Annotated in this window: 43 protein-coding genes; 9 read left to right on the top strand and 34 right to left on the bottom strand. The window is 63.4% G+C overall.

From position 1 onward, the window contains the following. Positions 1 to 356: 356 nt before the first annotated feature. From QWY74_RS00215 to QWY74_RS00190, 6 genes are all read right to left on the bottom strand, one after another. Positions 357 to 806, bottom strand: coding sequence for a hypothetical protein (locus QWY74_RS00215; protein ID WP_290313534.1), 450 nt, complete (start codon positions 804 to 806; stop codon positions 357 to 359). Next, a complete protein-coding gene (locus QWY74_RS00210; protein ID WP_290313533.1) occupies positions 803 to 1,207 on the bottom strand; it encodes a hypothetical protein in 405 nt (134 codons plus the stop codon). Before QWY74_RS00210 ends, QWY74_RS00215 begins: the two co-directional genes overlap by 4 nt. A 104-nt stretch (positions 1,208 to 1,311) precedes the next feature. Then, the gene (locus tag QWY74_RS00205) at positions 1,312 to 2,562 is read right to left on the bottom strand and encodes a hypothetical protein (protein WP_290313532.1); all 1,251 of its coding nucleotides are present in this window, start codon (positions 2,560 to 2,562) and stop codon (positions 1,312 to 1,314) included. A 91-nt stretch (positions 2,563 to 2,653) separates the two neighbouring features. Beyond that, a complete protein-coding gene (locus tag QWY74_RS00200; protein WP_095617284.1) occupies positions 2,654 to 2,872 on the bottom strand; it encodes a hypothetical protein in 219 nt (72 codons plus the stop codon). A gap of 2 nt (positions 2,873 to 2,874) precedes the next feature. Beyond that, positions 2,875 to 3,195, bottom strand: a complete 321-nt coding sequence (locus tag QWY74_RS00195; protein ID WP_290313530.1) for a DUF4258 domain-containing protein — start codon at positions 3,193 to 3,195, stop codon at positions 2,875 to 2,877. A 109-nt stretch (positions 3,196 to 3,304) separates the two neighbouring features. Beyond that, on the bottom strand, positions 3,305 to 4,198 hold the full coding sequence (locus QWY74_RS00190; protein WP_290313529.1) for a DUF2971 domain-containing protein: 894 nt from the start codon (positions 4,196 to 4,198) through the stop codon (positions 3,305 to 3,307). A gap of 213 nt (positions 4,199 to 4,411) precedes the next feature. Between QWY74_RS00190 and QWY74_RS00185 the strand changes: the two genes are divergently transcribed. Beyond that, positions 4,412 to 5,371, top strand: a complete 960-nt coding sequence (locus QWY74_RS00185; RefSeq protein ID WP_290313528.1) for an integron integrase — start codon at positions 4,412 to 4,414, stop codon at positions 5,369 to 5,371. Between the two features lie 233 nt (positions 5,372 to 5,604). Here the strand turns inward: QWY74_RS00185 and QWY74_RS00180 are convergent, their stop codons facing one another. Together QWY74_RS00180 and rfaH are read right to left on the bottom strand one after the other, a co-directional pair. Then, positions 5,605 to 6,111 carry an FKBP-type peptidyl-prolyl cis-trans isomerase gene (locus tag QWY74_RS00180; RefSeq protein ID WP_290313527.1) on the bottom strand — a complete coding sequence of 169 codons (507 nt, stop codon included), beginning with the start codon at positions 6,109 to 6,111 and terminating at the stop codon, positions 5,605 to 5,607. Positions 6,112 to 6,145: 34 nt separating this feature from the next. After that, positions 6,146 to 6,688: a transcription/translation regulatory transformer protein RfaH gene (gene rfaH, locus QWY74_RS00175; RefSeq protein ID WP_264826769.1), complete on the bottom strand. Its 543-nt coding sequence runs from the start codon at positions 6,686 to 6,688 to the stop codon at positions 6,146 to 6,148. A 160-nt stretch (positions 6,689 to 6,848) separates the two neighbouring features. On the opposite strand from rfaH, the gene QWY74_RS00170 reads away from it, so the two are divergent. Further along, positions 6,849 to 8,207 carry an AmpG family muropeptide MFS transporter gene (locus QWY74_RS00170; RefSeq protein WP_290313526.1) on the top strand — a complete coding sequence of 453 codons (1,359 nt, stop codon included), beginning with the start codon at positions 6,849 to 6,851 and terminating at the stop codon, positions 8,205 to 8,207. A gap of 54 nt (positions 8,208 to 8,261) precedes the next feature. Here QWY74_RS00170 and QWY74_RS00165 read toward each other — a convergent pair whose 3' ends face one another. Together QWY74_RS00165 and QWY74_RS00160 are read right to left on the bottom strand one after the other, a co-directional pair. Beyond that, positions 8,262 to 10,088 (bottom strand): SEC-C domain-containing protein, encoded by a 1,827-nt coding sequence (locus tag QWY74_RS00165; RefSeq protein WP_290313525.1) that lies wholly within the window; start codon positions 10,086 to 10,088, stop codon positions 8,262 to 8,264. A 64-nt stretch (positions 10,089 to 10,152) separates the two neighbouring features. Continuing rightward, positions 10,153 to 11,397, bottom strand: coding sequence for an ABC1 kinase family protein (locus tag QWY74_RS00160; protein WP_290313524.1), 1,245 nt, complete (start codon positions 11,395 to 11,397; stop codon positions 10,153 to 10,155). 118 nt (positions 11,398 to 11,515) lie between these two features. Between QWY74_RS00160 and QWY74_RS00155 the strand changes: the two genes are divergently transcribed. The 3 genes from QWY74_RS00155 to QWY74_RS00145 all read left to right on the top strand — a co-directional run bounded on the left by QWY74_RS00155 (position 11,516) and on the right by QWY74_RS00145 (position 15,095). Then, a complete protein-coding gene (locus QWY74_RS00155) occupies positions 11,516 to 13,540 on the top strand; it encodes a DNA topoisomerase III (protein WP_290313523.1) in 2,025 nt (674 codons plus the stop codon). Continuing rightward, positions 13,537 to 14,439 carry a ketopantoate reductase family protein gene (locus tag QWY74_RS00150; RefSeq protein ID WP_264826763.1) on the top strand — a complete coding sequence of 301 codons (903 nt, stop codon included), beginning with the start codon at positions 13,537 to 13,539 and terminating at the stop codon, positions 14,437 to 14,439. Before QWY74_RS00155 ends, QWY74_RS00150 begins: the two co-directional genes overlap by 4 nt. 86 nt (positions 14,440 to 14,525) lie before the next feature. Continuing rightward, a complete protein-coding gene (locus QWY74_RS00145; RefSeq protein WP_264826762.1) occupies positions 14,526 to 15,095 on the top strand; it encodes a hypothetical protein in 570 nt (189 codons plus the stop codon). 377 nt (positions 15,096 to 15,472) lie between these two features. Here the strand turns inward: QWY74_RS00145 and ppc are convergent, their stop codons facing one another. From ppc to cysM, 5 genes are read right to left on the bottom strand one after another with little or no spacing between them, the layout of a single operon-like run. Beyond that, positions 15,473 to 18,121, bottom strand: a complete 2,649-nt coding sequence (ppc, locus tag QWY74_RS00140; protein ID WP_290313522.1) for a phosphoenolpyruvate carboxylase — start codon at positions 18,119 to 18,121, stop codon at positions 15,473 to 15,475. Then, the gene (gene mazG, locus QWY74_RS00135) at positions 18,118 to 18,978 is read right to left on the bottom strand and encodes a nucleoside triphosphate pyrophosphohydrolase (protein ID WP_264826760.1); all 861 of its coding nucleotides are present in this window, start codon (positions 18,976 to 18,978) and stop codon (positions 18,118 to 18,120) included. The genes ppc and mazG overlap by 4 nt, the downstream gene beginning before the upstream one ends. Continuing rightward, positions 18,978 to 21,350 (bottom strand): GTP diphosphokinase, encoded by a 2,373-nt coding sequence (gene relA, locus QWY74_RS00130; protein WP_290313521.1) that lies wholly within the window; start codon positions 21,348 to 21,350, stop codon positions 18,978 to 18,980. The genes mazG and relA overlap by 1 nt, the downstream gene beginning before the upstream one ends. After that, positions 21,343 to 22,782, bottom strand: a complete 1,440-nt coding sequence (locus QWY74_RS00125; RefSeq protein ID WP_264826758.1) for an RsmD family RNA methyltransferase — start codon at positions 22,780 to 22,782, stop codon at positions 21,343 to 21,345. Before QWY74_RS00125 ends, relA begins: the two co-directional genes overlap by 8 nt. Before the next feature lies 1 nt (position 22,783). Then, positions 22,784 to 23,680 carry a cysteine synthase CysM gene (cysM, locus tag QWY74_RS00120; protein WP_264826757.1) on the bottom strand — a complete coding sequence of 299 codons (897 nt, stop codon included), beginning with the start codon at positions 23,678 to 23,680 and terminating at the stop codon, positions 22,784 to 22,786. 117 nt (positions 23,681 to 23,797) lie between these two features. Here cysM and QWY74_RS00115 point away from each other — a divergent pair, with 117 nt between their 5' ends. After that, positions 23,798 to 26,536 (top strand): ATP-binding protein, encoded by a 2,739-nt coding sequence (locus QWY74_RS00115; protein WP_290313520.1) that lies wholly within the window; start codon positions 23,798 to 23,800, stop codon positions 26,534 to 26,536. Here QWY74_RS00115 and QWY74_RS00110 read toward each other — a convergent pair. The 11 genes from QWY74_RS00110 to rpoE form a co-directional block, all read right to left on the bottom strand. Then, a complete protein-coding gene (locus tag QWY74_RS00110) occupies positions 26,476 to 26,853 on the bottom strand; it encodes a holo-ACP synthase (protein WP_264826755.1) in 378 nt (125 codons plus the stop codon). The two genes, QWY74_RS00115 and QWY74_RS00110, sit on opposite strands and share 61 nt — an antisense overlap. Beyond that, positions 26,850 to 27,659, bottom strand: coding sequence for a pyridoxine 5'-phosphate synthase (gene pdxJ, locus QWY74_RS00105; RefSeq protein ID WP_264826865.1), 810 nt, complete (start codon positions 27,657 to 27,659; stop codon positions 26,850 to 26,852). Before pdxJ ends, QWY74_RS00110 begins: the two co-directional genes overlap by 4 nt. Positions 27,660 to 27,830: 171 nt before the next feature. Then, complete coding sequence (recO, locus tag QWY74_RS00100) at positions 27,831 to 28,526, bottom strand: DNA repair protein RecO (RefSeq protein WP_290313519.1); 696 nt, start codon at positions 28,524 to 28,526, stop codon at positions 27,831 to 27,833. 244 nt (positions 28,527 to 28,770) lie between these two features. Then, a complete protein-coding gene (gene era, locus QWY74_RS00095) occupies positions 28,771 to 29,670 on the bottom strand; it encodes a GTPase Era (RefSeq protein WP_264826753.1) in 900 nt (299 codons plus the stop codon). A 2-nt stretch (positions 29,671 to 29,672) separates the two neighbouring features. Next, positions 29,673 to 30,356 carry a ribonuclease III gene (rnc, locus tag QWY74_RS00090; protein WP_264826751.1) on the bottom strand — a complete coding sequence of 228 codons (684 nt, stop codon included), beginning with the start codon at positions 30,354 to 30,356 and terminating at the stop codon, positions 29,673 to 29,675. 42 nt (positions 30,357 to 30,398) lie between these two features. Continuing rightward, on the bottom strand, positions 30,399 to 31,205 hold the full coding sequence (lepB, locus tag QWY74_RS00085; RefSeq protein ID WP_264826750.1) for a signal peptidase I: 807 nt from the start codon (positions 31,203 to 31,205) through the stop codon (positions 30,399 to 30,401). Positions 31,206 to 31,220: 15 nt separating this feature from the next. Further along, entirely contained in the window at positions 31,221 to 33,038 is a 1,818-nt protein-coding gene (gene lepA, locus QWY74_RS00080; protein WP_264826749.1) for a translation elongation factor 4, read from the bottom strand. Positions 33,039 to 33,277: 239 nt separating this feature from the next. Next, positions 33,278 to 34,705: a DegQ family serine endoprotease gene (locus tag QWY74_RS00075; protein WP_264826748.1), complete on the bottom strand. Its 1,428-nt coding sequence runs from the start codon at positions 34,703 to 34,705 to the stop codon at positions 33,278 to 33,280. Between the two features lie 194 nt (positions 34,706 to 34,899). Continuing rightward, positions 34,900 to 35,892: a MucB/RseB C-terminal domain-containing protein gene (locus QWY74_RS00070; protein WP_264826747.1), complete on the bottom strand. Its 993-nt coding sequence runs from the start codon at positions 35,890 to 35,892 to the stop codon at positions 34,900 to 34,902. Continuing rightward, a complete protein-coding gene (locus QWY74_RS00065) occupies positions 35,892 to 36,704 on the bottom strand; it encodes a sigma-E factor negative regulatory protein (protein ID WP_264826746.1) in 813 nt (270 codons plus the stop codon). The genes QWY74_RS00070 and QWY74_RS00065 overlap by 1 nt, the downstream gene beginning before the upstream one ends. A gap of 190 nt (positions 36,705 to 36,894) precedes the next feature. Continuing rightward, a complete protein-coding gene (gene rpoE / locus QWY74_RS00060) occupies positions 36,895 to 37,503 on the bottom strand; it encodes an RNA polymerase sigma factor RpoE (protein WP_290313517.1) in 609 nt (202 codons plus the stop codon). Positions 37,504 to 37,890: 387 nt separating this feature from the next. Between rpoE and QWY74_RS00055 the strand changes: the two genes are divergently transcribed. Then, positions 37,891 to 38,970, top strand: a complete 1,080-nt coding sequence (locus tag QWY74_RS00055) for a 3-deoxy-7-phosphoheptulonate synthase (RefSeq protein WP_264826744.1) — start codon at positions 37,891 to 37,893, stop codon at positions 38,968 to 38,970. A gap of 90 nt (positions 38,971 to 39,060) precedes the next feature. On the opposite strand, the gene dinG is transcribed toward QWY74_RS00055, so the two are convergent. Next, positions 39,061 to 41,205, bottom strand: coding sequence for an ATP-dependent DNA helicase DinG (gene dinG / locus QWY74_RS00050; RefSeq protein WP_264826743.1), 2,145 nt, complete (start codon positions 41,203 to 41,205; stop codon positions 39,061 to 39,063). 217 nt (positions 41,206 to 41,422) lie between these two features. Beyond that, the gene (gene rhlB / locus QWY74_RS00045) at positions 41,423 to 42,697 is read right to left on the bottom strand and encodes an ATP-dependent RNA helicase RhlB (RefSeq protein ID WP_264826742.1); all 1,275 of its coding nucleotides are present in this window, start codon (positions 42,695 to 42,697) and stop codon (positions 41,423 to 41,425) included. 148 nt (positions 42,698 to 42,845) lie between these two features. On the opposite strand from rhlB, the gene QWY74_RS00040 reads away from it, so the two are divergent. Together QWY74_RS00040 and xthA are read left to right on the top strand one after the other, a co-directional pair. Beyond that, positions 42,846 to 43,094 (top strand): hypothetical protein, encoded by a 249-nt coding sequence (locus QWY74_RS00040; RefSeq protein ID WP_264826741.1) that lies wholly within the window; start codon positions 42,846 to 42,848, stop codon positions 43,092 to 43,094. 2 nt (positions 43,095 to 43,096) lie between these two features. Further along, complete coding sequence (xthA, locus tag QWY74_RS00035) at positions 43,097 to 43,930, top strand: exodeoxyribonuclease III (RefSeq protein WP_264826740.1); 834 nt, start codon at positions 43,097 to 43,099, stop codon at positions 43,928 to 43,930. Between the two features lie 5 nt (positions 43,931 to 43,935). Here xthA and QWY74_RS00030 read toward each other — a convergent pair whose 3' ends face one another. The 6 genes from QWY74_RS00030 to QWY74_RS00005 are packed head-to-tail and all read right to left on the bottom strand — an operon-like array spanning position 43,936 to position 48,964. Then, positions 43,936 to 45,072, bottom strand: a complete 1,137-nt coding sequence (locus QWY74_RS00030; protein WP_290313516.1) for a tetratricopeptide repeat protein — start codon at positions 45,070 to 45,072, stop codon at positions 43,936 to 43,938. A 4-nt stretch (positions 45,073 to 45,076) separates the two neighbouring features. Further along, the gene (locus tag QWY74_RS00025; RefSeq protein ID WP_290313515.1) at positions 45,077 to 45,889 is read right to left on the bottom strand and encodes an energy transducer TonB; all 813 of its coding nucleotides are present in this window, start codon (positions 45,887 to 45,889) and stop codon (positions 45,077 to 45,079) included. Then, positions 45,889 to 46,293: an ExbD/TolR family protein gene (locus QWY74_RS00020; RefSeq protein WP_264826737.1), complete on the bottom strand. Its 405-nt coding sequence runs from the start codon at positions 46,291 to 46,293 to the stop codon at positions 45,889 to 45,891. The genes QWY74_RS00025 and QWY74_RS00020 overlap by 1 nt, the downstream gene beginning before the upstream one ends. After that, positions 46,286 to 46,822, bottom strand: a complete 537-nt coding sequence (locus QWY74_RS00015) for a MotA/TolQ/ExbB proton channel family protein (RefSeq protein WP_290313514.1) — start codon at positions 46,820 to 46,822, stop codon at positions 46,286 to 46,288. Before QWY74_RS00015 ends, QWY74_RS00020 begins: the two co-directional genes overlap by 8 nt. Continuing rightward, on the bottom strand, positions 46,803 to 48,200 hold the full coding sequence (locus tag QWY74_RS00010) for a MotA/TolQ/ExbB proton channel family protein (protein ID WP_264826735.1): 1,398 nt from the start codon (positions 48,198 to 48,200) through the stop codon (positions 46,803 to 46,805). The genes QWY74_RS00015 and QWY74_RS00010 overlap by 20 nt, the downstream gene beginning before the upstream one ends. After that, on the bottom strand, positions 48,197 to 48,964 hold the full coding sequence (locus tag QWY74_RS00005; protein WP_320109334.1) for a DUF3450 domain-containing protein: 768 nt from the start codon (positions 48,962 to 48,964) through the stop codon (positions 48,197 to 48,199). The genes QWY74_RS00010 and QWY74_RS00005 overlap by 4 nt, the downstream gene beginning before the upstream one ends. Positions 48,965 to 49,230 lie beyond the last annotated feature (266 nt).

Genomic DNA, 49,230 nt, shown 5'->3' with positions numbered 1-49,230 from the left:
CGAAGTACCATGAGGCTCCATCATCGACACATTGACGGTGTTGCACTCAGAACCTGCATCCGCCCCTTCTTGTGGTGCGACGGTCCTTCAGAGTTATTCCACCACGGCAGCTTGGGTCCACCTCGACCAAAAACAATGTAAATAAAGACAATGAGAAAAATGATCATTATGAGCGGCATGACTACGGGGAACACCCACCAACCGCCCCAGCCAAAATGTTCGGGACTCATAATTTTTCTCCTTCTTCGGCGATGCTCGGCCTATAACGCCGCCAACACGCGCGGCTTTGTAGTGGAGGCGCAGCCGCAACGAAAAAGCCGTCGCCGTGCTTGGCCTTGTTAGAGCAGGCCCTGGAATCAACCTCCGAGACCAATAAAAGCGCCTCCGCCGTGCATTGCATTACCTGAGAACACGCTCCCCCCCACAGAGAGGCCAGAACTATCGCCCTGCATATTGAGTCCGATCGGTCGGAAATCGAGTTGGTCGATAATTGCCTGTTCGGAATCAGAGCTTTTCACGGACAAGATCAGGTCACCTGAAACTAAAATTTTAAGATGATCTTCGTCTTCGTACACTTTCACTCTTGCATGCTGAGAGACTGACGCTTCAACGATTGTTATAAAACGCTTTTCCTTCGCATCTTCAACCGCCTGCAACCAAATTTTGGGCTTATCGCCTTTGCCGACAAGCAATGGCAGAATTTCTCCAGCAGCCACAACGTGGCCACCACCAGAAATGGTATTACTGCAGACCACAAGAGAGGGATAAGGGGTAAATCCTTCTGGGAGGTTATTCTTGGTGATCATTCACTCTCTCCTTTAAATACTTGTCGTTTGGTTGGAGCCTGTTCAAAGTGGTCTCTAATATTCTTGATCACCTCTTTCCTTCGATCGGGTAAGGCCAAGCCAATAAGATATAGAATGGCAGCTATGCCAAAACCGGCAGCGAGCGCAACCCACTCACCTGAACTAACGCGAGAAATGTCTGAGTAACCTTTAGCTCCAATATTAAGGCAAAAACCAAAAGTGGCCAGAGCGATGCTATTCGCCCAATTGTAGGTGACAGGTTTTCCATGCATCAGCCGCTCAAACTCAACTTCCCGGAGAAGGTATTCCGCCTGCCAAGTTCCGATGTCAGTTCCAGTGAGAAGATCTGGCACCAGCTGCGTGTCAGAGAGCTCTCGGTCTCGTACGATTTTGTCAGTCATATGAACTCAACTAGAAAGCCTCTAACGCCCGGCTCACGCGCCGGTTTGGAGCCGCAGCGCGGCGGAAAAGCGGTCGCTGTGCAGCCGATTGTTGGGCATAGGCCTCACTGCTCGATTCGCTGGAAAACGAATTGCTCAAGATCTTTCCTCAACCGCACTCCAACGTCGGCTCCTATCATCCACCGGTCCGAGAGCATGAAGTTTGCCGATTTATCACCGAAGGGTTGAATCGTACATCCAAAGCGACACGCCACCGTTTGTGCAGCGAATATTCCGTGAAGACGCCCTGGCATTAGTGTCTTTGAGCCATTCTTTGAAACTATTGGCAGGTGATCTTCCGTCGATACTGTAGAATAATATGTAAGTCGTTTGGCATCGTTACCCTCGACCAAATCTACAAACGCTGCTTGGTTTTCTCTTGCCTCCAACTCCATTGGGATGAGAGCGTATGGCTCTTCTTCATCCTCAGCGATCGGAGCGGCTAAAGAGGCGTATTGGTGGACTATCAGGTTTCGGGCACCATCGTTCGAAATGAGAACTTCGACCCGCAAATACTCTCGGCTTTCCCCTCGTAGCGTCTGTTCGACGTCTGTAATCAAGCTTGAAGCAGCTTCGTCAAGACCTTGCGCCAATTTTATTACTTTACCAAAAAGCCAGCGAACGTGTTCCTCTTCGAGGTGAATCCATAGTCGCCGCATTATATTCATTGCCTCGAGGTGACCCCTCAATCCCTCAGGCGATTGATCCTCTTTGCTTTGCTTCAACCTACGCTCAGTCTCAGCCTCAACATCAATCTCTGCGAGGTTGTACGCTTGATTTTCTGTAAGATTTACACGGGCTCTTTTTACATCCTGCCAAGCATCCGGATGGGGTTGCTTCAAGATGGCAGGAACCTCTGACTCGAAGTGCTTGATTGCGGCATGGCCGAGGGCTTCGATTTCCGCTCCGAAAGCTTGCCATTCCCGCAGCAGCGACTTTCTCTGCTGATCTTTGGACTCACTCGCCTCCAAGATATGAGGTTTCGCCAAGAGATCTTCAATGTGAGCAAGGATCGAGCGATGGGCCGTCAGGGCTGTGTTTGATTTAGAGATGAATTCTTGGAGATCCTTTACACTCATTTGTTGTTTCAAAGCTGGCAGGATCGGGGAAGCCCGCTCACGTTGAATCAACGAGAAATCGATATCGACCAACTCTTGCTCGGTCGGCATTTTAGGCCCGAGATTAATTGAAAGAATCTGGACTGCAGGCCGTGCACGCCGCCACCGGCGAGTTACAACTGCTGTGATGATCGCGGACACGACCACGCCAGCGAGGAAGATAATCCCGTTCCACATACCAATACTTAAATCCTCCATCTATCGTCTCCTAATGTTTGTATTTACCGCCCAACGCTGAGCTGAGGCGCGCGAGCTTTGCGAGCGTCGCTTCGAGCGCCAGGTTATGCAGTTACTGGGAGGCTACTGGCCGCATCTCATAAATTCGCCCATATCGCGCCGCTGCATCGAGATCGCCTTCGCGAAGGGCATCACGTACATCATCCAGCTTGTATGCATCGTCGACGCTGAGGTAAGGAGACCACTGGGTATTGTCCTCAATCAGCGCTACTTCTACCTCAGCAACATACTTGCCCTCGTGCACATACTTTGTCTTAACCCGCTGTGCCATGGCTACTTCCTCCTCATGAAATCTTCATCCCACCGAGCCGGATCCGGCCTATAGGCGGTAACCAAAACGGCAGGTTTGTCATATCCTTTGGGGATTCCCCATACGACATGTATCGGAGCACCGCCTCTATCCTTCTGTAACAGTAGCACGCTTGGCCCCTTCGGATAGTTCAGATAATCCTCTACTACTATTGCCTCGAATACCCCGGTGACCGCTTCACGAGCCGTGATCCCATCATCTACCAGCTCATCGTATCCGTGCTCGGATACCCGAACCTCATCCCCCTCAACCAGTTCCTGCAACCGCACCAGCAAATCACTCACTCTGAATTGTCCGAACCACTCTCAGTTTCATTTCCGCATAACGCTCGCATTTGCGGCTGGTTTGGAGCGCAGCGGAAAACCAGTCCGACAACATGCGCTTGTTAACACTTTACAGCGTGTGGTTGGCAACACCGCTCAACTTATGCTCTTTTATCATCCAGCGAGCCATTTCGCCAAACTCATTTTCGAGATCAGAAAATATATGAGCTGTTCTTGGGCTAATCAAAGGTCTCATTTCAGAAGCAGGAAGATCATATTTAATTGACTCTTTTCTAAACTCGTATCCCCAGTTTGCGATAGCAGCGAGATTCAATGCGATTTTTGTATTCTTGACCTTATGCCAGATATCTCTTTGATTCTCTACAGGCATTCTTTCGCCAAGAGTAATAGACTTTATCGTTTCTAAGGGAATATCCATTACATAAACCGGAAAGCCGTTATGTTCGCTAACCTTTGTGCAATCAGAGAGATTTCTAACGATTCTATGTTCTTTTTCGTATTCCCAGTCCTTCGGCTTTACGCAAAGCTCCGCTATAGGAATTGGAGATTCACCATTTAAATAGGAGCTGATATCCTTTTTAGGTCTATTCTCTCGATACTCTATATCAAATAGGCCCGCGAAAAATTCATGCTCTTCATCAAACTCAATAACAGCTCCTGAATACTCCTCAGCATAATGTGACCACATTAGTAGAGATGACTCGTTTTTAGACAAGCACAGAATACCAATGGACTGATTGAGCGAGCTTAGAATCCTTCTAGAGTTGAAGTCATTACAATAGTCAGACTCAAAGTCAATTGCTAACTCCCCAACACTCGGTTGCCTTCTGGGTGCAAGAACATCAAACCTGATAGATATCTCATTAGATTCGAGATCTTTCGGAACATGTAATTCCGGAACCATTTCAAACGGATCATTGAAAGCCCCCGGCTGAGTGAACCTGACACTCCCATCTAAAACTCTCAACGTATTCTCAAATGTCAAATACTTGTATAGAGCCACAGTCTCTCCTGGAGTGTTAACAGGTATTAGATAGCGCGTTCGTTTATTCACTTGAACGATCACGCACGTTCAATATTCTTATCTGAATTAATTAACTATCTGATTTTAAAGACAACGGTTGCATTCGTTCAGCCTAAGCCGGATTCGCGTGCTTGCGCGTTTTGCTTTTCACAATAATACTGTATATACATCCATAACCGTTTAGGTGTGGCCATGCACGGCAAGACCCCAAAGCTGATGGACCGGGTCAAGGCGACCATGCAGGTGAAGCGCTACAGTCCCCGAACCGAGCAGACCTACTGCTACTGGATTCGCTTTTTCATACGATTCCACGGGGTGCGCCACCCTGCAAGCATGGGCGGACCCGAAGTGCATGCCTTTCTCGAACACCTGGCAACACAGCGGCATGTCGCGGCGGCTACTCAGAACCAGGCATTGAATGCACTCGTATTTCTTTATCGTCACGTCCTGGAGCAGCCATTGGGCGATATTGGTGATTTCTCACGCGCCAAGCGTCCCCGCCGACTCCCGGTCGTACTCTCTCACGACCAGGTTATGCGAGTGTTGGATAACCTCTCGGATCCGATGCACCTCATGGCGAGTCTGATGTATGGCGCGGGATTGAGGGTACTCGAGACCTGCCGCCTGCGTGTACGCGATATCGACTTCGATCGGCAGGTACTCACGATTCGGGCCGGCAAGGGCGATAAGGACCGCACTACCTTGTTGCCCTCCACCTGTATTCCCGCAATACAACACCACATCAGTTCAGCCAGGGATCAGCTCGAGTGTCGCCTACAGCACGAAGCTGTGCCGGTCACCATGCCACATGCCTTGGATCGCAAGTATCCCACAGCGGGAATATCACTGGCCTGGCAGTGGCTTTTCCCTGCCAGTCGTCCCTGTTTCGATGATACGGGAAAGTTGGTGCTTCACCACATTCACCCTTCAGCTGTGCAACGGGCGGTCAAACACGCAATGAGAGCGGCTGCACTGCCCCGTCCCGGCTCTTGCCATACACTGCGGCACAGTTTCGCGACACAACTGCTGAGTCAGGGTACGGATATCCGCACGGTTCAAGAATTGCTCGGCCATAAAAGCGTCGAGACGACCCAGATCTATACGCATGTGCTAGGCAACGAATTTGCAGGGATTCGCGGCCCTCTGGGGTGATTTGCTCGGGATTCAGGCACGCTACCGCCATATACCTGCATGTAGCGAAAGCGCCCTGCTCTCTGTGCGGTAGTCCCTTGCGTGTTGATATTGTCATTTATCCAGCACTCTTCGGTGCCTTCGATTTCAAGCCTAATCATCCCGGCTTTTGACTGTAAAGCGTCGTAACAAAAAATGGCGGGATGCGTTGGTACATGCCGCCATTTTAATGAACGGGAGTTAACCGCCAAGTGTCAGACCATCTTCTTGTCTTCGACTTCTTCGGGCGTGGTGCCGGGGGGCAGCGGGTGGCCCTTGGCGAGTTCGGCGCGGGTGGCGTCGCGGATGTCGAGGAGCGTGACCCGGTAGGTGAGCGAGTGGCCGGCCAGCGGGTGGTTGGTGTCGATGAGCACGCTGTCGGGGCGGGCTTCGAGCACGGTGACGATTTCCGGGCCGTCGTCGCCGGGTGTCTGGAAGCGCATGCCGGCCTGGAGGTCGTTGTTGGGGAAGGCCTCGCGGCCGACTTCGCGCACCAGGCTTTCGTCGCGCACGCCGTAGGCCTGCTCGGGGGCCAGGGTCACGCTGAGCTCGTCGCCCTGCGCCTTGTCGAGCATGGCTTCCTCGAGCCCGGCCATGATGTTGCCGTGGCCGTGCAGGTATTCCAGCGGCTTGTCGCGGGCCCGGGAGTCATCCAGCGTCTGGCCCTGGGCGTCGCTGAGTACATAGTGAAAGGTGACGACTCGTTGCGGCGCGACACGCATGGCTATCTCCTCGGAATATCTAGTTGGGTATCGGTCAGTCGCATCGACGCAGCTGGCGGACGGGCATTTCCAGATGCTGCTGCTTGTGCAGCATGCCGAGCAGCACGATGGCGCGGTCTTCGCCCTTGTGGGTCTCGAACACGGCCTGGAGGTCCTTGAAGGGGCCGGAGGTGATCTCGACGGCTTCGCCGGCGCGGAAGTAGACGTTGGCGGAGCTGTCGTCCTGGGGGCCGGCGTTGGCGCGCAGGGCTTCCACCAGGTCGTCGTGCACCGGCACGGGTGATTGCAGGCCGAAGGTGACGATCTTCAGCACGCCCCGGGTGGAGCGGATGGGCCGCCAGTTGCTGGCCAGCTTGTCCAGTCGGATGAAGAGGTAATTGGGGAAAAGCGGCTCGACGACCCAGGTAAGCTTGCCGCGGCGCTTTTTCTGGACTTCCAGCACCGGGTGAAAGATCTCGAAGCCCTGGTTGTCGAGGTGTTCCACGGCACGGAAGGATTCCCCGCCCTTGCACTGGATTACATACCAGCGCGGCACGGCATCATCTTCCTCGCTCGAGCATGGGCTGTGGTCGTTCATGTTGCTCCTGGTCGTTGCGGCTGGTATCGCCGGCGGTGCTCTGCAACAATCGGGCACGCGCCCGGTGGGGATCCTTCCTGCCCCGCATCAAGGCGTATTCTAACATTGTTGATCGGCCCCGCGAGGGTCGCTCAGGCACGCCGCAAGGAGAGCCCGCGCCATGCCGACACCTTCCGTTCACCGCAGCTGGTCTGATGCCCTGGCGATCTATCTCAGGGCGCCCGTGCTGACCATGCTGTTCCTGGGTTTTTCGGCCGGCTTGCCCTTTCTGCTGGTGTTTTCCACCCTCACCGCCTGGCTGCGCAGTGATGGTGTCGAGGTCGCCGCCATCGGCTTCTTCGCCTGGATCGGCATGCTGTATTCGATCAAGTTCTTCTGGGCGCCGGTGGTCGACCGGCTGGCCCTGCCCGGCCTGACCCGCTGGTTCGGCCAGCGGCGTGGCTGGATGCTGCTGGCCCAATCGATGATCGCCCTGGGGCTGGTGGGCCTGGCGCTCACCGATCCGGTGGGGCATCTCACCCAGGTGGCGATCTTCTCGCTGCTGGTGGCCTTCGGCTCGGCGACCCAGGACATTGCCATCGATGCCTTTCGCATCGAGTCGGCGCCGGATGACATGCAGGCGGCCATGGCCTCGACCTATATCGTCGGCTATCGCGGCGGCCTGATTGCCGCCGGGGCCGGCGCCCTCTATGTGGCCTCGGCGGTGTCCTGGGAGGCGGCCTATCTGTGCATGGCGGCGCTGGTGCTGGTCGGCACCCTCACCGTGCTGATCCGCCCGGAGCCGGCGCGTCTCTCGCTGACCACGCAGTTGATTCACGAGCCCCGGGTACGCGCTTTCCTGCGCGCCAGCCGCGGCAAGCCGGCCTGGCTGCGGCGCCTGGGGGCCTGGATCATCGGGGCCATCGTCTGCCCGTTCACCGACTTTTTCGTGCGCTATCGGCGCCAGGCGCTGTGGCTGCTGGTGTTCGTGGCAGTGTTCCGCATCAGCGATCTGGCCATGGCCTCGATGGCGCATCCGCTGTATATCGATCTGGGCTTCTCGCTGGACACCATCGCCAGCGTGACCAACATCTTCGGCATCGCCATGAGCATTCTCGGCGGTCTGCTCGGCGGGGTGCTGGTGGCACGCTACGGGGTCGGCACCATGCTGGTCTTCGGGGCCACGGCCACGGCGCTGACCAACCTGCTGTTCGTGCTGCTGGCGTCCACCGGCGACAACCTGGTGATGCTGGTCGTCACCATCATCGGCGACAACCTGTCCAACGGTCTGGCCAGTGCCGTCTTCATCGCCTTCCTGTCGAGCCTGACCTCGCGGGCCTATACGGCGACCCAGTACGCGCTCTTTTCCTCGCTGATGACACTGCCCGGCAAGTTCCTGAGTGGCTTCGGTGGACTGGTGGTCGATTTTCAGGGCTACGCTAGCTTCTTCCTGCTGGCCTCGGCGCTGGGTGTGCCGGCCATTCTGCTGGCCATCTGGATTCGCCGTGGCACCCTGCTCAAGGGCGCCGTCGCCCAGTAACCCCCGGGCTCCCGGTGCCCTGGGCCGGGCCTGCCGAGCCTGCCGGGAAGAGGCTCAGCTCGGGTCCCGGGCGCTCAGCCACTCCAGGGCGCCCGGCGTGTTGCGCCATTGGTCGCGCATCAGGGTGCGATACTGCCAGGCCTCGGCCCGGGTGCCGGGCGCCGCCTCGCTGTCGCTGCCGGGAGGCTCGGCCGGCGACTCGTTGCACAGCAGTGCCAGTACATGGCGATTATGCTGCTGTATCCGCTGCAACTGCTCGCTGGCTTCGTCATAGCGCTCCAGCCGGTAGAGCGCCAGCAATTGGCCCATCATCATGCCCAGCATGGCGCCGGGCTCCACCTGATCATCGGCCATGGCCTCGCCACTGAGGGTCAGGGCCTCGTCGTTGCGCCCTTCGCGCAGCAGCTGGTCGAGCACCAGCTCGCGCAGGCCCAGGCTGTCCTGATCATCCAGCGCCAGCAGTCGCTCGGCGAGCTGGCGAGAGTGTTGCCGAGCACCGCGCTCCATGCCAACCACCAGCGCCAGGCCAGTGCGCAGGAGTACGGCGTTGTCGGCGTTTTCCCAAACCATCGCCGAGCCCTGCCACGCCTGAGCCTGACTTAGCCAACCATCCAGGCGCCGAGCTAGGGGCTCGAAAAGGCTGGGCGCCATCCACGGCAGGCTGCCAAAGCGGCTGGTCAACGCCAGCGCCAGCGACTCTACCACGGCGGGCGAGTCCAGCCATTCCGGGTTGGCGCACAGGGCCGGCAACCAGTCCTCGGCCTGCAACCAGGGGTCGCTGTCGAAGCCCAGCAGGGCTTCCTGGTCCACCTGGGCAACGAACACCGCCTGAAAGGCCGCGTAATGCGTCGTGTCCCGGGCACTGGCGTGATAGGTCAGGCCGTCTTCGTCGAGCTGGAATTCGAGCGCCGGGGCCTCGGCCAGCTCGTGCATCAGGGCCTGCAGGGACACAAGGGGTTCGGCCAGGTCGGCCTCGGCGTTGAGCAGCTGTTCGGCCAGGGTAGCTCCCGGGTTGGCCGCCAGCTCGGCCAGAAACTCCAGTTGCTCGGGCTCCAGGTCGCCCTGCCGGGCCAGGCGCCGATACCAGAAGCGTGAACGCTCGGCGGCTTCCGCCTCGTTGCCCTCGTGGAGCAGCAACATGGCCTCGATGTAGGCCAGGGTCGGCGAGTCGGGCAGTGCCTGCTGGGCGCGCACGAAGGCCGCCCGGGCGCTGTCCAGGTCGTCGTTGTCGAGATGCAGTAGACACAGCCGCTCCAGGGCAACGCCGCGCAGGGACAGGGGGCCATGCTGGAAGACGGCATCCAGCAGGGCCTGGCGCTTGCGGTTGAAGCCCCGCTCCTGATAGAGGTCGACGAGAATCTCGAAAGCCGGCTCGGCCTGATCGGGCAGGTTGCCCCAGTCGGGGTTGTCGAAGACCGCTTCGAGGGTCTGCTGGGCGCGCCCGCGCTGGCCGGATTCGCCGGCAATCAGGCCGGCCTCGAGCAGCGCCTGCGATGGCGCCAGCCCACTGGCCAGCGCCGCCTTGAGCGTCGCGCCTTTCCATTCGCGCAGAGACAGCATCCACATCAGGTGGCCGGGCACATGCCCGGGCAGCGACACGGCGCCGCAGCAGTGTCGCATCCTGAGTCCGGAGTCGCACCAGCAGGGCTCGTTGTCGCCCGGCCGGGCCAGCGGCTCGCACGCAAAGTCCAGCCGCTCCAGCGGCGTCTGGGACCAGAGTTCCGGTGCCAGGGCCTGGGCCGTGGCCAGATCGCCCTCGAAGTGCGCTGGACCCTCTTCCCGCGCCCAGGCCATCAGGGTGGGATAGCGCTCATCCTCGCGTATGGCTCCCAATGCTCCGGACGCGAACCCCAGCAACTGCTCTACCCATACCGCCAGCATCGCTGTCTCCAACACGTTCGGAAAACGCCACAGTCTAACAGCTGCGTGCCGGCCTGGCAGCCGCTCACTCCGAGGCCCACTGCCGCAGCGGCGCAGTGCGTGCGGCCATGTCGAGGCGAGCCTGCAGCCGCACCAAGTTCCAGTAGTGGCCATTGAGGGTACGCGACAGCAAGAGGGTATCGGCCGGCGGCTGCAGCCGGTCCAGGGCCGCCCAGATCTTCGGGCTGAGCTCGCGCACGCGCTGATGAACACGGATGTCGCCGAAGTCCTGGGGGCCCGGCTCGAACAGCGGCGCGATGGCATCGGCGGTCTCGCGGTACAGCCCCAGCGGTGCGCCCTGCCCCTGGCGGCCGCCGAGCGCCATGACGGCCTCGTCCACGGCCATGGGGTCCTTCTCGAGGGTGGCCTCCAGCAGGTGCATCAGCGTGCGGAGCCGTGCCGCCGGAACCTCGATGACGGCGCCCAGATCGTAGATCACCAGCCGCCCTTCGGCATCGGCGGCGAAGTTGCCGGCATGGGGGTCGGCATGCAGCTCGCCATGGGTGAAGAGCTCTTCCGTCAGCCAGTCGGCCAGGGTCGCGCTGATGCGCTGGCGAAGGCCGTCCTCGGCGGACTCCAGGTCGCGCAGCGGGGTGCCGTCGACATAGCGCATGGCCAGTACGCCCTCGCCGCAGAGGTCGGGCAGCGGTTCGGGAATCACCACTTCATCGCGCGCGGCGTAGCGTTGGCGATAGCGCGACAGGGCATCGGCCTCAGCCCGGTAGTCCAGCTCGCCACGCAGGCTGGCAGCCAGCTCCTCGAACATGGCATCCAGCCGCGCCTGGGGCATGCGCAGCCAGCGGCCGAGGCGCATCAGGCGCCGCACCTGGCGCAGGTCATCCTCCAGCACCTGGGCCAGTCCGGGATACTGCACCTTGAGCACCACGCTCTCGCCGTCATGCGTGACGGCCCGATGCACCTGCCCCATGGAGGCGCTGGCAAAGGGCCGAGTCTCGATGGAGGCGAAGGGGATCTCGATGTCGCCATAGCAGGCTTCCAGGGTGCGCCGAATGTCGTCCCAGGGCATGGGCTCGGCCTGGCGCTGCAGACGCGCCAGTTCATCGGCCAGCTCGGGTGGCAGGACGTCATCCCACTGGGACACGATCTGGGCCAGTTTCATCGCCGGTCCCTTGAGCTCGGAGAGCCCATCGAACAGTGCCTGCCCGAGGCCCTGCCAATCGGCCTGCCCGCCCAGGCGCTGCTTGATCACGGCGCCGCCGGCTCGCGACCCCAAACCGAAAAGACGCCGTCGTCGACCCTGTTCTCTCACTGTTGCCTCCCTTCCGCTCAGCGCGCGGGTGACCGGCCGGTTTGCGACCGGGCCCTCTGGCGGATACCAATAAATACTGTAAGAATCCCCATGTTCGCTCATTGCCCCGCGAGATGCCATGCGTCTGATCATCGCCGAGAAACCCAGCCTGGCCCGAGCCATCGCCAATGCCCTGCCGAACTCGCCGCGTCAGGAGGAAGGCGCCCTGGTGGCGGGCGACACCACCGTAACCTGGTGTCTGGGCCACCTGCTGGAACAAGCGCCACCCGATGCCTATGACCCGGCCCTGAAGACCTGGCGACTCGACAGCCTGCCCATCCTGCCGGACGAGTGGCGCTTGATGCCGCGCCCCAAGGCCAAGGGGCAGCTTGGCGTAATTCGCCGCCTGCTGAAAAGCGCCACCCAGGTGGTGCATGCCGGCGACCCGGACCGCGAGGGCCAGTTGCTGGTCCAGGAGGTCATCGAGTACCTGGGCTGGAAGCGCGACGTGGCCCGCCTGCTGGTGAGCGACCTGAACGTGCCTGCGGTCAAGCGCGCCCTGGCCCGACTGGAGGACAATCGCCGCTACGCATCCCTGTATCAGGCCGCCCAGGCGCGCGCCCGGGCCGACTGGCTGTACGGCATCAACCTGACCCGTGCCTGGACCCTGGTGGGCCGCCAGGCGGGACATGACGGGGTGCTCTCGGTGGGTCGAGTGCAGACCCCGGTGCTCGGTCTGGTGGTCCGACGCGATGCCGAGATCCGCGACTTCACGCCGGTGCCTTTCTTCGTGCTATGGGCCGACCTGGCGGTGGCCCGCGGCACACTGCGCGCCTGGTGGGTGCCCGGCGAATCGCACCGACTGGATGATCAGGGCCGGCTGCTCGACCGCCGGGCCGCCGACGCTCTGGCGCCGCGCCTGCCGGGGGCCGAGGGCCGGCTGACCAGCCTGGAGAGCCGCGACAAGCGCCAGGCCGCGCCGCTGCCCTACTCGCTCTCGGCGCTGCAGGTCGATGCCGCACGTCGTCACGGCCTCTCGGCCAAGGCGGTGCTCGACATCTGTCAGCGTCTCTACGAGCGCCACCAGTTGATCACCTATCCGCGTTCGGACTGCCGCTACCTGCCCGAGGAGCACTTCCAGGGCGCGCAGCGCACCCTCCAGGGCGCCTGCCAGCATGACGAGACGCTGGGCCGCTGGCTGGCCGGCGCCGATTTCTCGCGGCGCTCCAAGGCCTGGAACGACAAGCAGGTGGGCGCCCACCACGCCCTCTCGCCCACCGGCAAGCCGGCCGAGCTGGAAAAGCTGTCGCGCCAGGAAGCCGACATCTTTCGCCTGATCACCCGCAATGTGCTGGCCCAGTTCTACCCCGCCCTGCAGACCCGCGAGGTGAAGGCCGAGTTCACCATCCTCGAGGAACGCTTCCGCGCCCGTGGCCAGGAGGTCCTCGAGCCGGGCTGGAAGCCCTTGTTCACCACCCGGGACGAGGCGCCGCCGCTACCTCCGCTCAGCGAGGGTGAGGCGTGTCGCGTCGAGGACGCCGGCGTGGAGGATCGCGAGACCCGCCCTCCCGAACATTTCACCGATGCCAGCCTGATCAAGGCGATGATGAACATCGCCCGCTATGTTGACGACGCCTCGATTCGGCGTACTCTGCGCGACTCCGACGGACTTGGCACCGAGGCGACGCGGGCCGGCATCATCGAGACGCTGCTGGAGCGCGGTTATCTGGTGCGCGAGGGCAAGAGCCTCAGGGCCAGCCGGCTGGGCAGCGCCCTGATCGCCTCACTGCCGGAAGCCGTGGGGCGACCAGAACGCACGGCACTATGGGAGCAGCGTTTGGCCAGTATTGCCGAAAATAATGATCCAGCGGCTCCCTTCCTGGACGGGCTGGTGACGGATCTACGCCAGCTGTTGCAACACGCCGATGCCGGCCGGGTCCGCAGCGCCCTTCAGCAGGCCCAGGGGCCCGAACCCCGGAGCGGCGGCAAGGCCGGCGGCAAAAAAGGCAGCCGACGCACGCAGCCACGGGGCAAGCGCACTCAGGGCAGCACGTCAGGTGGGAAAGCTTCCAACCAGAAGGGCACGACCCGCAGCGCGTCAAGCCGCGGCAAGTCCTCCGGCAGCTCGCGCTCACGGCACGGCAGTGGTGGCAAGTCGTCATGACGCAACTTATCATCGGGCCCGGCGCCATGGGCGGCCTGCTCGGCATCAAACTGGCCTCGCAGCAGGCGGTGATGCTCGCCGGGAGACGCCCTTTGCCGTCGCCACAGTCACTGACCAGCCCGCAAGGCAGCACAACTCAACATGCCGTGGATGGCCGGCTGGCCACCTCTTTGACCGCGCACGACCTCTTGACTGTCACCACCGTACACCTCATGACCAAGGCCTATGCCGCCGAGTCTGCCTTGGCCGAGGTGGCCACGCGCCTGCCGGCGGCAACGCCACTGGTACTTTGGCAGAATGGGTTCGAGGTGCAGCCCCGGCTGACCCGCGACTGGCCGGGTCCCACCCTGTGCGCCAGCACCACCGAAGGCGCTTATCGCCAGAGCGATTCACACATCGTGCACGCCGGGCATGGCCATACCTGGATCGGCCACCTGGAAGGTGAGCACGCGAGCCTGGCCACCGAGCTGGCCGACACCCTGACCCGGTCAGGTCTGGCCTGCCAGGCGGTGGACGACATCCACCAGCGCCTGTGGCACAAGCTGGCCGTCAATGCCGCCATCAACCCGGTGGTCGCCCGCTACCGAATCCGTAACGGGCGGCTTGCAGAACCACGCTTCGCGCCCATTACCAACGCCATCATCGCCGAAGTGGCGGACATCATGCACAGCGCCGGGGTTGCGTTGCCGGCCCGGGGGCTGAGCGGGCTGGTCTGGCAGGTGATCGAGGACACCGCCCACAACCGCGCCTCCATGCTGCAGGACGTGCTGGCCGGCCGCCCCACCGAACATGACGCCATCCTGCTGCCCCTGTTGCACCTGGCGCGTGAGCACCACAGAGAAGCGCCCTGCCTCGCGGCCTTCCACCGTTATTTTTACCAACGCTCGGCTACTGGATAGGTCGAAAGCCGAGTGCTAACTTTCATAGACCGTAAGGAATTGAAGTCGCAAACGGCCTCCCCTGGGCCACATTGAGGTCAGGGAACATGAAATCTCGAACCGAAAAGTGGATGACAACCGGCCTGGTGATGATGCTCACCGGACTATTCGGGGATATCACCTCGGCCGATGACAAACCGGTCTATTCCCCCCAGGCCACACGCATCACCCAACTGGACAACGGCCTGATCATCGAAGGCGAGGACGTCAAGACGCCGGACCGCTTCACCTCGGGCTTCAGCGTGATGGCCGGCTTCAAGCCAAGCCGCATGCCGGCCTTGGACCTAGGCGCGGAATTCAGTTATCACGACAGCGACGCTGTGCCCATGACCGGTGACCAGAAGCGCCTTGTCGACACCACCAGCCTCGGCGGCAGCCTGATCGCCGGCATTCGCCTGGAAGACGGCTTCGGCCTCTACGCCAAGTCCGGCCTGGCCAACTGGGACAGCGACGGCGTCAGCGACCCCGCTCGGGAAAACGGCACCACCCGCATTGAAGGCTTCGGCGCCCGCTGGCAGAACAACGGCGTCGTCAGCCAGCTCGAGTACGAACACTTCGACGACGCCAGTCTCTCCCACCTCAACCGCATCAACGCCTCCGTGAGGGTGCCGTTCTAAGCCCAGATGCGAGCGGCGAGCGGCGAGCAGGATGATGCCACCGCCCGCTTGGCCGAGAAGGCCGCAGCTCGTAGCCCACAGCTGAAAATCGTGCACTCAGCCTAAAGCTTGCAGCCAACAGCTCGAAACTCATAGCTTGCAGCTCGTAGCTCGTAGCTCGTAGCTCGTAGCTCGTAGCTCGTAGCTCGTAGCTCGTAGCTCGTAGCTGAAAATCGTGCACTCAGCCTAAAGCTTGCAGCCAACAGCTCGAAACTCATAGCTTGCAGCTCGTAGCTCGTAGCTCGTAGCTCGTAGCTCGTAGCTGAAAATCGTGTACTCAGCCTAAAGCTTGCAACCAACAGCTCGTAGCTCGAAACTCGTATCTCGCAACTCGTCCCCTACCCCGTATTCCTCAACCCGGCGGCGATGCCGGCCATGGTGACCATCAGGGCGCGGGAAAGGTCGGCGCTGATAGCGCCGTCGGCGTCGCGGTTACGCTGCAGCAGTTCGGCCTGCAGGCCGTGCAGCGGGTCGATGTAGGGGTTGCGTACCTCGACGGCCTGGCGGATCAGAGGAGTGTTTTCCAGCAGTTCCTGCTGGTCGAGGATTTCCAGCACCACCTGATGCAGGTTGCCGAAGCGGTCGCGCAGTCGTTGCCCTAGGGCTTTCAGCGGCGGTTCATCGACCAGCCGATGCTCGTAGTAGGCGGCGATGCTGACGTCCGCCTTGGCCAGCAACATCTCCAGCATTTCCAGGTAGGTGGCGAAGAACGGCCAGCGGTCGCGCATGTCGCGTAGCACTTCCATGCCGCCTTCGTCTTCCAGGCGTTTGGCGAAGGCTTCGCCGCTGCCCAGCCAGGCCGGCAGCATCAGGCGTGTCTGGGTCCAGGCGAAAATCCAGGGAATGGCGCGCAGTGTCTCCACGCCGCCGTCCTGACGCCGCTTCGCGGGACGCGAGCCGAGCGGCAGGCGACCCAGGGCACTCTCGGGTGTCACGGCGCGGAAATACGGCACGAAATCCGGGTCCTGGCGCACCACGCCGACATAATCGGCGTGAGCCACCCCGGCCAGCTTGTCCATCTCCTCACGCCAGGCCGGCTCGGGGGTCGGCGGTGGCAGCAGAGAGGCTTCAAGTACCGCACAGGTGTAGATTTCCATGGAGCGCAGGGCGATCTCGGGCTGGCCGAACTTGAAGCGGATCATCTCGCCCTGCTCGGTGACCCGCAGACTGCCGTTCACCGATCCCGGGGGCTGCGACAGGATCGCCGCGTGAGCCGGGCCACCGCCACGCCCCACGGTGCCACCACGGCCATGAAACAGCGTGAGGTTGACATCGTGACGATGGCACACCTCGACCAGAGTTTCCTGGGCGCGGTACTGGGCCCAGGCAGCGGCGAGCTGGCCGGCGTCCTTGGCCGAATCCGAGTAGCCGATCATGACTTCCTGGCGGTCACCGGCCAGCTCGCGGTAGCCGGGAAGCGCCAGCAACCGGTCGATGACATCTCCGGCGCGGTTGAGATCATCCAGGGTCTCGAACAGTGGCGCGATGGGCAGCCGGGCATCACCACCGACCTCCTTCATGAGCAGCGCCACGGCCAGCACATCCGAAGGCTGCCCGGCCATGGAAATGATGTAGGTGCCCAGCGCCTCGGCGTGCTCACCGGCGGCCACCCGGAAGGTGTCGAGCACCTCATGGGTCTCGGCGGAACATTCCCAGTGGCGGGGAATCAGGGGCCGCCGCGAGCTCAGTTCGGCCAGCAGGAAATCCTGCCGCTGGCCTTCGTCCCAGTCCCGGTAATGGCCGAGTCCCAGTGCCTCGGTGAGCTCTTCCATGACCTGCTCATGACGGCTGGCTTCCTGTCGCAGGTCGAGCTTGGTCAGGGTCACACCGAACACTGCCACGCGCCGCAGAGTATCGAGGAGCACGCCGTTGGCGATGGTGTCGAGTCCCACGTCGCACAGCGAACGGTAGCAGGTCAGCAGGGGGGCAAACAGCTGATCGCGGGTCTCGATGATCGGTCCACCCTCGTGGGAGCGGCCATCCAGTTCGGCCTTGGCCCAGTCCCGGGTTGCCTCGACCCGCGCCAGCACTCGCTTGAGCAACTCGCGATAGGGTTCGGCGACATCGCCGACCTCGGCCTTGAGTGCGCTATTGGCCTTCCACATGGAGAGCTCGGACTTGAGCTGCTCCAGGTCGCGCAGATAGAGATCGGCGGCCATCCAGCGGCCCAGCAGCAGGACCTCGCGCGTGACCCGTGCGGTGACATTCGGGTTGCCGTCCCGGTCACCGCCCATCCAGGAGGCAAAACGCAGCGGCGCGGCATCCAGCGGCAGGCGTTCGCCGGCGGTGTCCAGCAAGAGGTTGTCGAGATCGCGATGAAAATCCGGCACGGCCTGCCAAAGCGAGTTCTCGATGACCGCGAATCCCCACTTGGCCTCGTCCACCGGCGTGGGGCGTTCGTGACGGATCTCGTCGGTATGCCAGGCCTGGCCGATCAGTTCCTCCAGGCGCCCCCTGGCGCGGGCGCCACGCTCGGGATAGTCGGCGGAGGACTCGATGGCCGTCAGGCAGTCATCGATGGCATCGTACTTCTGGATCAGGGTGCGGCGGATGACCTCGGTGGGATGCGCGGTCAGCACCAGCTCGACCCGCATGTTGGCCAGGCTCTCCACCAGCTTGCGCGATGAATGGCCCTCGCGGCGAGCGCGTTCGAGCAACTCGCCGAGCACCGGCTGGCTGCCGGGCTTATAGTCCTCGACGCGGCGGAAGCGCGCGCGGTAGTGCTGCTCGGCGATATTGGCCAGATTGAGAAACTGGTTGAAGGCCCGGGTCACCGGCAGTAGTTCGCTTTCCGGCAACTGGCGCAGATACTCGATGAGTTCACGCTGGCCGTCGGCCTCGCCCTGGCGGCCTCGCTTGGCGAGACGGCGGATCGTCTCGATGCGCTCGACGAAGCCCTCCCCCAGGTCATCGGCGATAGTGCGGCCCAGGGTGTCACCCAGAATGCGGACATTGTCGCGCAGCGATTCGTGCAGGTCATGGCTCATGATCCAGGTTCTCCTTCCGACGATGACGGGGCTTGTCGTTCCTGTTGCTTGGCCTCCTGCCAGTGTTGCTCCATGCGTTGCAATCCCGCCTCACTGAGCGGTATCTGCTGAGCGGCCAGGGCATTCTCGACATGGCGAAACCGCCGCTCGAAGCGCGCATTGGTATCACGCAGACAGCGTTCCGGGTCGGCGCCGAGGGTCCGCGCCAGATTGACGCTGGCGAACAGCAGGTCACCGACCTCGGCAGCAGCATGCTCGCGATCCCCGGCCTCCAGCGCTTCGGCGACTTCGTCGAGCTCCTCGCGCAGCTTGTCGATGACCCCGCGGCTGTCCGGCCAGTCGAAGCCGGCGCCGGCGGCACGCTTGGACAGTTTGGCTGCCCGCGACAGCGCCGGCAGGGTACGCGGCACATCATCGAGCACCGAGCGTGCCTCACGGGCTTCGCGCTCCTCGGCCTTGAGGGCTTCCCAGCGCGACTTGACCTCGCGGGTCTGCACCTCGGCGGCGGGCACGCCCTGACGCCGCGACGCCAGAGTACCGTCGGGGAAGACATGCGGGTGACGTGCGAGCATCTTGCGGGTCAGCACATCCACGACTTCATGGAAGTCGAAGCGCTGCTCTTCGGCGGCAAACTGGCTGTAGTAGATGACCTGGAAGAGCAGATCCCCGAGTTCACCCGGCAGCTCGTCGAAGGCACGGCGTTCGATGGCGTCGGCCACCTCGTAGGCCTCCTCGAGGGTATGAGGCACGATGCTGTCCCAGTCCTGCTTGACGTCCCAGGGACAGCCCTGCTGCGGATCCCGCAGCACCGCCATCAGCGTCAGCAGATCCTCGAGGTCATGGACTGGCTGGCTCATCAGCGCTTGTTCCCCTTTTTGCCGCTGCCCCTGGCTTTGTCCGAGCGGGGCTTCTGCGCGCCCTTGTTCTGCGCTGCCTTCTTATCTGCCCCAGCGCCGCCCTGATGCTTGGGTTCCGTGTCGGTCTGCTTGCCACCCGAGCGCAGGCGGTGCACCTCGATGACGTTGGACAGCTGCTGAATGCGCGAAAACAGCCGTCCCAGGGTTTCCAGTCCGTCAACCTCGACGGTGATCATCATCCGCGCGATACCGTCATCGGTGTCGGTCAGAGTATTCACCGAGAGGACGTTGACCTTGTCGTTGCTGAGCACCGCCGTCACATCACGCAAAAGGCCCGAGCGGTCCCAAGCCTGGACCTCGATGTCCACCGGGTACTGGGTGTTGGCACGCTCGCCCCACTCCACTTCGATGATCCGCTGGGGTTCGTCCAGCCGCAGCTGCAGGATGTTCGGACAATCCTGGCGATGCACGGTGACACCACGCCCCTGGGTGATGAATCCGACAATCGCTTCCCCGGGCACCGGATGACAACAGTTGGCCATGCTGGTCTTGAGATTGCCTACCCCGAGCACGGTAATATCGTCGTCATCGCCCTTGCCGGAGACGCGCCTGGGCCTGGACAGCAGCTTGTCGAGCTGCTGATGCTCGTCGTTCTCGCCGAACAGTTGCTGCGCCTGATTGAGCACCTGACCGATACGCAGGTCGCCGGCGCCGAGTGCCGCATACATGTCGTCTGGGGCGAGGTAGTTGACCCGGTTGGCCAGTCGCGTGAGGTCCATGCCCTGGACATCGAGCCGCTTCATCTCGCGCTCGAACAGCGCCCGACCCTCTTCCAGATTCTGTTCGCGCGCCTGGTGCTTGAACCACGATTGGATCTTGGCACGCGCCCGGGAGGTGGCCACATAGCCCAGACTGGGATTAAGCCAGTCGCGACTGGGGCCGCCCTTACTGGCGGTGAGAATCTCCACCTGCTCGCCGGTATTGAGCTTGTAAGTCAAGGGCACGATACGGCCATTGACCTTGGCCCCGCGGCAGCGATGCCCGACCTCGGTATGCACGCGATAGGCAAAGTCGATGGGCGTGGCCACTCTCGGCAGATCGATCACGTGACCATCCGGGGTGAAGACGTAGATGCGATCCGGGGCCACATCGCTGGTGAGTCCTTCGCTGAGCTGGGCGACATCGCCCACTTCTTCCTGCCATTCCAGTACCTGGCGCAGCCAGGCGATCTTCTCCTCGTAGCCGGCACTGCGCGCATTGGTATCGTGGCCCTTGTAGCGCCAGTGGGCACACACCCCGAGCTCGGCTTCTTCATGCATGGCGAAGGTGCGGATCTGGATCTCCAGCACCTTGTTCTCCGGACCGAAGACGGCCGTATGCAATGACTGATAACCGTTTTTCTTGGGGTTGGCGATGTAGTCATCGAACTCGTTGGGCACATGATGCCAGCGCGAGTGCACGATCCCCAGCACGGTGTAGCAGTCGCTGATCCGCGGCACCAGAATGCGCACCGCGCGTATATCGTGCACCTGGGAGAAGTCGATGTGCTTGCGCTGCATCTTTCGCCAGATCGAGTAGATGTGCTTGGCCCGGCCATCCACCTGATGCTCGATCCCCTGGGCATCCATCAGCGTTTTGAGAGTGTCGACCACATCGTCGATGTAGCGGTTGCGATCCAGGCGCTTCTCGGCGAGCTGGGCGGCAATCGTCTTGTAATCCTGCTCATGCAGGTAACGAAACGACAGATCCTCGAGCTCCCACTTTAGATGGCCGATGCCCAATCGATGCGCCAGCGGGGCATAGATGTCGAAGACCTCGCGGGCGACCCGCAGGCGCTTGTCGCGGGGCGCGTCACGAACCTGACGCAGGGCGCAGGTCCGCTCGCTGATCTTGATCAGCGCGACCCGGACGTCGTCGATCATGTTGACCAGCATCTTGCGCAGATTGTCCTGCTGATCATGCTGTTCGAAATCCTGACTCGGGGCCTGGGCGGAACTGATGGCGGCCATCTGCAGCACACCATTGATCAATCCGGCGACCTCGTGTCCGAACCGCTTCTCGACCTCGACCAGGCTGATCCGTTGTTCGCGCACGGCCCGATACAGGACGGCCGCCTCCAGCGCCGACTGATCGAGCCGCAGCTCACCCAGGATATCGGCCATCTCGAGGCCCATGCGGAAACTCGAGCCATCCTTCAGCCAGGCCTTGTGCGGGCGCTCCGAGGCCAGTTCCAGTTGCTGGGCGAGCTCGCAGGCCACGCGCATCTCCTCGGCCGAGCGTAACCGGACATCTTCCTCGAGGCGCTCTACCCAGGCCGCAATGTCGACCCGCCCCTGCAGGTCCAGCGGCTGGTCCTCACGCACTTTAACCATGGTCTGACGCTCCTTGCCGCTGCCGCAGCGAGTCAGGACACTCGAGCAGCAGCATGGATTCGAGATGAGAGGTGTGGCTGAACATGTCGGCCACCGCGCTGCAGCGGATGACATACCCCGCCGCGACCAGCAGCGCCACGTCCCTGGCCAGGGTGGCCGGGTCACAGGAAATGTACAGCACACGGGGAACCGGGTGACGGGCAAGCTGGCGGCAGAGGGTTTCGGCGCCGCTGCGCGGCGGATCCAGCACCAGGACGTCGGGCCGTGTGTCGCCCAGCAGTTTGGTCACCGCCGTGGCGTCGCCGAGATCCGCCTGGCGAGCCGCGACCTCCAGACCGTTGTTGCGGGCATTGGCGGCCAGCCGATCGACCATGGCGGCGTTGCCCTCGACGGCCGTGACATGCCCCCCCCGCGCCGCCAACGGCAGACTGAAGTTGCCGATACCGGCGAACAGGTCCAGCACCCGGGCACCCTGGATCAGCGGGCCTAGCCACTCCATCAGGGTGTCGACCATGCGCTGGTTGACCGTTTCATTGGCCTGGAGAAAGTCGCCGGGGTCAAGGCCCAGGGTCAGCGACGGGTCGCCGGCACTGAGCTGACAGCTCAGCCGGGGTGCCCGTGTCAGCCACTGCCAGTGCGGCGACTCACGCCCCAGCAGTACCGCCAGGTGAATGTCATGGCGCGCCGCAAAGGCTCGCCAGCGCGCCATGTCGGCGTGCTGCTCACGCAACTGGCGAACCACCAGGGTCACGGCGCCATCCGTGGCGAGCAGCTCCAGGTGACCGACATGCCGGGGAGCGTCGAGGGCTTCCAGTTGCTCGCGCAGCGGTACCAGCAGGCTGGCCAGTTCCGGGCGCATCACCACGCAGCTGGTCAGATCGACCAGTCGATGGCTGTGACGCGCCCGAAACCCCATGCGCACCTGACCGGTGCTGTCGACCTTGACACCCAGACGCGCCCGCCGCCGGTACCCCTCGGCCTCGCCGCTCAGCAGGGTGACCTCCTCGGGCAGGCTGACTTTCTGGCGTGCCAGCAGCTCACGCAGCACATCAATCTTGTGCTGACGCTGGGAGGCTACCGCCAGGTGCTGGAGGTCGCAGCCACCGCACTGGGCATAATGCTCGCAGGGAGGCGTGACCCGAACCGGAGAGGCCGCCAGCACCTCAGTGACATGGGCTTCATCATAGCGCTTACGGGTGACATGCACGCTGGCACGCACCCGCTCGCCGTCGAGGGCATCGTCGACAAAGACCGTCTTGCCGCCGGGCTGACGACTGACCCCGCGGCCGTCATGCGCCAACCCCTGAATGGTCAGCTCGTTGGCACCGGGGGTCGGGCTGCTCGCGCCACCCGCGGCCGGCTGATCGGGCTGACTTAGCCCCGAAACCCCTGAACGTGCGCGTGCCGGTCGCCGCTTGCCGAGACCTGCCACCTCAAGTCTCCGCAGCGAAAAGACCGGTGGAAAGATAGCGGTCGCCGCGGTCGCAGACGATGAAGACGATCACCGCGTTGTCCAGGGTTTCCGCCAACCGCAGAGCGCCCGCCAGGGCGCCGCCAGAGGAGACCCCGGCGAGGATGCCCTCCTCGCGCGCCAGGCGCCGCATGCCCGCTTCGGCTTCCTGCTGACCGATGTCCATCAACCGATCCACTCGCGAGGCATCGAAGATGCCAGGCAGATAGGCCTCCGGCCAGCGGCGGATGCCCGCGATGCTGGCGCCATCCTCGGGCTGCAGGCCGATGATCTGGATCTCGGGATTGTATTCCTTGAGGCGCTGGGAGACGCCCATGATGGTGCCGGTGGTGCCCATCGAGCAGATGAAATGCGTCACGCTGCCTGCGGTCTGCTCCCAGACCTCGGGCGCCGTGGTCTGATAGTGCGCCAGAGGGTTGTCCGGGTTGGCGAACTGGTCGAGCGGCTTGCCCTCATCGCGGGCAATCATGGCCTGCGCCACATCCCGGGCCTCCTCCATGCCGCCCTGCTGGCTGACCTGGATGAGCCGCGCCCCATAGGCCGCCATGGCCTGTTTGCGCTCGCTGGAAGCGCTCTCGGGCATGATCAGGACCATTTGATAGCCCTTGATGGCCGCGGCCATGGCCAGGGCGATGCCGGTGTTGCCCGAGGTGGCCTCGATCAGGGTGTCACCCGGGGCAATGGTGCCTCGTTTTTCGGCCTGGTCGAGCATGGACAATGCCGGACGGTCCTTCACCGAGCCCGCCGGGTTGTTGCCTTCCAGCTTGGCCAGCAAGGTATTGCCTCGACCCGCGGTGATGCGCTTGAGGCGAACCAGCGGTGTGTGACCGATGGTGTCTTCCAGGGTAGGGAACTGCATTCCGCCTTCCTTATGGAAAAGTCTTTAGCACATTATATATTTGCCTGAACGGACTGGACAGGCATGGGCTTCGGCTATGGCATACTGCTCCACGACATTTTTCTGCAAGGCGCGCCGATGTCCCTGAAAACACGTCTGATGCTGTGCATTCTGATACTGCCCCTGGCCCTTTTGACGGGGCTGGTCATCGCCGTGTGTGAATTCGACTACCGCCACAGCCAGCAGCAGCTTGCCGAACGCCTCGAGCAGACGGCGCAAGTGCTGCTCCCCAGCCTGGCCGACGCTTTGGAGGGCGATGCCCCCCGGGCACTGAGGCGCACCGCTGACCGTCTGATGGCGATGGACGAAATCAGGGCCCTGACCATCCGCGACGCCGAGGGGCATGCTCTGGTGGCCATGGGCGGCATGCGCGCGCTGCCCACCGGCTCGCTCGACGCAACCGGCGACACCCTGGTCCAACTCGATGACCGCTGGCGGCTGCAAGAGACCATCTCCCCAACCGGGGCCAGTCTGTCGATGGATATCGACACCTCGGCGCTGACGCTGGGCTATTACCGTACCCTGGCCATCGCGGGACTGGTGCTGCTGCTCAGCGGGCTGCTGCTGTTCATACTGGCCTACTCGCTGTGGCGCCACTTCAGCCAGACCCTGGAAGAGGCCTGCGAGACCCTTGTTCAGTTGAGTGCCGGCATGGTACCGCCCTCGCTCGAGCTGCCCTCCGAGCCGGAGCTGGCCCAGTTGATCCGACGCCTCAATGTATTGCGCGATCAGCTTGCCGTCACCCACGGGGACATGCAGACACGGGGGGAACAGGCCACTCGCGAATTGCATCAGTCGATGGAGACCATCGAGCAGCAGAACCTCGAGCTCGATCGCGCGCACCAGCAAGCGCTGGAAGCCAACCGCGCCAAGTCCGAGTTCCTGGCCAACATGAGCCATGAGATTCGCACCCCCCTGAATGGCATCATCGGCTTTTGCCAATTGCTGCAGCGCTCCGAATTGGCACCCCGCCAGCGCGAATGGCTGGAGCACGTACAGCGTGCCTGCGATAACCTGCTGATGCTGGTCAACGACGTGCTCGACTTCTCCAAGATTGAGGCGGGTCGACTGGAGCTGGAACATCGCCCCCTGGACATGGTGGTGCTGGTCAATGAGGTGCTGGGCCTGCAGGCGCCCCAGGCACAGCACAAGGATCTTCAACTGCTGGGGCTGGTCTACGATGATGTGCCCATCGAGCTGATCGGCGACCCGCTGCGTATCCGACAGATCCTGACCAACCTGGTTCACAACGCCGTCAAGTTCACCCAGCAGGGCGAGGTCATCGTGCGGGTCGCCGTCCAGGATCAGTCGCCCCATCAGACCATCCTGCGTGTGTCGGTCAGCGACACGGGAATCGGCCTGTCGCGCGCCTTTCAGGAGCAGCTTTTTGACGCCTTTCGCCAGGGAGAAAGCAGTCACCACCGGCGCTATGGCGGCACGGGGCTGGGGCTCGCCATCTGCCGCCAGCTGGTCGAGCAGATGGGCGGCGAGATCAGTGTCGACAGTACGCCCGAACAGGGGACCACCTTTGCGTTCACCCTGCCCCTGAGCGGCAGCGATACGCGCGAACGCCCCCAGGAAGTGAACCTCGGCGGCCTGACCCTGGCCATTCACGAGCCCCACGCCACCACATCCCGGGCACTGCACCACCTGGTCCAGCGATGGGACGCGATCTCCCGGGATCTCGACGAACACACGCCCGCTTCGATGGACATGGTCCTGATCGGCCTGACCGCCCAGGAAGCCGGCCAGGCCGACCTGAACGGCTGGCGGCAACGCCTGCCTTCTCTCGAGTGCCCAGCCATCCTGATGGTCAATGCCACTCCACCGGAACTGCCCGAGGACTTTAGTCTGCCGCATGGCGGCAAAGTCCTGAACAAGCCGGTATCAAGGCATGCGCTGGCCGAGGCCATACAGGATGTCTGGCGTCAGAGTCGCGGGGCCGCCGCCCTTTCCCGGGCAACGTCGGCTGCGGCATTACCGGCGCCCGAGGCCACCGACAACTGGCACATATTGTGCGTCGATGACACCGCGTCCAACCGGGTGCTGCTGCGCGAGCTGATCGAGGACGCCGGCTGCAGGGTGACCCTGGCCGCCAGCGGCGAACAAGCCCTGGCACTGGCTCAGCGAGAAAGTGTCGACATGGTGTTGATGGATATCCGCATGGAGGGGATGGACGGCATCGAGACCACCCGGGCGCTGCGCCGTCTGGGCGGGCGCTGGCAGCAGTTGCCGATCATCGCCGTGACCGCTCATGTGCAGGACAATCAGCGCCAGCATTTGCTGGACAACGGCCTCGACGACATGCTGGACAAGCCGTTGGACACCCACAAGCTCGACCAGATGTTCCGCCTGCACCTGGGCAAGGGCCTTGATGTGGTGGAGAAGGAACCCGAACGCCGAGCCGACGCGCCGACCTTTTCTGATGATGCCCTGCCCGAGGTGGACCTGGCACTGGGCGCTCGGCTGGCCGGCGGTCGGGAAGGGCTGGCCAGACAACTGCTGGACCAGTTGATCGATTCGCTGAACGACACCCAAGCCAGCATTCAGCGCGCCAATGCCGAAGGCGATGAAGAAGGCTTGCTGGATGCCATCCATGCCCTCAACGGGGCCTGCCGCTACTGTGGCGTGCCGCGCCTGGCGCTGCTGGTGGAAACCCTCGAAACCCGGCTACGTTCCCGGGGGACCGACGCCGTCCAACCCCTGCTACCCGACCTGTATGCGGCCATGCAGGGCCTGAGTCACTGGAAGGCGGGTCAGGCCTCCAGTACCACGAAGGCCACTGCCAACTCGGCCTCGTCGGACAACGAAAGATGATGGCGCTGAACGCCGGCCGCCGTGGCCAGCGCTTCGGCCCGGCCACTCAGGTGCAGAACCGGACGCCCCAGTGAATCGTTCAGCACCTGAATCTCGGTCCAGCTCATGCCATGGCGCAGCCCGGTGCCCAGCGCCTTGACGAAGGACTCCTTGGCGGCAAAGCGCTTGGCCAGATACGCGACCGAGCCACCCCGGGCATGAAAACCAGCGCGCTCGGCCTCGCCCAGCAGCCGCTGCATGAAGCGCTCGCCATGACGCTCCAGAGCGAGTTCGAAACGCCCCACCCGCGCGATGTCGGTGCCGATGCCAATGATCATGCGTCGCAGCAGCTCCCGTCCGCGTCATGGTCATGGTCGTGTTCGTGGTCTTCCACCGCGGCCAGAAGGCCGGCTTCCTGACCGGCAATCGCCAGGCGCTTCATGTCCGCCACGGCTTCCTTGAGGCCGACAAAGAGTGCCCTGCCGATGATCGCATGACCGATATTGAGCTCATGCACCCCGGCAATCGCCGCCACGGCCTCGACGTTGTGGTAATTCAGGCCGTGCCCGGCATTGACCACCAGGCCGAGCTCCTGGGCCATTTCCGCCGCGGCGGTCAGGCGCGCATATTCCTGCCGGGCCTGGCCGGGCCCGGCATCGGCATAGGCGCCGGTATGCAGCTCGATGGTCGGCGCGCCTGCCCTGGCCGCGGCCTGGACCTGCTCGACGCTGGGGTCAATGAACAAGGACACCTCACAGCCCGCGGCGGCCAGTCGACGACAGGCATCACTGACTGTTTCGAGGCTGCTCGCCACATCGAGCCCGCCCTCGGTGGTGACTTCCTCGCGCTTTTCGGGCACCAGACAGACATGCGCCGGGCGGACGTCCTCGGCCAGCGCGAGCATCGGCTCGGTGAGCGCCATCTCGAGGTTCATGCGGGTATTGAGGACCTCGGCCAGCAGGCGCACATCGCGCTCCTGGATATGCCGACGATCCTCCCGCAGGTGCACGGTGATGCCATCCGCCCCCGCCTCCTCGGCCAGCAGGGCCGCCTGCACCGGATCGGGGTAACGGGTACCACGCGCCTGGCGCAGCGTCGCGACATGATCGATGTTGACACCAAGCAGAATACGGGGGGGATGCATCACGAGCTCTCCATGAAAGGGTTGAATGAGCATAGGTTGAAGAGTGAAGAGTGAAGAGTGAAGAGTGAAGAGTGAAGAGTGAAGAGTGAAGAGTGAAGGTAAGGATAAAAACCGAAGCTCACGACGCAAGGCCCTTCTTCCTTCTTCCTTCTTCCTTCTTCCTTCTTCCAGCTACTCTGCCCGCCTCCGTTCGGCGAGCTGCTGCATCAGTTCCCGGGAGCGTAGCGGTCGGGTGCCGAGCAGCGTGGCGAGTGCGGCGCGCATCACGCCCTTGGCGGGGCCGGCGAGACCGGGGGAGCGCCAGTCGCTGCTGGCCAGCAGCTTCAGGGTCCGGCCGTCGATGCCGGGCTGGCCGGGGACGAAGCCGCGCGAGCCGGCGTCGTAGACGTAGCGGCTCTGGGGGTCCAGTGCCTCGCCCTCGGGCCCGCAGAAACGCGGTTCGGCGTCCAGCGCTTCCAGCAGTGCCAGTTCCAGGCGTCGCAGGGCCCCGGCGCGGGCATCCGGTCTGGGCAGGGCCTCCAGCGTGGCCCCGTAGAAGGCAAACACATCCCCGACGGGCAGCTCCACCGGCAACAGCCGGGTCAGCAGCTCATTGGCATAGAGACCGCACAACAGCCCCTCGCCGACCAGCATGGTGGAGGAGCCGCGGCTTTCCATCAGGTTCATGCGTTTGAGATCGCCCTTGCCCGACCAAGTCACGTGCAACGGCGAGAACGGCTGCAGGACACCGCGCAAGCGACTTCCCGGGCGCTGCACGCCCCGTGCCACGGCGCGTACCCGGCCGTGGTGCAGGGTCAGAAACTCCACCAGGGCGCTGGTCTCACGATAGGCACGTTTGTGCAGCAGATAGGCCGGTTCAGGTGTCATGAGACGCCTTCAGGAGAAGTATCGCTCGGGCCAAGCCGGAAATGCGCGCTGCGAGCCTCGGAACAGTCGAGCGTCGAGGTACGAGATGCGAACCCCACCCCGAAGCGGACGAGCGGCGAGATACGAGATGCGAACCCCGACAACGCCCCAGGCTTTGCAGTTTCAAGCCTGTCACGCCCTGCTCGATTCTCGAGGCTCGAAACCCGCAGCTCGAAGCTCGAAGCTCGAAGCTCGAAGCTCGGCGTCAGTCTAAATCATAGCCAAGGCTCTTCAGAGCCCGGTCATCATCCGACCAGCCCCGCTTCACCTTGACCCAAAGGTTGAGCATGATCTTGGTGCCGACCACCCGCTCCAGCTCCAGGCGCGCATCGCGACCGATGCTCTTGATCCGCTCGCCGCGATCACCGATGAGAATCTTTTTCTGCCCTTGGCGTTCCACCATGATCAGCGCGCTGATATGGGTGATGGCGCCATCCTCACGGAACTCCTCGATTTCCACGGTCATCTGATACGGCAGCTCATCGCCGAGTTGGCGCATGATCTTCTCGCGGACCAGTTCGGCAGCCATGAAGCGCAGGCTGCGATCGGTGACCTGATCGTCCGGAAAGAAGTGCACGCTTTCGGGCAGATGCTTGGCCACTTCGGCTTCCAGCTCGGCGACATTGGTGCCGTGCTTGGCAGCAACCGGCACGATGGCGGCAAAATCGCGACGTCCGCTAACTTCTTCCAACCAGGGCAGCAGGGTCGACTTGTCGTTGATCCGGTCGACCTTGTTGACGGCCAGGATCACCGGCGCCGTGACGGTCGCCAGACGCTCGAGCACGTTCTGGTCTTCCGGCGTCCAGCGGGTGCGATCGATGATGAAGACCACACAGTCGACGTCCCTCAGGGCCTGGGTTGCCGCCTGATTCATGAAACGGTTGATGGCCTTGTCGCGGTCCTTCTCGAGCGCGTGAATCCCCGGAGTATCGACATAGACGAACTGAGCGTCGCCCTCGGTCTTGATACCCATGACCTGATGGCGCGTGGTTTGGGGACGGCGCGAGGTGATCGAGATCTTCTGGCCGAGAATATGGTTCATCAACGTCGACTTGCCGACGTTGGGGCGGCCCATGATGGCAACGAAGCCACAGGTCTGGGACATGCTCAGATACCTCTCTTGTCGAGCTGCGCCAAGGCGTATTCGGCGGCTTGCTGTTCGGCATGGCGACGGCTGGAGCCGATGCCCTGAGTATGCTCGTCGAGCACCTCGACATGGCACTCCACCGTGAAGGTCTGCGCATGCGCCTCACCTTCCACGGAGATCACGTCATAGCGCGGCAGAGGCACCTGACGGGACTGCAGAAACTCCTGGAGCCGGGTCTTGGGGTCCTTCTGGGTATCCTGCAGGTCTATCATTTCCAGGCGCTCGGCGAACCAGGACAGGACTCGGGCTCGGGCGGTGTCCATCCCGGCATCCAGGTAGATCGCACCGATCACGGCTTCCACGGCATCGGCGAGAATCGAATCGCGCCGGTGGCCGCCGCTTTTCATCTCGCCGGAGCCAAGCCGCAGGCAGTCGCCGAACTCCATCTCGCGCGCCAGTTCGGCCAGCGTCTGGCCCTTGACCAGGCGGGCTCGAAGACGCGACAACTGCCCTTCCCGCGCCTTGGGAAAACGCTGATAAAGGTCCTCGGCGATCACGAAGTTGACGATGGAGTCGCCCAGAAACTCCAGGCGCTCATTGTTGCGACCACCGTAGCTACGGTGCGTCATGGCCAGTTCCAGCAGTTCGCGCTGGGCAAACTGGTGCCCGATACGTCGACTGAATATATCGAGGGAATTACTCACGAAACTCCTGCTTTGTCATGACAGCGGTGCGTTGTCGGTATCTCAATCGATGCCCCGCACATCAGTGAAACTCGGTAGACCGCCATTCCAGTGCATCCACACGGCAAAGGCCTCGCCCACGACGTTCTCCTCGGGGACAAAGCCCCAATAACGACTGTCATTGGAGTGGTCGCGGTTGTCTCCCATCACAAAATAATGCCCTTCCGGCACCTCGACGCCACGCATCTGAGGACCCGGATCCTCGGGATTATTGTAGATTTGGTGGGCAACTTCGCCCAGTTGCTCCTGCAGCAGCAATTCCTGCGGTGCTCCCTGGGGCGCGGTTTCCAGTAGCTCCTTGGGCACAGCGTCGCCATTGACGAAGAGCTGCTTGCCCTCGTAGCGGATGCGGTCGCCGGGCAGTCCGACGACACGCTTGATGAAATTCACGCCGGTCTCCTTGGGAAAACGGAACACCATGACATCGCCCCGCTCGGGCTCGCCCAGCTCGACGACCTTGGTATTTAACACCGGCAGCCGCAGGCCATAGGTGAACTTGTTGACCAGGATGAAATCCCCCACGGCAAGGGTCGGTCGCATGGAGCCGGAGGGAATCTGGAAAGGCTCGACCAGAAAGCTGCGCAACAACAGAACCACCAGCAGCACGGGGAAGAACGAACGAGCGTAATCTACCGGCCAGGGGTCCTTGAGCGCCTTCTCACGCTCTTCAATGGTCTTCTCATCGAGCTCCCCGGACTCGGCACTGGCGGCCAGACGCTGGCGACGCGCCGGGCGCCACCAGATCGCATCGAGCAGCCAGATGACACCGGTCACGGCCACCGCAATGACCAGTAGAAGCGCAAAATCCATTATCCCCGTCCTTCCTTAGTCGTTGACCTTGAGTACAGCGAGGAAGGCTTCCTGGGGGATCTCCACCCGGCCGACCTGCTTCATGCGCTTCTTGCCCGCCTTCTGCTTTTCGAGCAGCTTTTTCTTGCGCGTGGTATCACCACCATAACACTTGGCCGTGACGTTCTTGCGCAGCGCTTTGACGGTGGAACGCGCCACCACCTGGCCGCCGATGGCTGCCTGAATCGCCACGTCGAACATCTGCCGCGGGATCAGCTCTTTCATCTTCTCGACAAGCGCCCGGCCCCGCGGGTGGGCATGATCTCGATGAATGATGACTGCCAGGGCATCCACCCGATCGCCATTGATCAACACATCGAGACGCGCCAGGTTGGCGGCCTCGAAACGCTCGAAGTTGTACTCCAGCGAGGCATAGCCCTTGGAAAGCGACTTCAGCCGATCGAAGAAGTCCATGACCACCTCGGACATCGGCAGTTCATAGGTCAACTGAATCTGGCTACCCAAAAAGAGCATGTCTAACTGGGTGCCCCGGCGCTGTTCGCATTCGGCGATCACACTGCCGACGAACTCCTGGGGGACCAGGATGCTGGCCCGTACCACCGGCTCGCGCATTTCCTCGACATCCGCCATGTCGGGCAGCTTGGAGGGGTTGGAGACATACTCGAGCTCGCCGGTTTTCATGTACAGCTCGTAGACCACGGTGGGAGCCGTGGTCAGCAGATCCAGGTTGTATTCGCGCTCGAGACGCTCCTGGATGATCTCCATGTGCAGGGTGCCCAGGAAGCCGACCCGGAAACCGAAGCCCATAGCGTCGGAGTTTTCCGGCTCATAGTCCAGGGAAGCATCATTGAGCGCGAGCTTTTCAAGCGCGTCGCGGAATTCCTCGTAGTCATCCGAGCTGACCGGGAAGATGCCGGCATAGACCTGCGGCTTGACCTTTTGGAAGCCCGGCAGGCGCGGCACGTCCGGTGTTTTGGAATGGATGATGGTGTCACCCACCGGCGCGCCCTGGATGTCTTTGATCCCGGCGACGATGAAGCCAACCTCGCCGGCCCGCAGCACATCGGTTTGGCGACGTTGTGGCGTGAAGATACCCACCTCGGTGGTCACCCAGTCGCGCCCGGTGGAGGTGATACGAATCCGCTCGTTCTTCTTGAGCGTGCCGTCGAAGAGACGCACCAGGGAGACTACGCCCAGGTAGTTGTCGAACCAGGAGTCGATGATCAGCGCCTGAAGCGGCTTGTCCGGATCGCCCTTGGGAGGCGGAATATCGCGCACCAGGCGCTCCAGCAGTCCGTCGATGCCCAGGCCGCTCTTGGCGGACACCTGACAGGCATCCGAGGCATCCAAGCCGATGATTTCCTCGACCTCTTCGGCGACCTTGGCCGGGTCCGCCTGGGGCAGATCCATCTTGTTGAGCACGGGCAGCACCTCGAGGCCCTGCTCGATGGCGGTGTAGCAGTTGGCCACCGACTGCGCCTCGACGCCCTGGGCGGCATCCACCACCAGCAGCGCGCCCTCGCACGCATAGAGCGAGCGCGAGACTTCATAGGAGAAGTCGACATGGCCGGGCGTGTCGATGAAGTTCAACTGGTACACGTTGCCATCCCGGGCATGGTAATCCAGCGTCACCGACTGGGCCTTGATGGTGATGCCCCGCTCACGCTCGAGATCCATCGAGTCGAGCACCTGCTCCTTGAGCTCGCGCTCGGTCAGGCCGCCACAGACCTGGATCAGGCGATCCGCCAGGGTCGACTTGCCGTGGTCGATGTGAGCGATGATCGAGAAGTTGCGTATCCCGTTGATTACTTTACGGTTATCGATGTCTGCCATTCAGGGTTATCCGTTTCATGTACGCGTGCGGTTGCCGCCGGTGAAAAGCCATCCAGGGCCGACGCAACGTGTGAGATGGCGGCATTGTAGCGGGATGAGCCCCACAGATACAGCAACCCAACGGACAAAACCGTTGGGTCGCAACGGACAAGCCCATAGCGGGGACGACCAGGCCGCCGGGTCGCGACGACCGGGCCGTCGGGTGGCGTGGCACAGCGGTGCTGAACGAGCCGCCGGGCCTATTCCTCCGGCGTCAGGCGCAGCGCCACGTAATAGGAGCGACCATTGCGGTAAAGCCGTACCGGCAACGAGCGATCCTCGGGCAGCTCGCCGATCAACTCGCCGAGCTGCCGCGGGCTCTCCACGGCATGCTCGCCGATGCTGACCAGGATATCGCCGACGCGGATACCCGCCTGAGCGGCGGCACTGCCGGCGTCGACATTGACGACCCGAACGCCCTGCTCGATGGCCTGATCATGCTGCCCTTCCTCAAGCGGCTGAACCTGGATACCCAGGCGAGCCGGAGCATTGTCACGCTCATCGCCCGAGCCGGACTGTGCGGCATCCGGCCAGTCGCCCACCGTCACGGTAACCGACTCGCGCTCGCCATTGCGCAGCACGCGCAACTCGACATCGTCACCCGGCGCCACACTGCCGATGAGACGCGGCAGGGTGCTGGATTCATCGACCGTCTGGTCATTCACCTCGAGAATCACATCGCCGGCCTTCAGGCCGTCGCGTGCTGCCGGTCCTTCCGGGTCAAGATCGGCCACCAGGGCGCCCTTGGCCGAATCCATGCCGAAGGAGTCGGCCAGATCGCGGGACACCGGCTGAATCATAACGCCCAGCCAGCCACGGCTGACCGAGCCATCACTGCGCAGTTGGTTGGCCACATCCATGGCCACGTCGATGGGAATCGCGAACGACAGCCCCATGTAACCGCCACTGCGAGTGAAGATCTGCGAATTGATACCGATCACCTCGCCATCCAGGTTGAACAGCGGCCCACCGGAATTGCCCGGGTTGATGGCCACATCCGTCTGGATGAAGGGCACATAGACATCCCGGGGCAGTGTCCGGTTCATGGCGCTGATGATGCCGGCGGTAACCGAGTGATCCAGGCCGAAGGGCGAGCCGATGGCGGCCACCCACTGACCTACCTGGAGGTCCTCGGAGCTGCCAAGTTCGAGGGTCGGCAGCTCCTTGGCCTCGACCTTGAGCACGGCGACATCCGTCTTGGTGTCGGCACCGACCAGTTCGGCCTTGAGTTCGCGGCTGTCGTTGAGACGCACGAGGATCTCGTCGGCCCCCTTGACCACATGCGCATTGGTCATGACATAGCCGTCTTCACTGATGATGAAGCCCGATCCCAGCGAATGACGCTCCTCGCTGCGCCCCTGCCCTCCGGGCGGCATGGGCATCTGGTCGCCGAAACGCTCACCGAAGAAGCGCTTGAAGATCTCGGGTATCTCCTGGCCACCGAACTGGCTGAACGGACTGCCACGACTCTGGATCTCCCGTGAGGTCGAGATGTTGACGACCGCCGGGGCCGCCTCTTCCACGAGCTGGGTGAAATCCGGCAGCTTCTGGGCCATGACTGACTGGCTGACGATCAGCCCCAGGCCGAACAGCATGCACAGGGCAAGGTAGCGTGACATACGAATCATGAAAGGCTCCTGTGACAGGATTGAGTGACTGGGCAAGGGCAATGGCAATGGCTCAAGCACCACGGCTCAAGGACCATGGCTCTAGGACCATGGCGCGACGCATGAGCCGGCCACTGAGTTGGAACAGCATAGAGTGACAAAGGTTCCGCTGGTGAGGCGCTGCGCCCACCTGCCAGGAACGACTCACGCCAGCATCAGGGCGAGACGCTATCATCCGGCGTGGCCGACGCCGTGGTCGGCTCACTCTGCCACTCGACGGACTCGGCGACGCGTTGCAGCACCGAGGGTGGCAGCTCGCCGAGTATCACGAGCTGGTGGGGTTCGCCGTCGACCTCGAGATGGCGGACCGCTGCATGCGACACCCCAAGGCGGTGCAGCCCTGGCTTGAGCAGCGGCTGCCCCGATATGGGTTCGACGAAAAGGCTGAGAGTACTGAGGCCATCACCATAACGCTGCTGCCCCTGCGACGCGTCAGCGGACACCGCCTGCGGCTCGAAGCCCGACGGCAACCAGCCCGGCTGCCAGACATGTTCACCGGACACCGAGGGTGAACGAGCCTTAATGTCGCCCGAATAAAGCCGCGGGTTCTGCAGCTTGGTCACCTGAAAGGTTTCCAGGGCACGTCCCCGCTCATCGAGCAGAATCTGCTTGAGCGGCAGTGCCGTCTCGGCATCCAGCCAGAGACGTCGGCCATAGCGAAGGTTATCCAGAGGCTCGATTTCAAGCACATGCGTCGAGCGGCCGGCAATGCGCTCTTCTCCAGCCAGGCTCAAGCGATACAGCGACGACAGGCTCTCGACCGCAGCGGGCGTGGCCCGGGCGCCCCCGCCACTGTCTGAGTAGGCGATACTGCCCTGGCGTTCATGCACCCCGGGGGGACCATCCAGAAGCCGCGCCACTTCCCTGACGCGCCCTTCCCGGACTTCATGAGACAGCGCCAGAGTTCTGACCCCCGCTGCGCCGATACGCACGGCCCTGGCCTGAAAACTGTAACAGTGGCTGGCCAGACGACTCCGGGCGAGCCACTCTTCGGCGGAGCCGGGAGCCTGACTCTCGTCCAGCGGCGTACAGGAAAGCGCGGTCTCGGCCGAGTGTGCCTGGCGGGTCACCGTCGGCAGAGCCAGCAGCCCGGCCAGCATGGCGACCATCAGCACCCGACGCGCTGAAACGGACCTAGACTGCCCCATCAGCGCGGCACCAGGGACTCGCTTGTGCTGGAGCGCAACAGTGGCATCCAGGCTTCCATGCCGCCACCGACGCTACCCTCGGCATGGCGATCCAGATAGGACTGCAGCAAGCGGGCCTGCTGCTGATCCATGCGCATCGACTGACGCTGGCTGGGCGACATCATCATCGGCGAGTCCGGGGCTCCCACCGTCATGAGACCACGGCCGGCAGCCCGGGATTGAAACATGGGCAGGTCGGCAAGCGAGGGAATGCGGGATGAGGTCGCCGGCGACTCGAGCGACGAAGCCGACGGGAAGCTCGCCAGGGAGGCACCTCCAGAGCCGGGCAGGCTGCCGTCACTGGCTAGAGAAGCACCACCCGAACCTGACAGGCTGCCGTCATTGAACCGTGACGGCGACACTGTGGTGCCAGCCGAACTGCCGCTGCCGGTGGACGTTGCCAACGGTGCCGAGGCTTCATTGTCCAGGGGCGAGGCGCCGTTGTAGAACTGCACGCCGGTAATCACCATCAGGGAGACGGCCGCCGCTATGCCGGCACTGCGCGCCAGCGGCATGCTGCGACGCGCCGATCCAGCCGGCTCGGCGACCGGCACGGGCTCGTCCTGCAAGCGTGCCATGATGCCCGCCGAGAGATCGACACTGGTGTCGGTGTCCGCCTCGTGATGCATCATGCTGCGCATCAGGTGATAGCGACGCCAGGCATCGGCGGCGTCGGGTTCGTCATCCAGGGATTTCAATACACGGCGCAACTCGAGCTCGTCACCCTCGTTGTCCATCAGTGCAGAAAGCGATTCCCGTGCGTTCTGACTCATCTCTTCTCACCCTCAAACTCTTCAAGGCTGGCCCACCTTGCATCCATTGGAAGCCCGCTCGTCCGGAGGCACGGCCATGGAGCCGGCACACCGGGAAGCCTTTGCTCCATCGCAAACAGGCCGATCACCGCATATGACGTCACAAAGGCGCGACAGTTCAGCGAATCGACAAAAACCGTGAAAATCCACCTCATTCGGCCAGGGTCTCATGGTTGCGCGACGTCGTGACCAGCGGTTGGATGTGCTTATCTACGGCCTCCCGCGCGCGAAAGATGCGAGAGCGTACCGTACCCACCGGACATTCCATAATGTTGGCAATATCCTCATAGGAGAGGCCGTCAAACTCACGCAGGGTGATGGCAGTACGCAGGTCTTCCGGCAACCCCTCGATGGCGGCAAATACCGCCGCCTGCAACTGGTCCCTGGCGATCGATGCCTCGGGCGTCTCGATATCGGCCAGGCGCCCGCTGTGATCCAGAACCTCAGCATCGGCGATGTCCATGTCGCTGCCCGGTGGGCGACGCCCGCGTGACACCAGATGGTTCTTCGCGGTGTTGATGGCGATGCGGTACATCCAGGTATAAAAGGCGCTGTCGGAACGAAACTTGCCGAGCGCTCGATAGGCCTTGATGAACGCCTCCTGGGCCACATCTTGAACCTCGGCGTGATCGTGAACATAGCGCCCGATCAAGCCGATGATCTTGTGCTGATACTTCTTGACCAGCAAATCGAAGGACCGGGTATCCCCCTTCTGGGCCCGTTCGACAAGTTGCTGATCGGTTTCCCGGGTCGTGCCCATTCAAGGCCTCCCCGGGCTTGAGAATCGATGGCGCGCCGAATGCGACTCGGGCGCGCAAATGAAGATTGCCTGCATATGTCTCAACCTGAAGCCCTGGCCGCTGGATACCTTGTCATGATGTCGCTCACCTCCGAAATTCCGCCCGCTCCGAGTCTGGCGCCGTGGAACGAGCTGACAGGGCGTTGTTGAAAAAAGCGCTCAAGTGTTCCTGTTTCCGAGGCATGGATCAAGCCACCGATGCCCGACAGGCCTCGCGGCGCTGTGACAGCCCTGCACCCGCACGGTTCCCAGACGATTGAATTTACGCCACTCGCGGGCGATAGTAGGCGCCATTCACGATGACATTCAATCGATCAATAAACCGCGCTGACAGCCACAGGTAGCAACATGCCCGAACAACAGGTCAACAATCTCAACGTCCTTGCCGAGGATGTTCTCATCACGCCTTCGGAGCTCAAGCAGGCCGTCCCGCTGGGCGGCGATGCCGAACGCACGGTGATCGAGGGGCGCGAGACCATCCAGAACATCCTGGAAGGTCGCGATCCTCGCCTGCTGATGGTCGTCGGGCCCTGCTCGATTCATGACGTGGAAGCGGCCATGGACTATGCGCGCCGCCTGCGCCAGCTGGCCGAAGAGGTCAAGGAAAGCCTGTACATCGTCATGCGCGTCTACTTCGAGAAACCGCGCACCACCGTGGGCTGGAAGGGCTTGATCAATGATCCTCACCTGAACGGCTCCTTCGAGATCGAGGAAGGCCTCCACAAGGCTCGCCGGCTGCTGGTCGACCTGGCCGAGATGGGCCTGCCGTTGGCCACCGAGGCGCTGGATCCGATCTCCCCGCAGTACCTGCAGGACTGCATCAGCTGGTCGGCGATCGGCGCGCGCACCACCGAATCCCAGACCCACCGGGAAATGGCCTCGGGCCTATCGTCGCCCGTGGGCTTCAAGAACGGCACCGACGGCAGCCTGGACGTGGCCGTCAACGCCCTGCAGTCGGTGGCCAGCCCGCACAATTTCCTGGGCATCGACCAGAGTGGCCAGGTGGCGATCATCCGCACCCGGGGCAATCGCCATGGTCATGTGGTACTGCGTGGCGGCAATGGCAAGCCCAACTACGACAGTGTCAGCGTGGCACTCGCCGAGCAGGAGCTGCAGGCAGCCGGCGTCGAACCCAACATCATGATCGACTGCTCCCACGCCAACTCCAACAAGGACCCCGGCCTTCAGCCGCTGGTACTGGAGAACGTCACCAACCAGCTGCTCGAGGGCAACCGGTCGATCATCGGCCTGATGGTCGAGTCCAACCTGGGCTGGGGCAACCAGAAGATTCCGGCCGACATCAGCCAGCTGGCTTACGGTGTGTCGATCACCGATGCGTGCATCGACTGGGACATCACAGCCGACGCTTTCCGGACCATGAACGACAAGCTGGCCGAGACCCTGGCGGCACGTCGCCAGCACGACTGACCCGCCAGTGACCTCCGCGGCGACGCTGTGCGCCGTAGTCCTCCGATCTCGCCCCGGCCTTGCGGGGCGATTTTCGTTGTGGAGCCTGGATCAGGAGGACTGACGCACCCCGTCGATCTCCCGGGTGAAAGGCGGCAGGGCGTCGAGCAGCGCCCGGCCATAGCGCCGGGTCAGGACGCGGCGGTCGAGCAGAGTAATGCGCCCTTCATCGGCCTCCTTGCGAATCAGGCGACCGCAGGCCTGGACCAGCTTGATCGAGGCGTCCGGCACGCTGATGCGCATGAAGGGGTTGCCCCCCTGACTCTCGATCCACTCCGCCAGGGTCGCGCCGACCGGGTCATCCGGCACGGCAAACGGCAGACGGGTGATGACCACATGGGTCAGGTAGTCGCCGGGCAGGTCGACCCCTTCAGCAAAGCTCGCCAGGCCGAAGAGGATACTGCCCTCGCCCTTGTCGACCCGTTCCCGATGACGCTCGACCAGTTCGCGTTTGGGCAGGCGATCCTGGGCCAGCACGCGTTCCCGCCGCTCGCGACTCAGGGCCTTCTCGACCCCGCGCAACTGGGCCCGCGAGGAGAACAGCATGAGCACGGCCTCGGACTCGCCAAGGGCCTCGACGAAATCGACGATGGCGCGTTCATGGCCGTCGCGGTCGGCGGGGTCGACAGCTTCGGGCGGCACGCTGAGGATAGCGCGAGAATAGTCGAAGGGGCTCGGCAGGCGCTGGTAGCGATAGCGATTGGCCAGGCCGGCGCGCTCCTGGAGGCGTTCGAAGCGCCCCAGGGCGGTCAGCGTCGCCGAGGTCACCACGGCGCCGTGACAGCGCCCCCAGAGTGACCGAGCCAGGGTGTGGGCGGCCGACACCGGGCTTGCCGAGAAGGTCAGCTCGGGTTCACCACCGAAGCGTTCGAGCAGCAGCCAGCGCGCCCTGGGCGGGTCATCGACGGGGTCCGGTTCGGCGAAGGCCTGCCACAGGGCATGGGCTTCGAGGGCACGACCATGCAGCAAGGCGATCAGTGGTAGCCAGGGCTCGGCCTGTTCGCGGGGCAGCCCGGTGTTTTTTTCGGGGTCGAGGCTCTCGCGCAGGATATCGCTCATCGACTCCAGGGTGCGCGACAGTTCGCCGAAGATGGTCACCAGTGTCTCGGCGACCTCGCGCATGGCGTCGGGCACGCGGCCCATCTCGAAACGATGCTGAGCACCGTCTTCACTGTCATGGAGCCCGTCCGGCCGCCCGGCGAGCTGGTGACCCAGCGAGAAGGCGTCGCCCAGGCGCGGTTCCAGGGTTTCAATGGCCTGGGGCAGCGTGGCCAGCAGGCGGGCCAGCGTGTGTTGCTGGCCGAGGTTCTGGTTGAGCTCGCTCAAGGATTTCTTGAGAGTGCCGAGCCAACGCAGGCCGCCGCCCACGGCGAAGCGGTGGGTGAAGTGATTGAGGGCCTTGTCGGGCAGATGATGCCCTTCATCGAAGACATACAGGCAGTCGCCCGGGTCCGGCAGCACGACCCCACCGCCCAGCGCCAGGTCGGCCAGCACCAGGTCGTGATTGGCGACGATGATGTCGGCCGTGTCCAGGTGCCGGCGCGCGCGAAAGAAGGCGCAGGCGCCGAAGTGACCGCAGCGCCGATTGGTGCACTGGCGGTGGTCCACGGTGAGCTTGCGCCAGTGGCTGTCGTCGATGGCGTCGGGCCAGCTGTCGCGATCGCCTTCCCAGCGGCCGTTGCCGTAGGCTTCGCCGAGGGACTGGACGAGTTTCTGGAAGTCATCGCCGCCGCTGTCGAGGGATTGCTCGAACATCGACAGGGTAGGATTGTCCTCGCCCCCTTCCATGGCCGAATCGAGGCGCGAGACACAGACGTAGCGGCCGCGCCCCTTGGCCAGGGCATATTCGAAGGACAGGCCGCTGTGCGCCTTGAGGGCCGGCAGGTCCTGATGCAGCACCTGCTCCTGCAGAGCGACCGTGGCGGTGGCGATGACCAGGCGTTTGCCGCGGGCCTTGGCCACGGGCAGCGCGGCCAGCAGATAGGCCAGGGTCTTGCCCGTGCCGGTACCGGCCTCCAGCACGCAGACATGCTCATCGCTGGTGCGACGCCTCTCGTCATCCGACTCGATGCCGCCCAGAGTGCGGGCAATCTCGGCGATCATCAGCCGCTGGCCATAACGCGGCGTCAACTCGAGGCCCTCGAGAACACGGCGGTAAGCGGTCTGGATCTCGTCCTTCAGGACCTCGTCTAGCATATTCACCCATACACAAGGGCGGCTTGCACGGCGACAGGCCGACGCGGAAGCGCTGTGGACCCATCCCTGGGCGCTACCGATTCCATCCCTGGAATCGGACCTCCGCTCTGGCCTGCCCCCGTCGCCGCTTACCAGTGGCTCATTCAGCCCCAGTCATCATTCTTCAAGCGGCGTAGCCGCTGTCTTCCTTCTTCCCGGCTTACAGCTTGTAGCTGAATCACAGCAGCCCTTCCGGCGGGTGCTCGCAGGGCAGCTTGTCGTTGATGTAACGCTCGATCTCGGGCAGCGAGAAGGCGTCTTCCTCCCCCACGAAGCTGATCGACACGCCCTTGGCGCCGGCGCGGCCGGTGCGGCCGATGCGGTGCACATAGTCCTCGGGGTCTTCGGGCAGGGTGTAGTTGATAACGTGGCTGACATCCTCGATGTGAATGCCGCGCCCTGCCACATCCGTGGCCACCAGCACCTGCACCTCGCCTTCGCGGAATTGCTCGAGGGTGTTGATGCGCTGCTTCTGCGGCACGTCGCCGGAGAGCATGGCCACGCTGATACCGGCCTTGCGCAGCAGGTCGTTCAGCTTGCGCACCAGGTCGCGGCGGTTGCCGAAGACCATGACGCGATCGAAGCTTTCCTGCTGCAGCAGGTTGACCAGCAGGCGCTGCTTGTCGTCGTCCCCGACCATGTAGACGCGTTGGTCGATGTTGGCGGCGTTGTCGACGGTCACCTCGATATCCACGTGGGCCGGTTTCTGGGTCCACTGCTCGGCCAGGTTGAGGATGTCGTCGGTGAAGGTCGCCGAGAACAGGAAGGTCTGGCGTTCCGGTGTCTTCGGCGTGTGCCGAATGATCCGCTTGACGTCGGGGATGAAGCCCATGGACAACATGCGGTCGGCTTCATCGAGCACCAGCACTTCCACCTGGGTGAGGTCAACATCTCGCTTCTCGTGGAAGTCCAGCAGACGACCTGGGGTCGCCACCAGCAGGTCCAGCGGCTTTTCGAGAGCCTCGCGTTGTTTCTGATAGTCCATGCCGCCGACGACGCTGGCGATGTTCAACTGAGTGAAGCGGGCCAGGGCCTTAGCGTCCTTCTCGATCTGCATCGCCAGTTCGCGGGTCGGCGCGATGATCAGCGAACGCGGCGCTCCAGTTTTCTGGCCATCCGGTGCCGGCTCCTCCAGGAAGTAGGCAAGGATGGAAATCAGGAAGGCGGCCGTCTTGCCGGTGCCGGTCTGCGCCTTACCGACGATATCGCCACCCAGCAGGGTATTGCTCAGCGTCTCGGCCTGGATCGGGGTGCAGTACTCGAAGCCCTGAGCGTGAATGGCGCGCATCAGCGGCAGTGGCAGATCAAAGTCATGGAATCTCCACTGGCCCGCCACCGCGGGTACCTGGAACTGGCGAAGATCCCAGTTCGACTGACGGCGTCTCGGCTTGCGACGGCGACGCTTGGGCTTGCGGTTCTGGGCCGGGGCTGAGGTCTGTTCCGACTCGCTCATAGGCTGTGCTGTCTCGTCCGTGTTGTGGATGGATGCGTGACGCAAACAGACATTGTATCAGTTCTCGCGCTTATAGGGCGCGTTCTTGGCTGTCGACGCTTTGCCCGGGCCTGATAGACTATGGCCATTCACCGAGGAGCCAGGCGTCATGACACGACGAAAGAAGACCCGTTCACTGTCCGACAAGGTGACGATCCGCACCGGTCGACGCAAGGACTACAAGCAGTGGCGTCATGAAAATCCGGATGAAGTGAGCTCGTCGCGGCGCTTCGTCGACAAAAAGCGTCAGCAGCGCAAGGCCCAGGCGGCGCGCAAGCAGGCCCGCCAGGAATCCGGCCAGCAGATTGCCATTCATCCGGAACGACGCACGCCTGACCGCTCGAACGAGGACGACTGACCATGCGCCTGGTGTCTTTCAATATCAACGGCATCCGTGCACGCCTTCACCAGCTGGAGGCACTGGTCGAAAGCCACCGCCCGGCGGTAATCGGCCTTCAGGAAACCAAGGTTCAGGACAGCGAGTTTCCCGTCGCGGATGTCGAGGCCCTGGGCTATCGGGTCTTCTATCACGGCCAGAAGGGCCACTACGGCGTAGCCCTGATGTGCTGTCGCGAGCAGTTGCCCACCGAGCCCGAGGCGGTGATGCACGGCTTCCCCGATGACGAGGCGGATGCCCAGCGGCGCATGATCGGGGTGCGGTTGCGCACCGCCGACGGCGAGGCCCTGAGCGTCTGGAACGGCTATTTCCCGCAAGGCGAGAGCATCGATCACCCGGTCAAGTTTCCCCACAAGCGGCGCTTCTACGAACAGCTGAATTCACTGCTGGCCAGCCATCACAGCGCCGACGAACGGCTCGCCATCATGGGTGATTTCAATATTTCGCCGGCAGACATCGACATCGGCATCGGCGAGTCCAATCGCAAGCGCTGGCTGCGTGAAGGCAAGACCAGCTTCCAGCCGGAAGAGCGTGAGTGGTTGAGTACCCTGAAGGCCTGGGGCCTGGAGGACAGCTATCGCCGCTGCCACCCTCAGGTCGATGACCGCTTCAGCTGGTTCGATTATCGCTCAAAGGGCTTCGACCGTGACCCCAAGCGCGGCCTGCGCATCGATTACATCCTGACCACGGATTCCCTGGCTGAACGGGTCGCGGATGCCGGCATCGACTACGAGCTGCGCGGCATGCAAAAGCCCTCCGACCACGCACCGGTGTGGACCGAATTCAACCTGAGCTGACGCGCTCAAGCATCCGGTGACGCCTCGCCAGGGGAGCCGGCGCTGGGCTGGCGCTTTTCGGGCAGGCTGGCCAGCCACTCCTCGGCTTCACTGACACCGCCCCGCCGGGCACGCCCCAGTGCATCGCGGGCCACTTCCAGATGGCCCCACTGGATGGCGATCTGGCCCAGTCGCAACCAGTCCTGCCCCACCCCGCTGCGCTCGGCCACCCGCTTCCAAGCGGCCAGCGCCTGCTGCCGATCGCGCGCCGCATGCCAGGCCCGAGCCAGCATGCGGCGATGTTCGAGGCTATCCGGCAGGGCCTCATCAGACAGCGCCTCCTCGAGAATTTCCGCGGCACGCGCCGGCGTGCCGGCGGCCAGATGCAGCTTGATACGCTGCAGCAGATCATCAGCGCCACTGAGTACTCCCTTGCGCCAGGCCGTCTCCCACAGCGCTGCCGCGCGTTCCGGGTCGCCCATGCGCTGGGCCAGGCCCGCCGCGCGCCGCCAGGCATCCGGATCCCCTTCCGCGCCTGCCAGCTGATGCTCGATCACCTCGAGGGCGGCCGCCTGCCGGTCAGCCTTCTGCAGCGCCGTGGCCGCCAGCGCCAGCTGCTGTCGGGAAGGCTCGCGGCTATTGTCCAGGGCACGCTGCGCCCAGTCGGCGGCACTATTCCAGTCTTTGCCCTCGGCCTCGAGCTGGGCCATCAGCCACTGGGCCTTCGCATCGGCGGCATGACGCTGCAACCAATCGCCCAGCAGCTCAGCGGCGCGTTCATGCTCGCCCAGCCGTGCTCGCAGCCCCGCCTCCTGACGCAACCAGCGATCGGCCTGATCCGGCTCGACACCACGGATGGCACGAGCCGTGGCCAGCGAGTCGGCGGCAGCACCCTCATTACCCTGACGGGCCTCGGCATTGGCTGTTAGTTGCAGGTAGAGGGCACGTGCCCAACGATCCGAAGCATTACCGTCGGCCAGCCGCTCGGCCTGACGCCTCGCCTGGCGCTCGACTGCGGCGAGTTCACCATCGGCCAGGCTCATCTCCAGGGCTTCGAGGTCGCTGATGATGCCCCCGGGGAGTGTCGGTGCCGCCACGGCGGCGGGGACCGAGAACCCGGCCACGAGGCCTAGCACCAGGGTCAGATTGACGGCATGACGCATATGGCTACCTCAACTGAAAATCGAAGCGCTGTCGGGCACGGCGCGTCTGGCCGCTGGCCTCGAATTGCCAATCGGTGATAGAGCGACGCGCCGCCCGATCGAAGATGCGCGGCGGGTCGGCCTCGATGACCTCGACACTGCCGGGCTTGACGCGGCCATCCGGGCGGATGATGAACTGCACCACCACATGCCCCTCGATGCCACGCCGCTGGGCGCGCGAGGGATAGGTCGGCTTGCCGCGCCGGGTGATCTGCGCGGAGGTGCCGACGTCCACCGGCTCGCTGGAGCTGGCTGACGAGGCAGCGGAACTGGCCGCGTCACTGGCTTCGGCCGCGCCGGAAGCGGCCTGAGCCGAGGACTGCGGTGTCGCTTGCGGCGACGGTTGTGAAGTCGGCTCGGGGTCCGGCTGCGGCTCGGGTTCGGGCTCAGGCTCGGGCTCCGGTTCAGGCTCCGGTTCAGGCTCCGGCTCGGGTTCCGGCGGCGTTTCCTGAAGCTCGGGTAAGGATTCATCCAGGGGCACATCCGGCGTTTCCATGGGTTCGAGTTCGGGCTCGGGCAGCGCGATCTCGTTGCTGACGCTGGGCGCCGGCGCCGGTTGCGGCGGCGGTGTCGCCGCGACCTGGGGCGGCGGTGGTGCACTGGCGGCGGCCGCCTGCCGGGGTTGCTCTTCCACCGGGGACTCGGCCATGCTCAGGGTCATGGCATCCAGGCGGCGTTCGGGTTCCACTTCGGGGGGCACCACCAGCAGCGCCAGCAGCATGAAGAGCCCCAGTGCCAGCGCCGAACCGACAACCAGAGCAAGCGGGCGACGCAGCATCAGTCACCACTCCGTTGCGCGGCCACGGTCACCTGATCCACATCCGCCTCGCGCAGGCGATCCATGACCTCGATCAAGACCCCGGTGGTGGCGTCACGATCCGCCTGAATGACCACCGAGCCCTCGTCACTGACCATCTCGGCCACGGTCGGCCCGACGCGGTGTATGTCCACCGGCTCGCCATCGACCCACACCGCCCCTTCCGGGGTGATTGCCACCAGCACCTGTACATCGGGCCGCGGGGACGCCGCGCTGGATTCGGGGCGCTCGATCTCGACCCCGCTTTCCTTGATGAAGCTGGTGGTGACGATGAAAAAGATCAGCATGATGAAGACCACGTCCAGCATGGGGGTCAGGTTGACCTCGCTGGACTCGTCCATGCTGGTGAATCGGCGTCTACGCATTGGCATCCTCCGCGGCCCGGGCAAGACGGTCATGCAACCGCTGATCCTCACGCCGGATGATATGTTCCAGACGGGTGATGATGAGCAAGCCCACCACCGAGACGGCCATACCGCTCAGGGTCGGCAGTGTCGCTCTGGCCACGCCATCAGCCATCGCCCGGGCCTGATTGACGTCGCTCACCGAAAGCGAATCGAACACCGTGACCATGCCGGTGACCGTGCCCAGCAAACCGAGCAGCGGGCAGATCACGACCAGCAGCTTGAGCCACGGCAAGGGGCCGCGCAGGGAGGCGATCAGTTCCCTGACCCAGACCTCGCGCAGGGTCAGGGCACTCCAGCTGGCACGATCGTCACGCTCGACCCAGTGGCGCACCAGCACCTGGCGCGCCGGCCGGTAGTGAAAGCGAAAGAACCACCAGCGCTCGAGTGCCACCGAGAACAGCAGCATCGCCACCCCGGCGATGACCACCAGCACCGGGCCACCGGCCTCGACCAGCCGGAACAGGGGCTCAAGCCAGGGCATCGGCATGACGCTTGACACCCGATGCGCCCGCGGCACCGGCCTGAGCGGCCTGGTCGGCCTCGAGACGGTCGGCCAGCACGGCACTGGCACGGCCTTCCATGATGCCGATCAGCGAGCGACTGCGGCTCGACAGTGCGGTATGTGCGAAGAGCAGCGGAACGGCCGTGATCAAGCCGAGCACGGTGGTCACCAGAGCCTGACTGATGCCGCCCGCCATCAGCTGGGGATCACCGGTCCCGAAGACCGTGATCGACTGGAAGGTCACGATCATGCCGGTGACCGTGCCCAGCAGCCCGAGCAGCGGCGCCACCGCCGCCAGCATCTTGACCAGTGACTGGCCGCGCTCGATGCGCGGCTGTTCGGCGAGCATGGCTTCATCGAGTCGGGCTTCCAGGGCCTCCGGGGCATGTCCCGCACCGAGCGCATGAAAACGCGACAGCACTCGTCCCAGCGGATTGTCCTCGCGCAGCGACTGAAGGTCATTCAGCTGACGCTTGAGCGTCAGCGTGACACGCAGCAGGTACAGATACTGCAGCACAGCCACCAGCAGACCAATACCGCCCAGGGCCACGACCACATAGCCCACGGCGCCGCCCTGCTGAAAACGCTCGACCAGGGTCGGCTGTTGCGCCAGGGCCTCGAGCACCCGGCCATCTCCGGGATCCACGGAGAGGCTGTCGCCCTGCCCTGACTGAAAGGCATTCAGCCGTTCACCGACCGCGTCCGGCGTATGTTCGATAACCGACAGCGCCCCGTCGTCGCCACTTCGCTGCAGCAATTGGCCGTTGCTGAACGCCAGCAGATCGCCGGCACGAATCACCGGCTGCTCCCGGCGCTGACCATCCTGGCCGGCTACCGGCGCCTCGAGCCGCGTGATGCGGGCCGTCTCGCGGGTCAGGCCCATCAGGCTGTCGGCCAGTGTCTCGACCTGACGCGCCCGCAGCACGCCATTGTCCTCGAGGCGCGGCGGCAGGGATGCCCGGGCTCCCACGGTCAGCCAGCTCTGCCCCAGCGCATCACGCAGCTCACCACTGACACCGGCCACTTCATCGAGGACCGGGCCAAGGTCGCCGCCCTGCTCCTCGATACGCTCATTGAGCTGCTGGAGTTCACTCTGCCGAGACTGCTGCCGGGATTCGAGTGTCTCACGGCGCTCACGGGCGGCTTCAAGCTCGGCGCGGGCCGCCGTCAGCGCTTCCTCGAGAGCGGCACGGTCATTCTCCAGCTCACCGAGGCGTTGGCGATCGCGGGCCTCGGCCGCCTCACGCTCGGCCTGGAAGGTCTGCAGGGGCTCCTCGCTCGACTGTGCCATGACGTGACTCGTCGGTAGGACGCTCAGGGCCGCCAGGCCCAGGACACCAAAGAGGAAATTGACGCGGCTCATGAGGCGTCCTCCAGCGATTGCGACACGGGCAGATCCAGCATCGCCGGTGCACGCTGCTCACGCAGGATGCGCAGCCCCTTGCGAACTTCTGCCAGGGCCGGCTCGTCGAGACGCTGCCACTCGCCCTCTTGAGCCTTCCAGACACCGCCCTGCTGACCATCCGGGGTCAGGTAGTACCAGCCGACACGTCCCAGGCGCAGGAAGTCGACTTCACGCTGGCTGTCTCCCGGCAACACACCGCGCCAGGCGTCCATTTCACGGCCGTAATCGAGCTCGGCGCGCCAGGCAGCCAGGAGACGCTGGAGCTTTTGGGCACTGCTGGCATCGGCGGCCGACAGACTGGACTCGAGGGAAGCCACCCGCGCCAGCCGCTCGTCGCGCAGGAAGGGCATGTCCTCTTCCACCCAGCGGCGCAAGCGTTCAACCATGTCGCGCATCACCCCGGGCAGGGCCTCGCGGGTCTCGGCCAGGGTCTCGAAGCCGGCGCGGCGTTCTTCCAGGCTGGTTGTCAGGCGTTCCACGACCGGCGCCAGTTCCGCGTTGTAGGTCTGCAGTCGCCGGGTTGCCTGGCGCGCCTCACGCAGCTCGCGCAACTGCTCGCGAACGCTCTCATCGGCATTGTCGATCTGCTGCTGCAGCTCGGACTGGGTGCGCTGTGCCTCCAGCGCCTCATCCTGCAGTGATGACTGGGCGGGTGCGGAGGCCGCTAGGCTCATGGCAAGCCCGGCAGCTCCCCAGCGAATCCATGGGGGTATGGTGTGCACGCTCGTCTCCCGAAAGGTGCGCTGAACGAACGATACGCTAAAACAAACAAGAATAATTATCAATAAACTGTTAGCGATTATGGCCAACAAAAAGGCCGGCCCTTCCACCAAGGGAAGGGCCGGCCTTGAAGGTCATTAATGCGCCTCAAGGGCGCTTGACCGCTTCGTTACAGCTTCTGTTCCAGTTCCGGCACGAGCTCGAAGAGGTCGCCGACCAGGCCAGTGATCATCGAGAGCGCGACCTGGAAGATCCCGATCGTCCTACA

The organism is Halomonas almeriensis, assembly GCF_030409235.1.
Taxonomy (GTDB): Bacteria; Pseudomonadota; Gammaproteobacteria; order Pseudomonadales; family Halomonadaceae; genus Halomonas; species Halomonas almeriensis.
The sequence above is the reverse complement of the archived record's forward strand: the minus strand, read 5'-3'. Positions and strand labels throughout refer to the sequence as shown.

Bases quoted from the DNA above. Each gene is read 5' to 3' on its own strand.
- QWY74_RS00215 (WP_290313534.1), bottom strand. From the start codon at position 806: ATGATCACCAAGAATAACCTCCCAGAAGGATTTACCCCTTATCCCTCT.
- QWY74_RS00210 (WP_290313533.1), bottom strand. From the start codon at position 1,207: ATGACTGACAAAATCGTACGAGACCGAGAGCTCTCTGACACGCAGCTG.
- QWY74_RS00205 (WP_290313532.1), bottom strand. From the start codon at position 2,562: ATGGAGGATTTAAGTATTGGTATGTGGAACGGGATTATCTTCCTCGCT.
- QWY74_RS00200 (WP_095617284.1), bottom strand. From the start codon at position 2,872: ATGGCACAGCGGGTTAAGACAAAGTATGTGCACGAGGGCAAGTATGTT.
- QWY74_RS00185 (WP_290313528.1), top strand. From the start codon at position 4,412: ATGCACGGCAAGACCCCAAAGCTGATGGACCGGGTCAAGGCGACCATG.
- QWY74_RS00180 (WP_290313527.1), bottom strand. From the start codon at position 6,111: ATGCGTGTCGCGCCGCAACGAGTCGTCACCTTTCACTATGTACTCAGC.
- rfaH (WP_264826769.1), bottom strand. From the start codon at position 6,688: ATGAACGACCACAGCCCATGCTCGAGCGAGGAAGATGATGCCGTGCCG.
- QWY74_RS00170 (WP_290313526.1), top strand. From the start codon at position 6,849: ATGCCGACACCTTCCGTTCACCGCAGCTGGTCTGATGCCCTGGCGATC.
- QWY74_RS00165 (WP_290313525.1), bottom strand. From the start codon at position 10,088: ATGCTGGCGGTATGGGTAGAGCAGTTGCTGGGGTTCGCGTCCGGAGCA.
- QWY74_RS00155 (WP_290313523.1), top strand. From the start codon at position 11,516: ATGCGTCTGATCATCGCCGAGAAACCCAGCCTGGCCCGAGCCATCGCC.
- QWY74_RS00150 (WP_264826763.1), top strand. From the start codon at position 13,537: ATGACGCAACTTATCATCGGGCCCGGCGCCATGGGCGGCCTGCTCGGC.
- QWY74_RS00145 (WP_264826762.1), top strand. From the start codon at position 14,526: ATGAAATCTCGAACCGAAAAGTGGATGACAACCGGCCTGGTGATGATG.
- ppc (WP_290313522.1), bottom strand. From the start codon at position 18,121: ATGAGCCATGACCTGCACGAATCGCTGCGCGACAATGTCCGCATTCTG.
- mazG (WP_264826760.1), bottom strand. From the start codon at position 18,978: ATGAGCCAGCCAGTCCATGACCTCGAGGATCTGCTGACGCTGATGGCG.
- relA (WP_290313521.1), bottom strand. From the start codon at position 21,350: ATGGTTAAAGTGCGTGAGGACCAGCCGCTGGACCTGCAGGGGCGGGTC.
- cysM (WP_264826757.1), bottom strand. From the start codon at position 23,680: ATGCAGTTCCCTACCCTGGAAGACACCATCGGTCACACACCGCTGGTT.
- QWY74_RS00115 (WP_290313520.1), top strand. From the start codon at position 23,798: ATGTCCCTGAAAACACGTCTGATGCTGTGCATTCTGATACTGCCCCTG.
- QWY74_RS00110 (WP_264826755.1), bottom strand. From the start codon at position 26,853: ATGATCATTGGCATCGGCACCGACATCGCGCGGGTGGGGCGTTTCGAA.
- pdxJ (WP_264826865.1), bottom strand. From the start codon at position 27,659: ATGCATCCCCCCCGTATTCTGCTTGGTGTCAACATCGATCATGTCGCG.
- recO (WP_290313519.1), bottom strand. From the start codon at position 28,526: ATGACACCTGAACCGGCCTATCTGCTGCACAAACGTGCCTATCGTGAG.
- era (WP_264826753.1), bottom strand. From the start codon at position 29,670: ATGTCCCAGACCTGTGGCTTCGTTGCCATCATGGGCCGCCCCAACGTC.
- lepB (WP_264826750.1), bottom strand. From the start codon at position 31,205: ATGGATTTTGCGCTTCTACTGGTCATTGCGGTGGCCGTGACCGGTGTC.
- lepA (WP_264826749.1), bottom strand. From the start codon at position 33,038: ATGGCAGACATCGATAACCGTAAAGTAATCAACGGGATACGCAACTTC.
- QWY74_RS00075 (WP_264826748.1), bottom strand. From the start codon at position 34,705: ATGATTCGTATGTCACGCTACCTTGCCCTGTGCATGCTGTTCGGCCTG.
- QWY74_RS00070 (WP_264826747.1), bottom strand. From the start codon at position 35,892: ATGGGGCAGTCTAGGTCCGTTTCAGCGCGTCGGGTGCTGATGGTCGCC.
- QWY74_RS00065 (WP_264826746.1), bottom strand. From the start codon at position 36,704: ATGAGTCAGAACGCACGGGAATCGCTTTCTGCACTGATGGACAACGAG.
- rpoE (WP_290313517.1), bottom strand. From the start codon at position 37,503: ATGGGCACGACCCGGGAAACCGATCAGCAACTTGTCGAACGGGCCCAG.
- QWY74_RS00055 (WP_264826744.1), top strand. From the start codon at position 37,891: ATGCCCGAACAACAGGTCAACAATCTCAACGTCCTTGCCGAGGATGTT.
- dinG (WP_264826743.1), bottom strand. From the start codon at position 41,205: ATGCTAGACGAGGTCCTGAAGGACGAGATCCAGACCGCTTACCGCCGT.
- rhlB (WP_264826742.1), bottom strand. From the start codon at position 42,697: ATGAGCGAGTCGGAACAGACCTCAGCCCCGGCCCAGAACCGCAAGCCC.
- QWY74_RS00040 (WP_264826741.1), top strand. From the start codon at position 42,846: ATGACACGACGAAAGAAGACCCGTTCACTGTCCGACAAGGTGACGATC.
- xthA (WP_264826740.1), top strand. From the start codon at position 43,097: ATGCGCCTGGTGTCTTTCAATATCAACGGCATCCGTGCACGCCTTCAC.
- QWY74_RS00030 (WP_290313516.1), bottom strand. From the start codon at position 45,072: ATGCGTCATGCCGTCAATCTGACCCTGGTGCTAGGCCTCGTGGCCGGG.
- QWY74_RS00025 (WP_290313515.1), bottom strand. From the start codon at position 45,889: ATGCTGCGTCGCCCGCTTGCTCTGGTTGTCGGTTCGGCGCTGGCACTG.
- QWY74_RS00020 (WP_264826737.1), bottom strand. From the start codon at position 46,293: ATGCGTAGACGCCGATTCACCAGCATGGACGAGTCCAGCGAGGTCAAC.
- QWY74_RS00015 (WP_290313514.1), bottom strand. From the start codon at position 46,822: ATGCCGATGCCCTGGCTTGAGCCCCTGTTCCGGCTGGTCGAGGCCGGT.
- QWY74_RS00010 (WP_264826735.1), bottom strand. From the start codon at position 48,200: ATGAGCCGCGTCAATTTCCTCTTTGGTGTCCTGGGCCTGGCGGCCCTG.